We start from the raw sequence: 49,208 nt of genomic DNA, 5'->3' as shown, positions 1-49,208 counted from the left end.
TCGACGATCGTCGACGCTGTGGCGGATGGCATCGGAGAAGTATCTCACCGTCCGTTTGTTCTTCGCGCAAGCGCTCATCACCTGCCGTTTGTTCTTCGCGCAAGCGCTCAGGACCACCGACTCTGCGCTCACGGTGACGGCTACTCGCACTTCTTCGCAGTGAGTGCAGTCTCGGCGCCGGCGGTACGCTTTCCCGCCGTGACCACTGCACCGAGCGACCCGCAGTCCATGGCCGACGAGGCCGCCGCCGCGCTGCTGGCCCGCATCGGCGTCGACGCAGTCGACGTCGCCGTCGTCCTCGGCTCGGGATGGGCCCCTGCCGCCGCCGAGCTGGGCGAACCGTCGGCAGTCGTGCCGATGGCGGAGCTGCCCGGCTTCACGCCACCGTCGGCCGCGGGCCACGGCGGCCAGGTTCTGGCGCTGACGGTCGAGGGCAAGCGCGTCCTGGTGTTGCTCGGGCGGATCCATGCATATGAGGGTCACGATCTGCGGCACGTGGTCCATCCGGTGCGGACCGCCTGCGCGGCGGGCGCACGCAGCGTGGTGCTCACCAACGCCGCCGGCGGGCTCCGCGAGGACCACGCGGTCGGCCAGCCGGTGCTGATCAGTGACCACCTCAACCTGACGGCGCGCTCGCCGTTGGTCGGCGCGCAGTTCGTCGACCTGGTCGACGCCTACTCACCCCGCCTGCGGGCACTCGCCCGCGACGTCGACCCGTCCCTGGCCGAGGGCGTCTACGCGGGGTTGCCCGGACCGCACTACGAGACGCCGGCCGAGATTCGGATGCTGCGGACGCTCGGCGCCGACCTCGTGGGCATGTCGACGGTGCACGAGACGATCGCGGCGCGCGCGGCCGGGGCCGAGGTGCTTGGCGTCTCCCTGGTGACGAACCTGGCAGCCGGGATGACGGGTGAATCGTTGAACCACGCCGAGGTGCTCGAGGCGGGGCGTCAGTCCGCGACGCGGATGGGTTCCCTGCTCTCGGAGGTTTTGGCGCGGCTGTGAGGACGATCGGTGAGCTTGGCAAGTCCGCGAGCGATCAGCGGCGCGGCGAACAGCATCAGTAGTACCCGCATGACCTGAGCGGCGACGATGAACGTGACGTTGGAACCCGTCTCGACGGCCGTGGCGAGCACGGCGTAGATGCCGCCTGGGCTGGTGGACAAATAGCCTTCGAGCAGGCTGATCCCCGTGACGTGGGCCATGAGGATGCCAAGACCCGCGCACGCGACGTTGAGCACCACGATCAGGGCAAGCGCGGCCGGAAGGGCGCGACCGATCGCGCGCATCGATTCGCGGGTGAACGCGACGCCGGCCTGCCACCCGATCACGGCGTAGCCAAGCTGAACCAGCGCCATCGGCACCGAGAGCCCGAACGACGTGCCGGTCAGCTCGAGGGCAATGGTGACGGCCATGGGGCCGAGCAGGCCCGACCCCGGCATCCGCGCCAGCCGGCCGGCGGTGACGCCGACGAGCACGATGACCACCAGCATCCCGATGCTCACGTACCAAGGTGCCGAGCCACTTTGGGCCGGCGCGGCGGCGTGCCCGGACTTGTCGGCGTGATAGACGACGGTGACGACGACGGGCATCGACGCGGTGATCAAGGCGACCCGAAGGTATTGGACGACGGCGACCACGCGGTCGTCGCCACCCAGCTCACGGGCGATCGCGACGAGCCCCGAGGCACCCCCGGCAACGAGGGCAAGCGATCCGGTGAGCGGGCTGATGTCGCGATGCAGCCCCAGCAGCGCCCCGGCACCGATGCTGAGCACCAGCGTGGACACCGCGACCCCGAGCACGATCGGCCAGTCCGAGCCGAGGGCGGCGAGCGCGTCCCGGTGCACCATCGTGCCGATGTAGACACCCAGCACACCCTGCGCCGCGATACCGGCCTTCCGCGGGACGCCCGCAGGCGCGAGGGAGACGAGCGCCAGCACGATGCCGACGATCAGCGCGGCGAACAGCGCCGCGGACGGAACGCCGATCAGGTCCAGCGGCACGGTGACCGCCACCGTGACCGCGACTAACAGCGCCCACTTCCACATAAAGGCAAGTATGCGCTTGTTATTTCATGATCTCAAACTGGGTCACGACCACGTAATACCAAGGTATAACTTGGTAATGAGTTCAACTGCCCCCAACCCCGCGACGGAGCTGCGGGAGTCGATCATGGCCCTGACCCGCCAACTTCGCCGCCACCGCAGCGACAACGACCTCACGCTGAGCCAGCAGCAGGTCCTCGGCGAGGTCAGCCGCGCTGGCGTCACGACCCCGGCCGAACTGGCCACCCGCTTGCACGTGCGCGTGCAATCGCTGACCGACGGCATCAACCATCTGGAATCACGTGGCCTGGTGGCGCGCAGAACAGACGACGACGATCGACGTCGCCAACTGATCGAGGTGACACCGGAGGGGATGCGACTGCTCGAGTGGGACCGGGCCGAGCGCGACGAGTGGCTCAACTCGGCCATGCGCGAGACGCTGACCGAGTTGGAGTTCAACCTCCTGATGTTGGTGGCACCAGTGCTGCGCAAGCTCGCCGACGGCGATGAGCGACTGCGCGAAGAGCAATAGAATCCGATGAGCGACAATCGGCGCCATGAATGAGCAGCCCCTCACCTTCGGCACGGCGGGACTTCGCGGACCGATGCGCCCGGGGCCGGGAGGCATGAACGTCGAGACGGTGACGTCGGCGACCTGGGCGTTGGCGACGGTCCTCAACGACCGAGGACTCGGCGGTTCGACGGTCATAGTCGGTCGCGACGCCCGACACAACTCCGACGACTTCGCCTTGGCGACCGCAGAAGTGCTTGCCGCCGAGGGGTTTTCCGTCGTACTGCTGCCCGATCCCGTACCGACGCCGGTCGTCGCATTCGGCGTGCGGCGCTTCACCGCCGCCGCGGGAGTCCAGATCACGGCGTCCCACAATCCTCCGGCGGACAACGGCTACAAGGTGTACCTCGACGGGGGTATGCAGATCGTCCCGCCGAGCGACCGCGACATCGAGGCGGCCATGGCGAAGGCGCCCACCGACGTCGCACGCGCTGAGGTCACACCGGCCACCACCGACCTCATCGGCGACTACATTCGCCGGGCTGCCGGCGTGCGGCGCGGCACCGGCACCGTGCGGATTGCGTTGACGCCCATGCACGGCGTCGGCGGCGAGCCCGCGCTCCTCACGCTGCGGGAAGCGGGCTTCGACGACGTCCACGTCGTCGACGCGCAGTACTCGCCCAACCCCGACTTCCCCACCGTCGAGTTCCCCAACCCCGAGGAGCCGGGGGCCACCGATCTGCTGCTGGACCTCGCCGCCGAGGTCGACGCCGACGTCGCGATCGCCCTGGATCCCGACGCCGACCGGTGCGCTGTCGGCATCCCGACGCCCACCGGCTGGCGAATGCTCTCGGGTGACGAAACAGGTTGGCTGCTCGGCGATTACATCCTGTCGCAGACCGACCCTGGCGAGGTGATGGCCGCCAGCTTGGTCGCCAGCACCGTCGTGTCGTCACGCATGCTGGCCGCCATCGCCGCGCACCACGGCGCTCAACACGCCGAGACCCTCACCGGCTTCAAGTGGCTGGCCCGGGCGGACGCCGGCCTGGCGGGCAGCACGCTGGTCTACGCCTACGAGGAGGCGATCGGCCATTGCGTCGACCCCGGCGCGGTGCGTGACAAGGACGGCATCAGCGCAGCGGTGCTCGCCTGCGATCTGGTGTCGGTGCTTCGCGACGAGGGTCGCACCGTGACCGACGCCCTCGACGCACTGGCCCGTCGACACGGCGTGCACACCACGGCCGCGATGTCCGTGCCTGCGGACGCGGCTCTGGTCGAGCACCTCCGTGCGCATCCGCCCACCCGTCTCGCCGACGAACCGGTTCGGGTCGCCGACCTGCTGAAGCGGGACGGCAATCAGCGCACCGACGCGTTGATCTACACCGGCGAATCGGTGCGCGTGGCGGTCCGACCGTCGGGCACCGAGCCAAAGGTCAAGGCGTACCTGGAGATCCGGCTGCCGCCACGCGAAGACGTTGCGTCCGCACGGGCGGACGCCGCCCGGATGCTCGACGCCCTCCGCGCAGACGTGGTCGGCCTGCTTCAGCGCGGGCCGAACTGACGATCTCCCGCATCTCCCAGCCCGGGCATGATGTAGGAGACCTCGTTGAGACCGTCGTCGACCGCCGCGGTGTAGAGCTTGAGGTTGGGTGAGACCTTCTCAAGTGCCGCAATGCCTTCCGGCGCGCACACCACGCACACCGCGGTGACGTCGACGGCGTTGCGATCGTTCAGCAGACGCAAGGTGTGCGCCATCGAGCCCCCGGTCGCGAGCATCGGGTCGAGCACCAACACCGGGGTGGCGCTGAGGTCGTCGGGCAGCGACTCCAGATAGGGGGTCGGTAGCGCCGTCTCCTCGTCGCGTGCCATGCCGACGAAGCCCACCTTGGCCTCCGGTATCAGCTGGTGTGCCTTCTCGACCATCCCGAGGCCCGCGCGAAGAACGGGGACCAACAGCGGTGGCGACGCAAGGCGCGACCCGACGGTGTCGGCCATCGGGGTGCGGATCGGCACGGGAGTCGAGGAGGCGTCCCGCATGGCTTCGTAGACGAGCATCAGCGCGAGATCGCACAACGCGGAGCGGAAGCCGGCGTTGTCGGTGCGCTCGTCGCGCAGCGTGGTCAACCGGGCAGCGGCGAGTGGGTGATCGACAACGCGGACGTCCATGCGGCGAACCCTAATGGAACCGGCCGGGGTTGGCCGACGTCATAACTCTCATGATCGCCGATACGTCCGACATTCACGGGTTCAGCGTCGCGCAGCGCGGCCATGCCGACGACCTCACCTCCGTGGCGGCCGACCTGCGAGCCTCGACGGTGGCGGCCGATGCGTTCGGCACGGTCGGGGCAGGGTTCCTTGCCGCGCTCAACCAGGCGCTGCTTCGGGAAGCGCGGCTCGCCACCGAACTCGCCGAGCGCTTCGTCGCGGCGAAGCACGTCGCGGGTACCGCGGCAGAAGCGTACGACTCCGCCGAACGAGCAGCGGGACAGTTCATTTCGCGAACCGGGCTCTAACTGGTGGCGAGCGCCCTGGTTGCCGGCTTGGCCGCGCCCCTGCGAGAGCTGCAGGCGACGCTTGGCACGGGCACGCCCGACGCGGCCTCGGCTCTTGCCGACGTTCGGGCCGCCCTGTCCGACGTGGCCGCCGCAACCGGCCGGTCGTGGCAGGCGACGCGCTGGGAGGGCGACGCGGGTGAAGCGGCCGCCGCCTTCACTGATTCGACCGTGGCCGCGGTCGGCGCCATGGCGGCCAGGGCCGATCAGCTCGGTGCCGCCACCGCTGACGCCGCCGACGCCGTGGCTCGCGCACGGGCGCGGCTGCAGACGATCGTCTCCGACTTCGAGGCGCGCGCCGAACAGCTCGAGTCCCAGCTCGACGAACCCGGTGCGGCCGACGAACTCGTCGCGGAGGCGCGGCGGGCCCTCGACGAGGCCGAGGGGGTGCTCGCCGAGCTGCGCGCAGAACTCGACGGGCACGCCTCCTCGGTCGAAGCGTCCGCCTCCCCGCCGCCCCTTCCGACGACGCCGGCCCTGCCGACGATACCGATGGGTGCACTGCCCAGCCTCGGCGGCGGACCCGGCGCTGGTTCGGGAGCCGGCTCGGGGCTCGGCGGCTTCCCGTCAGGGGCCAGGGAGTCGGGCCGCGCAGACGTCGAGTCTGCGGGGCTCAGTCGCGACGACTCACGGCCGCTCGCCGACCCCGGCATGTTCGGCAGCGGCGTCGGCGTCCAGCTTCCCGACGGCAGCACGGCCACCGCCCCCAACGAGACCGCGGCCAGCGCGGTCCGGCACGCCCTGACACAGCTCGGCGTGCCGTACGACTGGGGCGGCACCACGCCCGGCGTGGGCCTCGACTGCAGTGGTCTGACTCAGTGGGCGTATCACGAAGCGGGACTTGACCTTCCGCGCCTCGCTCAGGAGCAGGACGTCGGGTCCGCCGTCAGCCAGGCCACGCTGCGCCCCGGCGATCTAGCGGTCTGGGACGGACACGTTGCGATGGTGGTCGGAAACGGTGTAATGATCGAAGCGGGCGACCCGGTAAAGCTCTCACCCATCCGAACGACCAACGCGGGTCAGGGGTTTCAGGGCTTCTGGCGGCCCACCGCGTGAGTCAGCGGTGCACGACGACCTTGCCGACCATCCGACCGGATTCGACAAGCCGGTGAGCCTTGCGCAATCCGTCGGCGTCGAAGCCCTCGATCGCGGTCGTCAGCGTGGTCCTGAGGTCACCGGCGTCGACCATCTTGGCGGCCTCGGCGAGCAAAGCTCCCTGAAACTCCATGTCGTAGCCGAACATCGGCCGGGTGAACATCAGCTCCCAGTGCCACGCGATGCTCTTCGTCTTCAGCGCCGCCAGGTCGAGGCCCACAGGGTCGTCGATCGCGGTGATGTGGCCGAACGGCCGGGTGATGTCGGCGTAGGTCTTGACGTTGCCCGCCGAGTGAGGCGAGAAGACGAAGTCGACGCCGTCCGGGGCGACGGCCAGAGTCTGCTCCCGCAGGTGGTGGTGGTCGACCACGACGTCGGCACCCATCTGCTCGACCCACCGGCGTGAGTCGTCCCGGCTGGCGGTGCCGATGACCCGCACGCCCGTGAGCTTCTTCGCCAGCTGGATCATCACCGATCCCACGCCGCCTGCCGCACCGACGACCAGCAGGTCACCGGTGGTGTCTGCGGTCATCCCGAATCGCTCGAACAGCGCTTCCCAGGCCGTGATGGTGGTCAACGGAAGTGCCGCCGCGTCGGCGAATCCCAGCGAGGCGGGCTTACGCGAGACGATCCGTTCGTCGACTGCCTGAAACTCCGCGTTGCTGCCCTGCCGAGTGATGTCGCCGGCGTACCAGACCTCGTCGCCGACGGCGAACGACGTGACCCCGGACCCGACGGCATGGACCACACCCGCGGCGTCGAAGCCGAGGATCGTCGGCTCGTCCGACGGGCTCAGGCTCGAACGCCTCTTGACGTCCACGGGGTTCACCGAGACGGCCTCCGCCCGGACCAGGAGGTCACGCGGCCCGACGTCGGGCACCGGCACCTCGACGTTCTGCAGCGCATCAGGAGAGTCGATCGTCGAGCTGGCGTAGGAGCCGACCGCGGTCATGGTGGCCATGCGTGTGCCGTCCTCTGTCATCGTGCGGAAATCGTTGGTGGGCCACTGGATTCAGCCGCCACTGAAGGCTAGCGCCGACACCCCAGTGTCCCGCAAGGGCGCTTACTTCCGTCGAGGGAAGCCATGCAGGTAGCGAGAGCCGTTACCATCGAAACGAAAGCAATGCAGGTCACGGGCTTAGGAGGAGCGATGGCACAGCCATGCCCGAGCGGTCGCCACGATGAACACGACGTCTACTCGGCGAGTTGCCCGTGTCGCGCGCTGCTCGATCTGCTCGCCAACAAGTGGTCCGCGCTGATCATCGGGTTGCTCGACGACCGCGGCGCGTTGCGCTTCACTGCGGTGCAGGCCGCCCTGCCGGGGGTCGGCGCGAAGATGCTCACCCAGACTCTGCGGCGACTCGAGGCCGCGTCGTTGGTGACCAGGACGATCTACGCCGAGGTGCCGCCCCGGGTCGAGTACGAGCTGACCGAGCTGGGCCGAAGTGTCTCCGAACCACTTGGGGCACTTCGGGCCTGGGCGGAGGACAACGTCGACCGCATCGAGGCGCTCAACGGCAACTGGGCGGTGTGACCCGCTCCGAACCTCAGATCAGGCGCGGATCGATCAGAGTCACGCCGACCGGGGCGGCCGTGTCCAGAGTCGGCAGCAGCTGGGCGCCTTCGGTCAGACCGACCACCCGCTCGACGAGGTCCTGCGGGCGCAACGTCCCCGCCTCGACCAAGGCCAACATGTCGGGATAGTCCACGCTCGCCATCCCGTGGCTGCCGAGAACGTCCAGCTCCCAACCGATTACGCGATCCATCGGCACCGCGGGGTGTCCGCCGACGGCGGGCAACAGGCCGACCTGAACGTGTCGGCCGCGCCGCCGCAGGCTGTGGATGGCGTCGGCGCACGTGCTCTCGGATCCGACCGCGTCGACCGCGACGTGACTGCCACCTCCCGTGAAGTCGTGGACCTCGGCGGCGACGTCCGCTCCCCCGACCACTCCCCCGTCGCTCCGCTCGCCCCCACCCGCCAGCACGGTGTGGGCCGCCCCAAGGCCGCGCGCCAGCTCCAAAGCCGCTGGGGTCCGGTCGACGGCGACCACCTTGGCGCCTGCCGCGACGGCGATCTGCACCGCACTGAGGCCGACGCCGCCCACCCCGACGACGGTGACCCACTCCCCCGGGCGGACGCCGGCCCGGGCATGCAGCGCCCGGTACGCGGTCGCGAATCGGCAGCCAAGCGCCGCGGCCGCCGAATCCTCCACCAGATCGGTGACGGCGACCAGATTGGTGTCGGCCGCGTGCAGGGCCACCCGTTCGGCGAAGGACCCCCAGTGCGTGAACCCGGGCTGGGTCTGCGCCGGACACACCTGTGCCTGCCCGGCGTGACACCATTCGCAAACGCCACACCCACACACGAAGGGCGTCGTGACGCGATCCCCGACGGACCACCGCCGCACGTCGGCCCCCACCTCGACGACGACGCCGACGAGTTCGTGACCGGGCACGTGCGGCAGTGCCACCCCGTCGTCGTGGCCGGCCCAGGCGTGCCAGTCACTGCGGCACAGGCCCGTGGCGTGCACCTCCACCACGACACCGCCCGGTGACGGCACCGGGTCGGGGACCGACCGGACGTCGACGGGGCCACCAAACCGTTCGAAGACGACTGCGCGCATGACGCCATCGTCCCCCGGGCGGGTGGCTCCCGAGTCCCCTGGTACCCGGCCGGAGTCGCGCGCACCGGGTGTCGGCAACTCCGCCAGACACCGTCGTTAGGCTGTGCCGCATGGCTGCTGACATCGTGCCGGTGAGGCTCGGTCTGACCAAGGGCGATCTGTACACACTGTGGGCTCCGTCGTGGCGTGACGCCGACGACGAGTGGCAGGCGTTCCTCGGCAAGGACGACGACCTGTACGGCTTCGAATCGGTGGCTGATCTGGCGGCATTCGTCAGGACCAGTACCGACAACGACCTCACCGATCACCCCGCGTACCCGGAGCTGAAAGAATCCTCGGCGCACCGGTTCGATCCGGCCGAAGACCGCCGGCACGATCTGATCGGCGTTCCCGAGGTGGCCGCCGAGAAGCCGTCCGAGGAATCGGTGGAGACGCTGCTCGGCGCATTAGCCGTGGTGCAGGCGATCGGCTCGGTCTGCGATCTGCCGGTGGTGTCGAAGTTCTTCAACGGCAACCCCGTCCTTGGTTCCCTTGGTGGCGGACTCGAAGCGTTCGAAGGACGCGGCGGCCGTAAGCGCTGGGCCGAGATCGAGGCCGTGATCGCCCGCGGTTGGGACGGGGTGGTCGACGCGATCGACGAGATCGTCACCATCCCCGAGGTCGACTCCGCGGCATCAGAGAAGGCCGCCGCCGAGCTGGCCGAGCCGGCGCCGGAGGTCGACGAAGTAGAAGACGCCGACGACGCCGTGATCGAAGACGACGTCGACACCGACGACGAGGAGGCCGTCCTGGCCGCGCAGGCCACCCAGCAGGTGCTCGGCAGCGACGAGGACTTCTGGGCGCACGTCGGGATCGACCCCATCCGTCTGCTCACCCGCGGCGGCACGTTCTACACCCTGCGCTGTTACCTGGACGACCAGCCGATCTTCCTCGGCCGCAACGGCCGCATCAGCGTGTTCGGGTCCGAACGCGCGCTGGCGCGCTATCTCGCCGACGAGCACGAGAGCGACCTCTCGGATCTCGCCACCTTCGACGACATCAAGACCGCCGCCACCGACGGCTCGCTGCAGATCCGGGTCACCGACGACAACGTGTACGTGTTGCGGACCCTCGCCGACGACATCGCCGATGGCCCCGAGGCCGTGGACGCCGATCAGCTCGAACTCGCGGTCGAGTTGATTCGCGATGTCGGTGACTACGCCGAGGACAGCACGGTCGAGGACGCTCTCGACACCGATCAGCCGTTCGGCAAGTTCGTCGGGCACGTCCTGACTCCCGACAAGGTCGCCAAGCCCCCCGCGCCGTACGCCACGGCCGTCGCGCAGTGGGAGAAGGTCGAGAACTTCGTGGAGTCCCGCCTGCGCGAGGAGTGAGCGGACGCTAGAAGTCGGCGGGGTCCGGCCGCTGCACCGAACGAGGTGCCAGGCCGAGCCCGCGGACGTGTTCGGCGATCGCCCCGAGGTGCGCCACCCAGACGTCGTCGAGGGAGCACACGTAGGAAACGAGGCTCTCCAACGCCGCCGCCCGCGACGGACGTCCGGTGAGGAACGGGTGGTTGGTCAACACGTAGCACCCGCCCTCGGCGCGCATCGCGTCGAACTCCAGGCGCCACATCTCGCCGACCTTGGCGGGGCTCTCGATGAGGCCCGTACCGGAGAAGTCCGGGATGAAGCAGTACTGCTCCCAGTCGTCGAGAGCCCACTGAATCGGAATCTCGACCAACGACGTCGCTCCGACGGCCAGCTCGTAGGGATGGTCGGCGTCCATCAACGAGCTGTCGTAGAGAAAGCCCCTGTCCGACAACAACTGCGGAGAGTGCCAGTTGAGCTCCCACATGGGCGCCCGGTAACCGACCGGCTTGATCCCGGTGACCTTCTCCAACGCATCGGTACCGCGGTCGAGGATCGCAGCCTCTTCCGTGGCGGACAATCCCGCCATCGCCTCGTGCAGGTACCCGTGATGGGCGATCTCGTGACCCTCGTCGACGATGCTGCGGACGACGTCGGGGTATCGCACCGCGGTGTATCCGGGCACGAAGAAGGTCGACGTGATCTCGTGGCGGGCGAGTATCTTCAGGATCCGCGGAACGCCGACCAGCGGGCCGTAGGCCTGATGGCTCATGGCCGACATCCGGTTGGCGTGGCCATGGTCGACGGCCAGCATCGCCGACTCCGCGTCCACGTCGAAGCTGAACGACGCCGCACACCGGGCGGCACCCGGCCATGGCACCGGGGCGGCGGGCACCGTCACGATGCCCTGGCCTTCTTGGCGAGCAACGAGATGAGTTCGTAGGCGACGTTGGCGGCGGCGACACCGGTGATCTCGGCGTGGTCATAGGCCGGCGACACCTCAACGATGTCGGCGCCGACCAGGTCGGCGCCGTCCAGTCCCCGGATGATCGCCAAGAGTTCGCGACTGGTCATGCCTCCAGCCTCCGGCGTCCCCGTCGCAGGGGCGTGGGCGGGGTCGAGTACGTCGATGTCGATCGACACGTAGAGCGGCCGGTCGCCGATGGCGTCGCGCAGTTGCCCGACGACGTCGTCGGTAGACCGCCGCTCGAACTCCGCGCAGTGCACCACGGTGAACCCGAACCCGGCGTCCTCGACGAGGTCGCTTGGGGCGTAGAGAGATCCACGGATGCCGACGTGAGCACTGTGCCCTGGAACGAAGAGGCCTTCCTCGGCGGCTCGGCGGAACGGCGTCCCGTGCGTCACCGGTGCGTCGAAGTAGGTGTCCCACGTGTCGAGATGGGCGTCGAAGTGCAGCAGCGCGACGGGGCCGTACCGGCGATGGTGGGCGCGCAACAGCGGGTAGGCGATGGTGTGGTCACCGCCGAGGGTGATCAGCCGGGCTCCCGACTGGATGAGTTCGTCTGCGGCAGATTCGATCTCGCGCACCGCGGCGGCGATGTCGAACGGGTTGGCCGCCACGTCTCCGGCGTCGACCACCTGCTGACCCGCGAACGGGGACACGTCGAGCTGCGGGTTGTACGGCCGCAGCAGCCGTGACGCCTGCCGGATGTGCGATGGCCCGAACCGGGCGCCGGGCCGGTACGTCACGCCGGAGTCGAACGGTATGCCGAGTATCGCCACGTCACAACGGGATACGTCCTCTCGGCGCGGCAGCCGGGCGAATGTCGTCAGCCCGGCGTACCGCGGAGTGGCCTGGCCGTCCGCCTGACCCTTGACGTCGTCGTTCATGCCCGGCACCGTGTCGATCCTCCGTTGATCTGTAGTGTTTGGCCTACCATCGCGCCAATGTCGTTGCGCGCCAGCAAAGCTACCGCGCTGGCGATTTCCTCCGGCCTGCCGATTCGACCCATCGGGATGTCGGTGCCGTAGCGCCTGCGCATCTCGTCGAGGGAGACCCCGGCCGACGCCGCGTCGACGAGGAGTTGTGGGGTGTCGACGACGCCGGGTGCCACCGCGTTGACGGTGATGTTCTCCCGCGCCAGTTCGCGGCCCAAGGTCTTCACCAGCGCGATGAGTCCCGCCTTCGAGGCCGAGTAGGCACTGGCGTCCGGCCAGCCGATGACCCCCCACTCGGAGGCGATGACGACGATGTTTCCGCCTCCGGCACGGCGCATTCCGGGTAGGACCGCTTGAATCAGTCGGAACGTGCCCGCGAGGTTGACCTCGACGACACGCCACCAATCGTCCTCGTCGTCTTCGCCAAACGGGGCCATCGACATGTACGCCGCGTTGCACACCAGGACGTCGACTGGCCCGCGGTCCCTCTCGATCCCGTCGACCAACGTCGCGACGTCGGGTGCACTGACGTCGCCGACCGCGGGGAAGCCACCGGTCGCCGCGACCACCTCGGCCAGCGACTCGCCGTCCGTCAAATCGTTGACCGCGACGTCGGCACCGTCGGCGGCCAGCCTGCGGGCGATCGCCGCGCCGATGCCTTGCGCGGCACCGGTCACCAGCGCCAGCCGTCCTCTCAGGGGTGTCTCCATCAGATCACCGCTCCACCATTGGGTGAGATGACCTCGCCTGTGCAAAAGGCGGCGTCGGCGCTCACCAGGAATTCGACGACCCGCGCGATCTCGTCCGGTCGGGTCAATCGGCGGTTCGGCAGCGTCGACAGGTAATCCGTTGCGCGCCAGGGAGAGTCCGCGGCCAGCAGCGGCGTGTCGGTCGGTCCGGGCGCCACCGCGTTGATCCGCACGCCGCGATCGGCGTATTCGGCGGCAAGGCTGCGCACCAACCCGATGACGGCTCCCTTCGCCGCCGCGTAGTGCGCGTCACCGTCGCCGCCACCGATCGCGAGCTCGGAGGTCACCGCGACGATTGCGCCGCCACCGCGGGCCACCATCGAGGGCAGGACGGCGCGCGCAGTGTTGCGCAGTCCCCCGAGGTGGACGCGGAGCATTCGGTGCAACGCCTCGGCGGAGATCTCCGAGACCGGGGTGATGTCGTAGTGCCCCGCGGCCGAGACGAGTGCGTCGACCCCGCCGGCGTCGTCGAGGATCCTCCCGACCGCGGTTCGGACGGCTTCGGGGTCGGACACGTCGGCGACGTGGTCGGCGGTCGGCGACAGGTCGACGCCCATGACGGACCACCCCGAGGCACGCAGCAGGTCGGCGATGGCGGCACCGATCCCAGACTCCGATCCGGTGACGATTGCGTTGCGGGACATCATGTTCCGGACGTCTCGGCGTCGTGACCTAGTCGCTCGCCGATCGGCGCCTCGATGTTGCGCCGCACGGTGAGGTAGATCGCACCGCCGACGACGGCGAGCACGACGGTGGTGAGCACGCTGGCCCAGTTGATGAACCATGGTTGGCCGGGCTGGGTACGCGGCCACGCGACGTTGACGGTCTCGAAGATGATCCACAGTGACGCCGCGTAGGTGACGGGAGCACCCCACCTGCCGAGGGTGAACGGTCCGGGGCGCCACTTGCCGGTCAGCCGGGCGACGGCTGCGCCGATCACCGGCACACCAAACGCGATGTAGAAGCCGATGATGTTGAAGTTCACCAGGATGTTGTAGAACTGCGAACCGGCCAAGAGGATGAAGACGATGGCGACGATGGCGGTCAGGGCAATCGCGTTGACGGGCAAGCGTTCCGGGCCGGCCAGCCTGCCGAGCACCTTGGATCCGGGCAGGCTACGGTCCCGGGCGGCGCCCCAGATGCATCGCGACACCGCGGCCTGCACCGCGAGGAAACTCGAGATGAAGCCGATGACGAACATGGCGAGCAGCGGTTTGGTCACGCCCGCCCCGAGGTGGGTGGTCAGCGTCTCGGACACCACGTCCCCGGCCTGGGAGGCCACGACCTCGTCGAGGTTCGGAATGGCGAGAATCAGCGCGGCACTGGAGAACATGACCACCAGTCCGACCAGGAGCAGGCCGAAGATGATCGCCTTTGGCACGTTGCGCTCGGGATCCTCGACCTCCTCGGCGACGGATCCCGCCGCTTCGAAGCCGAGGAAGGACCATCCGACGAAGGCCACGGCGAGCAGCATGGGCCCCGACGTCCACGTCTCTGCATCGGGAATGCCCGCGCTGGAGAACAACGCCGAGAACGGATTCTCGCGGTAGAACACGAGGAGCACGATTCCCAGTCCGACCGAGCCGATGACCTCACACGTGATGCTGGCGATCACCATCACCTTCAGTACCTGCCGGCCCACGATGTTGACCATGGTGCCGAGCGCGATGATGACGATCGCCACCGTCGCCGTCCCCCACCGCGACGGCTCGGTGACGCCGAAGATCTGCAGCAGGAAGCCGCTCGCGGCGTAGGACAGCGTGCCGAGCGCGATGGTCAGGCCCCACATGTACGCCCATGCGGCGACCCATCCCCACGTCGTGCCGCGCACGTGTCGCGACCACTGGTAGACGCTGCCGGCATACGGCCACCGCGAAGCCAACTCACCGAAGACACCGGCGACGAGGAGTTGACCGATCAGCACGACGGGAAACGCCCAGAAGAACTTTGGGCCGACGGCGAACAGTCCGAGGGTGAAGATCGCGTACACCGCGGCGATGGGTGACACGTCGGCGAACGCCAGCGCCAACGCCGAACGGAAGCTGAAGCCGCGGCTCAACGTCGAGGGCGCCTCGGCGCGGGGCGCCCGGGTGTCTGGCGTCAGTTCTGACATCGCTTCTCCTCCAGAGTGGTTGTAGCGACCTTCTACCTGTTCGGGTCGAAACAGAACCCGCTAATCGTCTGAAGTCAATACTCAGCCTTGGATGATCGTCTAAGTTGGCATCAGCGGCGCCCGAGATGCAGGAGAGCGATTCATGACGTACCGCCTAGGCGACCTCGTCGATGCTCCCCACCTGCGTCTGACCGTCCGTGCGGGGGCCCGCGGCCTCGACCGCCCGGTGTCGTGGGCGCAGACGTCCGACCTCGAGGAACCGTGGTCGTGGTTGGCTGGCGGCGAACTGTTGATGAAGAACGGGCGCACCCTCCCCGGGTCCGCGACGGGCCAGCTCGCCCTGATCCGCGGTCTGAACGAGAACGGGATTTGCGGCATCGTCATCGGCCTCGACTCGGCCACTCCCGATCTGACTCCTTCGGCGGTCACGCTCGCCGACGACCTCGGCTTCGCCGTCCTGCTGGTGCCCTATTCGGTCGGGTTCGCCGCCATCGGCCGGGCCGTGGCCGGCGGCGCGGAGAACGACGACAGCAGACGGATTGCCGTCACCGAGCGGGTGTATCAGGTGATCCGCCAGTCCGTCGGACGGTCGGGGGCCGAGAATGCGTTGCGCCAACTCGGTCGCGAGGTCGCCTGCCGGCTCGCCGTGCTCGACTCCGCCACCGGCGAGGTGGCCCTCGACTCGTCCGACCCGGTGCCCGAAGGCCTTCGCCGAGCCCTTACCGACGAAATCTCGGCCCGCCGGGGTGCGGTGCCCGGGGTGCTGCACCTGCTGGCTGGCGACGACCGCGCGCTGGTGGTAGAGGTACCGGACGAGGACCCGACGGTGTTGGTGGCGCACGGTTTTCGTGCGTCGCCGCCCGACGTCGTCCAGCTCCAGCATCTGGCGTCGGCGATGGCGGTACTCCTGGCCCAGCAGAGCGTGCGACGAGAGCACGACCGTCGCGTCGGCGCCGAGCTGTTGGCGTCGTTGTGCGACGGTCGGCTCACCGGCGCAGAGTCCGTTCGCATGCTCGCCGACCGCAGTCTGCGGCCCGCGGGCTGCGTCCTGATCGCCGTCTCGGGCGGGTCGCAGTCTGCCGAACGGCATCTGCACGTCAGCCTTGGCCGCCGCCAAGTACCGCATCTCCTCCTCAGGCGCGGGGCCGTGCTCTACGCGCTGGTGTCGGCGGGCGAGTCTCCGCTCGCCGCGTTGCGGCACCGCGTCGGCGCGGCGGCGGCGATCGGCGTCAGCGACCTCCTCGGCCATCCGCGTCGCGGCCCTGCCGCCATGCGCGAGGCAACATGGGCCATGCGCGCCGCCGACAGCACCGCCGACCGCACCGCCCGCTACGGCGACGTCACGATGCTGTCGGTGCTGCGCGACACCGAGGAAGCGCAAGTGGTGGTCGACCGCGTGCTCGGGAGACTCGTCGCCTACGACGCGGCGCACTCGAGTGACATGGTCGAGACGCTCGACGCGTATCTGCGATGTGAACGGTCCTGGGTCAGGACGGCGAAGGCGATGGGGTTGCACCGCCAGACGGTGGTGTACCGGATCCAACGCGTCGAGGACATCACGGGCCGCCGAATCGCGGACACCGGGACCATCGCCGAATTCTGGCTGGCTCTGCGCGCCAGGGATCTACTCAGCCCGCCGATCGGCTCCGATGAGTTTCCCCGTGCCGCCCGGTCAACACCGGCATGACCATCACTGACGGCCTCGTCTCCCGCTCCCTCGACGTCCCCGGCGCCCGATTGCACTACGAGGTGCGCGGCCGCGGCCCGCTCCTGCTCGTCATCGGCTCCCCCATGGCGGCTGCGGAATTCTCCCCGCTGGCACAGGCCCTTGCCACCGATCACACCGTCGTCACCTACGACCCCCGTGGCTTCGCGGACAGTCCAGTCGACGATCCCGAGGGACCGTCGAATCCAGATCTGCGCGCCGACGACGTGGCGGCGATCCTCGACGCCCTTGGCGCACCGTCGGCCGACGTGTTCGGTTCCAGTGGCGGTGCGGTGACCGGGTTGGCCTTGGTCGCCCGTCACCCCGGCCGGGTCGGCACGCTCGTCGCGCACGAACCACCGCTGCTGGAACTGCTTCCCGACGCCGAGGCGCAGCGGGCGGCGACCGCCGACATCGTGGAGACGTTCCGTTCCGACGGGCTGCAGGCGGCGTGGATGAAGTTCATGGTCAACGCCGGCTTCGACGTGGCCGTCTTCGGCTCGGACGCCGACGGCCCACCCGAGCCGGCAAATCCCGAACAGGCACTCGCCGAGGGCGCCCGCTTCTTCCTGCACGACCTGGTGCCGACCACTCAGTACGTCCCTGACTTCGAGGCGCTGCGGGCTTCGGGGTCGCGCATCGTCGTCGGCCTCGGCGCGGAGTCGGGCCACCTGCTGACCCAGCGGACGTCCGTGGCGGTGGCCGAGCGGCTCGGCGTCGACACCACCGAGTTTCCCGGCGACCACGGCGGATTCATGGGCGCCCCAGCCCAATTCGCCGCCCGCCTCCGCGAGGTCCTGTCGTGATTTCGGCGTGATCACCGGCGCTCACCGCCGGTGATCACGCCGAAATCGCTAGCCGACGAGGACGGCGTACCGCGGCTTGATGACCTCGTCGATCAGCGTCAGGCGTTCCCGGAACGGGATGAACGACGACTTCATCGCGTTGATGGTGAACCGCTCCAGGTCGCTCCAGCCGTAACCGAAGGCCTCGACCAGACGCAGCATCTCCTGACTCATCGTGGTGTCGCTCATCAACCGGTTGTCGGTGTTGACCGTCACCCGGAAGCGCAGCCTGGCCAGCAGGGCGAACGGGTGCTCGGCGATGCTGGCCACCGCACCGGTCTGCACGTTGGACGACGGGCACAGCTCGAGCGGAATTCGCTTGTCGCGCAACAGCGAGGCCAGGCGACCGAGGGTGGCGTCGTTGTCGTCGTGGACGGTGATGTCGTCGACGATCCGCACGCCGTGGCCGAGACGGTCGGCGCCGCAGAACGCGATCGCCTCCTGAATGGACGGCAGGCCGAACGCCTCGCCCGCGTGAATGGTGAAGCGGGCGTTGTTGTTCCGCATGTACTCGAAGGCGTCAAGGTGTCGCGTTGGCGGATAGCCGGCCTCGGCGCCTGCGATGTCGAACCCGACGACGCCCTTGTCCCGGAACCGGATGGCGAGCTCCGCGATCTCCCGCGATCGGGCGGCGTGCCGCATTGCGGTGACAAGACACCGCACCACGATCGTCTTGCCCGTCCGTTCGGCTGCCCTCTCACCGTCGGCGAACCCGGCCAACACCGCGTCGACGACCGCGTCGAGGCTCAACCCGCCGTCGATGTGCAGTTCGGGGGCGAACCGGATCTCGGCGTAGACCACCGAGTCGGCGGCGAGGTCTTCGACGCATTCGAACGCGACTCGGTGCAACGCCTCCGGCGTCTGCATGACGCCGACCGTGTGGGCGAAGGGCTCCAGGTAACGGACCAACGAACCACTGTGCGCGGCAGTGCGGAAGAACGTGGCCAACTCGCCGACGTCGGTGGTGGGCAGCCCCTCGTAGCCGTACTCCGCGGCGAGGTCAACCACCGTCGCCGGGCGCAAGCCCCCGTCGAGGTGGTCGTGCAACAGGGCCTTGGGCGCCCGCTGGATGTTCTCGAGCGTCAACGGCGTCGTCATGGAGCTCTCCTCAGGTGATCCGGTCGATGATCAGGGGACGGACTTCCGGAGCCTCGTCGCCGACGGTCCAACCGCCGTCGAGCTCGGCAAGCGCCCCGGCGAAGCGCTGCGGGGTGTCGGTGTAGAGGGTGAACAACGTATCGCCGGGAGCGACGGGGTCACCGGGCTTGCGGTGGATGCGCACCCCCGCGCCGAACTGCACCCGACCGCCGGGGGTCGAGCGGCCCGCACCGAGCCGCCACACCGCCAGCCCCACCGCCATCGCGTCGATGTCGCCCATCGTGCCACCCCGGGATGCGGTGACCGTCTCCGCGTGCGCTCCGACGGGAAGGGGCTGCGAGAGGTCGCCACCCTGCGCCTCGACGAGGTCGCGGAAGCAGTCCATGGCCGTGCCGTCGCGCAGCGTCTGAGCGGGATCCACGCCGTCGACGCCCGCGGCGGCGAGCATCTCCCTGGCCAGCGCCACCGTCAGCTCGACGACGTCGTCGGGACCACCGCCGGCCAGCACGTCGAGGGATTCGGCGACCTCGACGGCGTTGCCGACCGTCAAGCCAAGCGGTCGGTCCATGTCGGTCAGCAACGCCCGGGTGTCGACGCCGTGGGCCGTGCCGAGCGCGACCATCGTGGCCGCCAACTCCCGCGCCTCGCCCTCGGAGGTGAGGAAGGCGCCCCGTCCGACCTTGGTGTCCAGCACCAACGCGCGGGCGCCCTCGGCGAGCTTCTTGCTCATCACCGAACTCGCGATCAGCGGCAGCGACTCCGTCGTGGCGGTGACGTCACGCAAGGCATAGATCTTGCGGTCGGCGGGCGCCAGGTCACCGGCGGCGAAGATGGCCGCACCGACGTCCTGAAGCTGTTGGCGGATTTGAGCTTTGGACAGTTCGGCGGTGAAGCCCGAGATGGCCTCCAGCTTGTCCAACGTGCCGCCGGTGTGCCCGAGACCGCGGCCCGCCGCTTGCGGCACCGCCGCCCCGCATGCCATGACGACCGGCACCAGCGGAATGGTGATCTTGTCGCCGACCCCGCCGGTGGAGTGCTTGTCCACCAACCGCAATGGCTTGCCGTCACGCCGGAGGTCGCCGAAGTCGAAGCGCTCGCCGGAGTCGATCATCGCGGCCGTCCAGCGGGAGATCTCGCCGGGGGTCATGCCGCGAAGGAAGATGGCCATCAGGAGTGCCGACATCTGCTCGTCGTGCACCACGCCGCTGGTGTAGTTCTCGATCACCCAGTCGATCGCCGCGTCGGTCAGCACGCCGCCGTCGCGCTTGGTCCTGATCACCGTCGGAGCGTCGAAGCCGAACCCCGTCACGGCGATTCCACCCGCGCGAGGTCGTCGGGCCCGAAGGCATCGGGCAGCAGATCGCCGAGTGGGCGGGGTCCGGACGGGTGGTCGATCAGCATCTCGGGCCCGCCGTGCTCGAGGAGTACCTGCCTGCAGCGCCCGCACGGCATGAGCAGATTGCCGTCGGCGTCGACGCAGACGAGGGCGACGAGGCGGCCACCACCCGTGGAGTGCAGGGCGCAGGCGACCGAACACTCGGCGCAGAGTCCTAATCCATATGAGACATTTTCCACATTGCAGCCGACCAAGATTCGGTCATCGGCCGTTACGGCCGCTGCACCGACCGGGAAGCCCGAGTACGGCGCATACGCCCGGGACGTCACCTCGATCGCCTTCTCCCGCAACAACTTCCAGTCGACGTCAGCCATCGCGCCAGGTCCGTCGAGCGCACTCTGAATGCATTTAGAAGCTCCCGTTCCATCGCCGCGAATTCGATTAGGTCACCCTAATTTCCATGGTATTAGGGCAATCAACGGTCTCACGCCGGTTCTTTCCATGCACCTACTGGCATTAGAGTCACAAACAGGTTTGGGCAACGATTTGGCACCAGGTTCCGCCGTCTCCCAGACCCGTCCACCGAAGGTGTTGGAGGCGCGGAAGTGAGTACTCGGACATGACGCAGACAACAGCGGATTCGGCGATCCCCGCACCGCGGTCGTCGCCGCCGCGACGTCGCACCCTCTATCGCGGAGACCCCGGCATGTGGTCGTGGGTTCTGCACCGCGTCACGGGCGCCACGATCTTCTTCTTCTTGTTCGTGCACGTGCTCGACACCGCGCTCGTCCGGGTCAGCCCCGAGGCCTACAACGCGATCATCGACACCTACAAGACCCCGATCATCGGACTGATGGAGATGGGGCTCGTCGTCGCCGTGCTCTATCACGCGCTCAACGGCGTCCGCATCATCCTGATCGACTTCTGGCAGAACGGTCCCAAGTACCAACGCCTGATGCTCTGGATCGTCCTCGGAGTGTGGATCAGCGTGTTCATCGTCGCCCTCGGAGTGATGGGCATGCACATGGCGGAGCGTTTCCTATGAGTCCTTCGCACGAGAACCCGTACGACCACGTCAGCGAGCGCGGCGGCCCAGCCCCCGTCATGCAGCGCAGCTACGACCGGCCCGCCGGTCTGGACAACCCGCGCTCCCCGCGCGGCCGCAGCGCCATGCCGAACTTCGAGAAGTACGCGTGGCTCTTCATGCGCTTCTCCGGCATCGTCCTCATCGTCCTCGCGCTCGGACACCTCTTCATCGGTCTGATCTGGGACGGTGGCGTCTACCGGATCGACTTCAACTACGTCGCACAACGCTGGGCCTCGCCGTTCTGGCAGACCTGGGACCTGCTGCTGCTGTGGCTGGCCCAGCTGCACGGCGGCAACGGCATGCGCACGATCATCAACGACTATGCCCGCAAGGACACGACGAAGTTCTGGCTGAACACCGTCCTCGGGTTGTCGGTGTTGTTCACGATCGTGCTGGGCACCTACGTGCTGTTGACGTTCGACGCAAACATTTCCTGAGCCAGATGGAGTCCAGATGCTGATCGAACACCGGTATGACGTCGTCATCGTTGGCGCGGGCGGCGCAGGTATGCGCGCGGCAGTCGAGGCGGGACCGCGGGTTCGGACCGCCGTCCTGACCAAGCTGTACCCAACCCGCAGCCACACCGGCGCCGCGCAGGGCGGCATGTGCGCCGCCCTAGCCAACGTCGAAGACGACAACTGGGAATGGCACACGTTCGACACCGTCAAGGGCGGCGACTACCTCGCCGACCAGGACGCCGTCGAGATCATGTGCAAGGAAGCCATCGACGCGGTCTACGACCTCGAGAAGATGGGCATGCCCTTCAACCGCACCCCCGAGGGCCGCATCGACCAGCGCCGCTTCGGCGGGCACACCCGCGACCACGGCAAGGCCCCGGTTCGACGCGCGTGTTACGCCGCCGACCGCACGGGTCACATGATCCTGCAGACGCTGTACCAAAACTGCGTCAAGCACGACGTGGAGTTCTTCAACGAGTTCTACGCACTCGACCTGGTCATGTCGGACACCCCCGGCGGTCCGGTGGCGACGGGCATCGTCGCCTACGAGCTGGCCAGCGGTGACATCCACGTGTTCCACGCCAAGGCGATCGTGTTCGCCACGGGCGGTTCCGGCCGGATGTACAAGACGACGTCCAACGCGCACACCCTGACCGGCGACGGCCTCGGCATCATCTTCCGCAAGGGACTTCCCTTGGAGGACATGGAATTCCACCAGTTCCACCCCACCGGGCTGGCCGGGCTCGGAATCCTCATCTCCGAGGCCGTGCGCGGTGAGGGCGGGCGTCTGCTCAACGCCGACGGTGAGCGCTTCATGGAGCGCTACGCGCCGACGATCGTCGACCTCGCGCCCCGCGACATCGTGGCCCGCTCGATGGTTCTCGAGGTGCTCGAAGGCCGCGGTGCAGGCCCCAACAAGGACTACGTCTACATCGACGTGCGTCACCTCGGCGCCGACGTGCTCGAGGCGAAGCTGCCCGACATCACCGAGTTCGCCCGCACGTACCTTGGCGTCGACCCGGTCACCGAACTGGTCCCCGTCTACCCGACGTGCCACTACGTCATGGGCGGCATCCCGACCACGGTGAACGGACAGGTGCTGCGCGACAACGACTCGATCATTCCCGGCCTGTACGCCGCCGGCGAGTGCGCCTGCGTGTCCGTGCACGGTTCCAACCGGTTGGGCACCAACTCGCTGCTCGACATCAACGTCTTCGGTCGTCGCGCCGGTCTCGCGGCCGCCAGCTACGCGCAGGGCCACGACTTCGTCGACATGCCGTCCACGCCGGCCAGCATGGTGACCGCGTGGGTCGGAGACATCCTCTCCGAGCACGGCAACGAGCGCGTCGCCGACATCCGTGGCGCGCTGCAGCAGTCGATGGACAACAACGCTGCCGTCTTCCGCACCGAGGAAACCCTCAAGCAGGCGCTCACCGACATCCACGGCTTCAAGGAGCGGTACTCCCGAATCACCGTGCAGGACAAGGGCAAGCGCTACAACAGCGACCTGCTCGAGGCCATCGAGCTCGGCTTCCTGCTTGAGCTCGCCGAGGTCACCGTGGTTGGCGCACTCAACCGCAAGGAATCCCGCGGCGGCCACGCCCGCGAGGACTACCCGAATCGCGACGACACCAACTACATGCGCCACACCATGGCGTACAAGCAGGGCACCGACCTGCTCAGCGACATCCGGTTGGACTACAAGCCGGTCGTCCAGACGCGATACGAGCCAATGGAACGGAAGTACTAGCGATGAGCCGCTTGCGCGAAGAGAAGAGGGCACAGTGAGCGCACCTACCCTCGACAAGCCCAGCACGGGCGACTCGGCCACCCCGCCCGTCCCAGAGGGCGCGGTGATGGTGACGTTGAAGATCGCGCGATTCAACCCCGACGATCCCGACGGTGCCGGCTTCCAGAGCTTCCGCGTCCCGTGCCTGCCGACCGACCGGCTGCTCAACCTGCTGCACTACGCCAAGTGGTACCTCGACGGCACGCTGACCTTCCGCCGGTCCTGCGCGCACGGCGTGTGCGGCTCGGATGCCATGCGCATCAACGGCGTCAACCGGTTGGCCTGCAAGGTGCTGATGCGCGACATGCTGCCGAAGAAGCCCGGCAAGCAGCTGACGATCACGATCGAGCCGATCCGCGGGCTGCCCGTCGAGAAGGACCTCGTCGTCGACATGGAGCCGTTCTTCGACGCGTTCCGTGCCGTCAAGCCGTTCCTCATCACCAGTGGCAACGAGCCGACCCGCGAACGGATTCAGAGCCAGACCGACCGCGCCCGCTACGACGACACCACCAAGTGCATCCTGTGCGCCTGTTGCACGACGAGCTGCCCGGTGTTCTGGAACGAGGGCTCCTACTTCGGACCCGCCGCCATCGTCAACGCGCACCGGTTCATCTTCGACAGCCGTGACGAGGCCGCCGCCGAACGCCTCGACATCCTCAACGAGGTCGACGGGGTGTGGCGCTGCCGCACCACCTTCAACTGCACCGAGGCCTGCCCGCGCGGCATCCAGGTCACCAAGGCGATCCAAGAGGTCAAGCGCGCGTTGATGTTCGCCCGCTAACCCCCTTCCCTTCCCGCGAGCAGACAGAAAGGGCCCTGAAATCCGTCATTTCAGGGCCCTTTCTGTCTGCTCGCGAGGGCGTGTCACGTAATTGAGCGTCATCTCGTCTAGATGGCATGACCGTTCAACGACCCCGCATCGCTCCCCTGCCGCCGACCAAGGCCTCGCTGACCGCGCGGCTGATGTACCGCTACGCCAAGCGACGCTTCAGCGAGGTGCCCGTACCGTTCGCGGTGGGCGCACACCACATGCCACTACTCGTGGCCAGCGCCGTGCACGAGACGCTGCTGGAACGCGGCTCCACGAAGCTGCCCGCCGACGTGCGCGAGCTCGCGGTGTACTGGACGGCGCGCACGGTCGGATGCTCGTGGTGCGTCGACTTCGGCGCCATGCTGATTCGAATGGACGGCTTGGACGTCGACCGGCTCAAGCACGTCGACGACTATGCGACCAGTCCACTCTTCAGCGACGACGAACGTGCGGCGATCGCCTACGCCGACGCGATGACCACCGACCCGCATCTCGTCACCGACGAGCAGGTGGCCGATCTCAGGCGGCGCTTCGGCGACGACGGCGTGATGGAGCTGACCCATCAGATCGGCGTCGAGAACATGCGCGCCAGGATGAACACCGCCTTGGGCATCACCGAACAGGGCTTCAGTTCGGGCGACGCGTGCCGCGTCCCGTGGGCCGACCCGTCGAGCGATGAGGTCATCGAGCGAGCGGTGAACCCGTGAACTTGTCGGGATTGGCGACGTCCCAGATCGCGCACACCCTGCCGTCGCGAACGGTGAGCGCTTGGATGTGGGGCTGCATCGCGGGGCCGTCGCCGGCGGCCTCGAATCCCGTTGTGATAACCCCAAGTTCGCCGTTGACCAACACCAGCTGAGCGGACTCGAGGAACCGCGGCCCGTACCGCCGGGCCAGGCCGAACACGAAGCGGGCGACCTTGTCCGGACCGTGGATGACGCGGGCGGCGGTTGGCGCCTTGCGATTCGAGTCGCCGGTGAACGTCACCTCGGGGTGAAGCAGGGCGACCACGGCCGCCGTGTCACCGCTCGCAATGGCCGCCATCAGCTTCCCGACGACCTCGTCGTGAGACGGATCGGGGGCAGGCACGTCGGCGTCGGCGATCATCCGCCTTGCCCTGGACGCCAACTGACGGGCCGACGCGACGCTGACTCCCAGTACGTCGGCGACCTCACCGAAGGGCACCGCGAAACCGTCGTGCAGGACGAAGGCGACCCGTTGGTCCGGGGTGAGCCGTTCCAACACGACCATCGCGACGAAGCGGGCGTCCTCGTCGGCGACCACGGCGGCCAGCGGATCCGACCGGTCCAACGGCGTCACGACCGGCTCCGGCAGCCACTCCCCGTAGTACGCCTCGCGCCGGTGCGCGGCCGACCGCAGTCGGTCGAGCCCGATCCGGCTGACGACCGTCGTCAGCCACGCCCGCAGATCGGTGATCCCGTCCCGCGCCTGGCCGAGCGCCTCCCATCGCAGCCAGGCATCCTGGACCGCGTCCTCGGCGTCGGCGACGGTTCCGGTGAGCCGGTAGGCGACCCCAATCAGGTGCGAGCGCAGACGCTCGAACTCGTCGGTCCGCGGGGCGGTGGTCACCCGCTCAGCCTAGTGAGCCACGGCACAGGAAGGACCGCAGCAAACCGTTGCGCAAATGCCATCTGAGGACGAAATCCAGACTGTGAACTATCTGTGAAGACTAATTTCGTTGTCACTGAGCAATTTGACAACTAAAACCGTATTCTCCAACAGTTCGTCTTGGGTTAACGAGGGAGATGCGATGACAGCGGTCGACACGGGCAGTTCGGGCACCGCGGGGACGGTTGACAGCAAGGGCCTCAAGGGCGGCTCCCTCGGACTCTTGTCCAGCGTCGTGGTCGGTATGGCGTCGACCGCCCCCGCCTACAGCCTCGCGGCGGTACTCGGCTTGATCGTGGCCAGCGGCGCGGGCGTCAAGGCGGCCTCGATCGTCCTGCTGGCCTTCATCCCGATCTACCTGATCGCCGTGGCATACCAGGAGCTCAACAAGGCCGAACCCGACTGCGGCACCACCTTCACCTGGGCGTCGCGCGCATTCGGGCCGCTGATCGGCTGGATGGGCGGCTGGGGAATCATCGCCGCCGACGTCATCGTGATGGCCAACCTGGCTCAGATCGCGGGGGCGTACTCCTTCACGTTCGTCGGCGACCTCGGCTGGACGGCCGCCGCCGACCTCGCCAACAGCACCCTGTGGTCGACGGTGGCCGGCGTCATCTGGATCGCCGTCATGACCTACATCTGCTACCGCGGCATCGAAGTCTCGGCCCGCCTGCAGTACTTCCTGCTCGGCTTCGAGGTCATCATCCTCGTCGTGATCTCCATCTACGCCCTGGTGAAGGTCTACTCCAGCAATGCGCTACCCGAGTCGATCCATCCGTCGCTGTCCTGGTTCTGGCCCGGCGGCCTGGACTTCGGCACCGTCATAGCCCCGGCCATCCTGATCGCGATCTTCATCTACTGGGGCTGGGACACCGCGGTGGCGTGCAACGAGGAGTCCGACGATCCAGGCACCACCCCCGGCAAGGCCGCGGTGCTCTCGACGTTCCTGTTGCTGGCCACCTACGCCATCGTGACCGTCGCCGCGGTGGCGTTCGCCGGTGTCGGGGAAACCGATGCGGGACTTGGCAATCCGGACAATGCCGCCGACGTCTTCGCCGCCATCGGGCCTGCCCTGTTCGGTGACAGCGTCATCGGCCACATCGGCCTGCTCGCCCTTTCGGCGACCATTCTGACCTCGGCGTCCGCATCCACGCAGACCACGATCCTGCCGACGGCCAGGACCACGCTGTCGATGGGCGTCTACAAGGCGCTGCCCGCGTCGTTCGCGAAGATCCACCGCAAGTACCTCACCCCGACGGTCTCGACGCTGGTGATGGGCGGCGTGTCGATCTTCTTCTACGTGCTGTTCACCCTCGTCAGCAGCAGCCTGCTGCTGGCCCTGATCGGCTCGGTCGGCCTGATGATCGCCTTCTACTACGGGATGACGGGCTACGCCTGCGCTTGGTACTACCGCAAGACGCTGACCACCTCGGTGCGCGACTTCATGATGCGCGGCGTCGTGCCACTGCTGGGCGCCGTCATGCTCACGGTGGTGTTCGCCTACGGCCTGATCTCCTACTCGAAGCCCGACTACCTCGTCGACGACGACGGCAACAACGTGACGATCCTCGGCTTCGGCGCGGTCGCCGTCGTCGGCATCGGGGCGCTGGTGCTCGGCGTGGTCATGATGTTCGTCTGGTGGGCGATGTCGCCGAGCTTCTTCAAGGGTGAGACCCTGCCGCGCCGGTCCGATCTCCTGCTCGAGCCCGCCGTCGGATCGGTCGCCCACTTCGGCCTGCCCGACTCAGGTCAGATGCCGACCGTCATCGCGCCCAATCTGTCGAACCTGCCCGCGGGCGAGCGGGCCGTCGACCCGAGCACCGGCGAAGAGTTCACCAAGAGGGGCTGACCGCCCACAGGATTTGCGCAGTACCCAGCCAGGACGTTCCCAGAACCGTATATTCCTTTCCGTGGCTATCGCGGAACCGACGGCTGGGCCCGTCACATGAGGCAAGGGCCTTCAGTCCGGGGCGCTCGGCCTCGTCGGCAACGTCGTCATCGGGCTCGCCGCGGTGGCGCCGGCCTACAGCCTCGCGGCGACGCTCGGGTACGTCGTGCTGGCCGTCGGGGAGAAGGCTCCCGCGATGTTCGTGCTCGCGTTCATCCCGATGCTCCTGGTCGCCTTCGGCTACAAGGAATTGTCCCAGGACACCCCCGACTGCGGCACGACGTTCACCTGGGGCACCAAGGCATTCGGCCCGTGGATCGGCTGGATCGGCGGATGGGGCCTTGCGGTCTCGGCGATCATCGTGCTGGCCAACGTCGCCGAGGTCGCCGCCATCTACCTGTACCGGTTCCTCGGACTCGACGAACTCGCCGAGAACCTCTTGGCCAAGGTACTTCTCGGCTCGTTCTTCATCATCTCCATGACGCTGGTCAGCGCCCGCGGCGTCGCCGTGTCGGAGAAGATGCAGAACGTCCTGATCGCCGTCCAATTCGGCGTACTGATCCTCGTCAGCATCTTCGCGCTCATCCGAGTCTTCACCGGAAATGCTGGCGCACAGGCGATCACGCCGCAATGGTCCTGGCTGTGGCCGGGCGGTCTCGAGCTCTCGTCCATCGCCGCCGCGATCATCCTGTGCATCTTCATCTACTGGGGTTGGGACGCCTGCCTCGCCGTCGGCGAGGAGACCAAGGACCCCGGCAAGACGCCGGGCATCGCGGCCGTCATCACCACCCTGATATTGGTGTGCACCTACGTCCTGGTGGCCTACGCCATTCAGTCCTTCGCGGGTTTCGGCGACGTCGGCATCGGCCTCAACAACGCCAACAACACCGACGACGTCCTCACGGTTCTCGGAGAGCCGGTGGCCGGCAGCATCGTCGCCTCCCTGCTACTCCTCACGGTCGCCGTGTCGGCGCTGTCCTCCACTCAAACCACCATCCTGCCGACCGCGCGCGGCACGCTGTCGATGGCGGTCTACGAGGCCATCCCCAAGCGCTTCGCGAGCGTGCACCCCAAGTACATGACGCCTGCCTTCGGCACCATCGTGATGGGTTGCGCGGCACTGTTCTTCTACCTGGTGCTGACGTTCCTCTCGGAGAACGCACTGGCCGACTCCGTGGCGTCGCTGGGGCTGGCCGTCGCGTTCTACTACGGCGTCACCGCATACAGCTGCGTCTGGTACTTCCGCCGAACGTTGTTCACGTCGGTGCGAAACCTGTTCTTCCGCGGCATCTTCCCGCTCCTTGGCGCTGTCTCGATGACGTGGGCGTTCGTCTACAGCGCGATCGAGATGATGTCACCCGACTACGGCTACACCGCATTCGGACCGCTGGGCGGGGTCTTCGTCCTCGGCGTCGGAATGCTGGTGCTCGGCATCCCACTGATGTTGGCCTGCTTCGCATTCGGCACCAAGCGCTTCTTCCGCGGTGAGACTCTCAACGCCTCGACCGAAGTCAAGGTCCCCGACACCTTCTGACTGACGCACTTCGAAAGGTTGTGAACGTCAATGCACTTGACCGTGGGGTACCTGGCAACGCCGACCGGTGAGGACGGCGTCGCGCTGGCCGGCGCACTTGCCAACACGTTCGACGCGACGGTCGACGTCGTGCTCGTCGTCCGCGAGGAGTACCCCGACGGCCACCCAGGCCGGGCGGAGTACCAGAAGCTGCTGGTGCGCAAGGGCGAGGAGTGGGCCGACCAGGCCGTCGCGGCGCTCGCGGAGGTCGGCGTGACCGCCGCCTCCAACGTCCTGGTTGGCGAGTCCTACTCCGAGACGCTGATCGCGTTCGCCGAGGACAAGCACTCCGACCTCATCGTGATCGGCGGCGCGAGGGACGGCATCTTCGGCGGGCACGTGATCGGCTCGGTCGCCGGCGCCCTCCTGCACTGCTCCCCCATTCCGGTCGCCCTCGCGCCGCGCGGTTACCACGAAGACCCGCCGTCCTCCATCACGTCGGTGACGGCGGCGGTCCCGACGAAGCCCGGCGACGACAATCCCCTGCCGTTCGCCATCACGCTCGCCAGCGCGGCCGGGGTGTCGATTCGCATGCTGTCGTTGGTGTCCGGTGAGAACATGGCCCACCTGGAGAGCCCGAAAGACGTTCGACAAGCCCAAATTACGGCTGCCGAGTCGAATCTCGTCCTCGCCGCCCGCGCATTGCCCGACGCTCCCGAAATCGAATCCCTGGTGGCCGACGGCGCGACGCTGGAGTCGGCGCTGAAGAAGCTCAACTGGGACGACTCCGACGTGTTGGTGATCGGGTCGAGCCGGTTCGCGGCCCCCAAGCGCCTGTTCCTCGGGTCGACGGCGGCGCGCATCCTCGCCGGAGTCGACGCGCCGGTCATCGTGGTGCCGAAGGCGGAGTAGCGCCCCCGCTGTGCCGACGACGGGAATCGCTGCGCGCGCCCGCCGGGGATGCGCTACATTCTCGAGGCTAGAACGCGGGAGCTCGGAGGTACCGGGCTGAGAGGGTGGCTGTCGAGCCACCGACCGCTTGAACCTGACCGGGTAATGCCGGCGTAGGGAGAGTGAGTTCGATGTCCGTCGTCGTACGCCGTTTGCGTCCATCCGGTCAGCGTGGTTCGGCCGGCGAGGTCCCGCCCACCCTGGTCGAGCCCGCCCCCCGCGTGCTCGGGGTGTTCGACCAGTTGGGCCTGTGGGGAAACCTCGGGGTCAGCCTGCTCGGATTCACCGGCGCCGCAGTCGTTCTGCAGCCGGGCGGACCCGGCACACCGCAGCTGTCGCTGATGGCGGCACTGCTGGCCACCGTCGTCGGCACGGTGCTCGGCGCGGCCGCGATCGCGGCGTCGGCGATACCGGGCGCGCAGACCGGTTCGCCTGCGATGGTGCTGCTGCGCGGCTTGCTCGGCGCGCGGGTGTCCTACCTGCCGACGGTGCTCAACATCGTGCAGATGGTCGGGTGGGGCACCTTCGAGTTGGTCACCATCGCGACGGCGGCCGCCACCGTGTTGCCCACGGTGCCGCAGTGGATATTCGTCGTCGTGGGTGGCGTCATCACGACCGGGCTCTCGCTGTATCCGCTCGGCGCGGTCCGCGTTCTCCGCAGGTACGTCACCGTCGCGGTGGTGGTCGCGTTGGCCTACTTGTTCTTTCAGCTGCTGGCCAAACCGCTGCCGCCGCTGACGGAGGGCACGTGGTCGGGGTTCAGCATCGGCGTCGACACCACCGTGGCGGTGGCCGTTTCCTGGGTGCCGATGGCCGCCGACTACGCCCGGCACTCCCGTAGTTCCGCGGCGGCGTTCACCGGCGCCTTCTTCGGCTACGGCCTTACTCAGATCGCCTGCTACGCGCTCGGCCTGTTGGCGCTCGTCACCGTGGCCTCCGACGGAGACCAGATCTTCGCCGCGTTCATCGCCGTCCCCCTCGGTGGGCTGGCCTTCGCGGTCCTCGCCATTCGGGAGATGGACCAGTCTTTCGCCAACGTCTACTCGGCAACCGTGTCGACGCAGAACGTGCGGCCCCAGTGGGACCGGCGGTACATCGCGGTCACGGTGGGCGTGCTCATCACCGTGCTCGCGCTCGGAGTCAACATCTACGGCTACGCCAGCTTCCTGTCGTTGATCGGTTCGGTGTTCGTGCCCTTGTTCGCGGTGCTCACGATCGACTACTACTGCTTCTCCGGTAGGCGTGGGTGGGACCTCACGTCCGATTCGGCCTCGCGCTGGGTGATGCTCGCGCCCTGGGCGCTGGGCTTCGTCACCTACCAGCTGATCTATCCGGGTCAGGTCGACTGGTGGGCGCGGGCCTGGGGCGAGCTGGCGGAGGCCATCGGCTTCGTCGCCCAGCCGTGGATGAGTGCCTCGATCTTCTCGTTCGTCGTCGCGGCGGCGCTGACCCTGGTGGTCGGCGGCGTGTCCCGGTGGGCTGGTCGGCGTTCGCCGGCCAGGCAGGCCGACCGCCACGAATGTGACGTAACACCCATGTGAGAGATGTCGCGCTCTCGCCCCTAGCGTCGACCGTGCAGTTGCGGGACCATGGGATTATGTATACGAACGCTGCCGACTACGGCACCAGGCCGTCGCCGGTGACCATGACCCCCATCCGGTGGTGGGCGAAGTGTGCGTTCGGTCGTGATCCGCTGCTTCGCGGAGCGGATCGCATGCAAGCGTGGGGCGTGGTCGTGGGATTCGTGGCCATCGTCGCCGTGATCGTCCCGGCGATGTCCCTCGGGCAGCTGGGGTACGCCGAGCGGGTCCAGACCATTGCCGCCGAGGCGGCCACCCGTCATCAGGTACCAGCGATTGCGCTGAGCGACAGCATCGCCGACCCAACTCAGGTCGAGTCGGCGACGTCCGCGTCGTTCGTGGCGCACGTGCGCTGGACCGCTCAGAACGTCGCACACGAGGACTACTCGAAGGTCGAGCATCCGGTCAGGGCCGGACAGCAGGTCCGCATCTGGCTCGACGACGCGGGCAAGGTGACCACTCCTCCGCAGACCGACGCCGACGCACGCGCCGACGCGATGGGCACGGCCGCGATCCTCTGGCTGGGATTCGCCGCGATGATCGGCATCGCCATGGCGGTGTTCCGCACGGCCATTGGCCGCGCCCGCGACCGCAGGTGGGACCGCGGCCTGCAGGCCCTCGTCGACGGTGGCGGATCAGCGGCCCAGCGCCCCTGACCTTCACCCCGGAGCGACCCGTCCCGAACCCCGCACGTCCTTCGTCGAGCATCCCCGTCTGGCGGTAAAGCCATATTGCATACTGTATTTTGGTGACGGTCGCCTGGAGATCTTCCCCGGCAGACGCTCACCGGCAGCCCCGAGGAAGGACCGCGACGAGATGACCGCAGGCGAGGACGACCTCACCGTCAAGGCACCTCAGGAGTGGGCCACCGGTGTGCCCGCCGTGATGCACGCCCTGGAGTTCTCGCTCGGGCACACGTCGCTGCGGCGCACCGCGCTCAACCTGCTGACCATCAACCAGGCCAACGGCGTCGACTGCCCGGGCTGCGCGTGGCCGGAACCTACCAAGCGACACTTCAGCGAGTACTGCGAGAACGGCGCCAAACACGTCAACGACGAGGCGACGACGCGTCGGATCACTCGCGACTTCTTCCGCGAGCACCCCGTCTCCGTCCTGGCGACCAAGTCCGACATGTGGCTCAACGACCAAGGCCGCCTGACCGAGCCGATGGTGAAGCGCCCCGGCTCGGACCACTACGAACCCATCGACTGGGACGACGCGTTCGACCTCCTGGCCGACGAACTGCGTGGTCTCGACTCGCCGGACGAGTCGCTGTTCTACACCTCCGGCCGGCTGAGCAACGAGGCCGCGTTCCTGCTGCAGCTGTTCGCGCGCAGCCTCGGCACCAACAACCTGCCCGACTGCAGCAACATGTGCCACGAGTCCAGCGGTTCGGGGCTCGGCGAGACACTCGGCATCGGCAAGGGCAGCGTCAGCCTCGACGACATCGAAGAATCCGATCTGATCTTCGCCGTCGGCATCAACCCCGGCACCAACATGCCGCGGATGCTGTCCTCACTCGAGGAGACCAAGCGCAACGGCGGCCACGTCATCGCCGTCAACCCGCTCCCCGAGGCCGGGCTGATCCGCTTCAAGAACCCGCAAAAGGCCAGGGGCATCGTCGGCCGCGGGACCACCATCGCCGACCAGTTCCTACACATCAAGCCCGGCGGCGACCTTGCCCTCTTCCAGGCGATCAACGCGCTGCTTCTCGCCGCGGAGGACGCCAACCCCGGCACCGTGCTCGACCACGAGTTCATCGCCCGCGACACCACGGGCTTCGCCGAGTTCGCCGAACACACTCGCCGGATCGACTGGGCGGACATCCTTTCCGCGACCGGGCTGTCACGCGAGGACATCGAAGAGGTCGTCGACCGCGTGCTCGCGAGCAAGAAGATCATCGTGTGCTGGGCGATGGGCGTCACGCAGCAGAAGCACGGCGTCGCCACGGTCCGCGAGATCGTCAACTTCCTGATGCTGCGCGGCAACCTGGGCCGCCCGGGCGCCGGCGTCTGCCCGGTCCGTGGGCACAGCAACGTCCAGGGCGATCGGACGATGGGCATCTGGGAACGGATGCCGCAGTCGTTCCTCGACGCCCTCGGCCGCGAGTTCGACTTCACCCCGCCACGCAAGCACGGGCTGGATGCGGTGGACGCGATCCGCGCGATGCGCGACGGCAAGGCGAAGTTCTTCATGGGCTTCGCGGGGAACTTCGCGCGGGCGACCCCAGACAGCGACCAGACCGAGGCCGCGATGCGCAAGTGCCGCCTGACCGCGCACGTGTCGACGAAGCTCAACCTTTCGCACGCCGTGTGCGGAGACACCGCGCTCATCCTGCCGACGCTCGGCCGCAGTGACCGCGACGAACAGCTCACCGGCGAGCAGTTCGTCACGGTGGAGGACTCGATGAGCATCGTCCACCAGTCGCACGGCCGTCTGCACCCCGCATCGGAGCACCTGCTGAGCGAGGTGGCCATCGTGTCGCGGCTGGCCCGCCGCACCCTCGGCGCGGATTCGACGATCCCGTGGGAGAGCTTCGAAGGCGATTACGACCTGATCCGCGAACGGATTTCGCGTGTCGTGCCGGACTTCCAGGACTTCAACGCACGGGTCCGCGAGCCGGGCGGCTTCCGGCTGCCCAACCCGGTCAACGAGCACCGCTACCCCACCCCGTCGGGAAAGGCCGTCTTCACCAGCAACACGTTCGACCGGCTTCAGGTACCCGAGGGCCACCTGGTCCTGCAGACCATGCGGTCCCACGACCAGTGGAACACCGTGCCGTACGCCCTCAACGACCGCTACCGCGGCATCCACAACGGGCGACGCGTCGTGCTGGTCAACCCGGCCGACATCGAGGCGCTTGGCCTTGCCGACCGTCAGATGGTGGACCTGGTCAGTACGTGGGACGACGGAATCATCAGGTGCGCGAAGGACTTTCGCGTGGTGTCGTACCCGTCGGCACGCGGGTCGGCGGCGTCCTACTATCCCGAAACCAACGTGCTCGTCCCCCTGGACAGCGTCGCCGACGTCAGCAACACCCCCACCTCGAAGGGCGTCTTCGTCCGGCTGGTTCCCGCGGAGAACGCGGACGCGACCGCGCAGGCGGAATCGGCCGAGCTGCCCGCGATGGGGCGCTGACGCTCAGCCGCGCATCAGCTCGGCGACGTGCGCGCCGACCGACTCCCTGAGCCCCTGGAGGTCGTAGCCGCCTTCGAGCACCGACACCAGCCGACCGTCGCAGTGCCGCTCGGCGGCCACCATCAGCTCGCGGGTCACCCAGGCGAAGTCGTCGGCGGTCATGCACAGCGAGCCGAGTGGATCCCGCTCGTGGGCGTCGAAACCCGCTGAGACGATGACGAGTTCGGGTGAGAACGCGTCGAGGGCGGGCAGGATCCGGTCGGTGAACGCCGCGCGCAGTTCGGCACCGCCGTCGCCGGCCGACAGTGGGGTGTTGAAGACGTTTCCGACGCCCGTCTCGCGGACTTCGCCGGTGCCGGGGAACCATGGCATCTGGTGCGTGGAGGCGTACAGCACGTCGGGATCGGAGTAGAAGATCTCCTGCGTGCCGTTGCCGTGGTGGACGTCGAAGTCCACGATCGCGACTCGGGTCAGCCCGTGCTTGAGCTGGGCGTGGCGGGCGCCGATGCCGATGTTGTTGAACAGACAGAAGCCCATGGCTCGGTCGGTCTCGGCGTGGTGTCCCGGCGGGCGGCAGGCGACGAAGGCGTTCTGCACGCCACCCGACATGACCTGGTCGACGGCTTGGATCGTGCCGCCGACACCGCGCAGGACGACCTCCCAGGTCGACGGTTCCATCATGGTGTCGCCACCGTCGAGGTATACGAAGCCGTCCGCCGGACGGGCGCCTTCCAGGGCGTCGACGTAGGCGTCGGTGTGCACGTAGCGCGTCGTGTCGAGGGCGCCGAGCTGGGCCTCCTCGCGGACCAAGTCGTCGAACCGCGACTGCCCGAGGGCCGACTGCACCGCGCGGTAGCGATCGGGCCGCTCGGGGTGACCCGCGGACGTCTGGTGGTTGGCGAAGGCATCGTGGTGGACCAGCAGAGTGGGCACGCCCTGGGCTCCCGTCGGGTTGGTCGGCATGAACCGGATATTGTATGCAAGACTAGCCGTTGGGTGCACGGGGGTCTACGGCACGCCGTGGGCCGTCGCGGTGAACGGCGACCACCGCTACCAACCGGCCCGCGCTCTTTGCCGACTAACGAACCGCAAAAACCTTGGGGCAAACCGTGATTCACGGCGTTTATCGACCAATTCACACTCGGTATCGGGGCCCGAGAATTCTTGACAAGCGATTCCAGCGGGCGTTCACTCGAGTTCTCTAGTGAGAGTTCCATTCCGCATTGCGGAATGAATCCACGCCGCTCCGCATCAACGAAGGGCACGCCGTCGTGAAGGCCACCTACACCGTCAACTGCTCGATCCTGCTGACCGACCTGCCCCTGCTGGAGCGGCCGGCCGCGGCCAAGGACGCTGGCTTCTCAGCCGTCGAGTTCTGGTGGCCGTTCGCCACCCCGACGCCGACCGACGCCGAGGTTACGGCGTTCATCCGGGCCATCCAGGACGCCGGCGTCACATTGACCGGACTCAACTTCGCGGCCGGGGACATGCCTGCCGGCGACCGCGGCATCGTGTCGAATCCCGCACTGCAGAAAGCCTTTCAGGACAACGTCGCCATCGCGGTCGACATCGCCGACACGCTCGGCACCCGCGCCTTCAACGCGCTGTACGGCAACCGCGACGACGCGTTCACCCCCGCCACCCAGGACGACGTGGCCGCCGACAACCTCGCCTTCGCCGCGGCGGCCGCCGACCGCATCGGCGCCATCGTGCTGGTCGAGCCGGTCAGCGGCGCCCCGCGCTACCCGATCAAGACCGCCGCGGACGCCATCGGGGTCATCGACCGGGTGCACGCCGAGAGCGGCACCACCAACCTGCGCTTGCTCGCCGACCTCTACCACCTCGACGTCAACGGTGACGACACGTCGGCCGTCATCCGCGACCACGGCAGCCGGATCGGACACGTACAGATCGCCGACGCCCCCGGGCGCGGGGAACCGGGCACCGGCAGCGTGGCCCTGGCCCGCCAGGTGCACGAGCTCGCCGACGGCGGATACGCCGGTTACCTCGGACTCGAGTACAAGGCCACGCGTCCCGACACCTTCGACTGGCTTCCCCGCGACGAGCGCGGAGCCAACGCAGTGAACATCGAAACCCTTTCGAAGCAACAAGAAACGAGGATCTCATGAGCACCATCGGATTCATCGGACTGGGCATCATGGGCGGGCCGATGGCCCGCCATCTGGTGACAGCCGGGTACACCGTCATCGGATACGACCGTTCCGAGGAGCGGATGCAGGCCTTGGTCGAGTCGGGCGGGTCGGCCGCCGACTCCATCGAGCAAACCGTGAAGAACGCCGACGTGGTGGCAATCATGGTCCCCGACTCCCCCGACGTCCAAGCCGTGCTGCTTCCCGAGGACGGGGTGTTCGCCAACGCCCAACCCGGCACCCTGGTGATCGACTTCTCCTCGATCCGGCCCGACGTCACCGCCGAACTGGCCAAGACCGCAGCCGAACGCGGTCTGCGCATCGTCGACGCACCCGTCTCCGGCGGTGAACCCGGCGCCGTCAACGCCACCCTGTCCATCATGGTCGGCGGCACCGACGCCGACTTCGCCTCGGCCAAGCCCATTTTCGACGTCGTCGGCAAGACCATCGCCCACGTCGGCCCCAGCGGTGCCGGACAGACCGTCAAGGCCGCGAACCAGCTGATCGTGGCGGGCAACATCGAGCTGCTTGCCGAGGCCATCACCTTCCTGCGCGCCTACGGCGTGGACATCGACGCCGCCGTCGAAGTGCTCGGCGGCGGCCTGGCGGGATCGGCGGTGCTCAACCAGAAGGCACCGAAGATGTTGTCCGGCAACTTCGACCCCGGCTTCCGAATCGCGCTGCACCACAAGGACATGGGCATCGTCACCTCGGCGGCACGCGAAGCCGGGGTCGTCATCCCGCTCGGCGCCGTCGTCGCACAGTTGATGGCGTCGGCGATCGCCAACGGCGACGGTGGACTGGATCACTCCGCGTTGCTGTTGGGTGTGGAGCGGCTGTCCGGCACGAAGGTCGAGGCGTCGAAGTGACCCGCATGCGTACGGTCGACGCGGCCGTGAGGATTCTCGAGATCGAAGGCGCCACCCAGGCCTTCGGGCTGCCGGGAGCGGCGATCAACCCGTTCTACTCGGCCATGCGCGCCCACGGCGGGATCAAGCACGTCCTCGCCAGGCACGTCGAAGGCGCCAGCCACATGGCCGAAGGCTACACGCGGGCGGCAGCCGGCAACATCGGCATCTGCATCGGCACGTCCGGGCCCGCCGGGACCGACATGATCACCGGGTTGTACTCCGCCTCAGCCGATTCCATCCCCATCCTCGCGATCACCGGCCAGGCGCCCGTCGCCAGGCTGCACAAGGAGGACTTCCAGGCCGTCGACATCAGCGCCATCGCCGCGCCGGTGACGAAGATGGCGATGACCGTCCTGGAACCCGGTCAGGTGCCCGGCGCCTTCGCGAAGGCGTTTCACCTCATGCGCTCCGGTCGGCCGGGCCCGGTCCTCATCGACCTGCCCATCGACGTCCAGCTCGCCGAGATCGACTTCGACCCCGAGGCCTATCAGCCGCTGCCCCTGTACAAGCCGGCGGCGACCCGCGGCCAGGCCGAGAAGGTGCTCGACATGCTGGTGACGGCCGAGCGGCCGCTCATCGTCGCCGGCGGCGGCATCATCAACGCCGACGCCAGCGACCTGCTCGTCGAGTTGGCCGAGACGCTCGACATCCCCGTGATTCCGACCCTGATGGGCTGGGGCACGATTCCCGACGACCATCGCCTGGCAGCCGGAATGGCGGGCCTGCAGACCGCCCACCGCTACGGCAACGCCACCATGCTCGCCTCGGACTTCGTGCTCGGCATCGGCAACCGCTGGGCCAATCGACACACCGGCGGACTCGAGACCTACCGCAGGGGAAAGCGATTCGTCCACGTCGACATCGAGGCCACCCAGATCGGCCGGGTCTTCTCACCCGACCTCGGCATCGTGTCCGACGCCAAGCCCGCACTCGAGCAGCTGGTGGCAGCAGCCAAGGCGAGGACGAGCGCTGGCACCCTGCCGACGTGGACCGGCTGGGTGCAGGACTGCCAGGAGCGCAAGCGGACGATGCACCGCAAGACGCACTTCGACGACGTCCCGATCAAGCCGCAGCGGGTCTACGAGGAGATGAACCGCGTCTTCGGCCGCGACGCCCGCTACGTCACGGCAATCGGGCTGTCGCAGATCGCAGGCGGTCAATTCCTTCAGGTGTTCAAACCACGGAACTGGATCAACTGCGGTCAGGCCGGTCCACTGGGCTGGACCATTCCCGCAGCGCTCGGCGTGGTCGCCTCCGATCCGTCGGCCACCGTGGTCGGACTCTCCGGCGACTACGACTTCCAGTTCCTCATCGAGGAACTGGCCGTGGGGGCCCAGTTCAACCTGCCGTATGTCCACGTCCTGGTGAACAACTCCTACCTCGGGTTGATCCGCCAGGCGCAGCGCGGGTTCGACATGGACTACTGCGTGTCGTTGGCCTTCGACAACATCAACTCCCAGGAAACCGACAGTGACGTGCCCAAGGGATACGGGGTCGACCACCTGCGGGTCGCGGAAGGACTGGGCTGCAAGGCCATTCAGGTCGTCGAACCGGGCGAGATCGGCCCGGCACTCGAGCGGGCGCAACGTCTGGCCCACGAGCACAAGGTGCCGGTGGTCGTCGAAATCTTCCTGGAGAAGGTCACCAACATCGCGATGGGGACCGAACTCGACAACGTCGTCGAGTTCAACGACCTGGCCGAAACCCTCTCCGACGCACCGACAGCCGCCGCACTGATGCTCGACTGATCCGACGTCGGTTGGAACGGGGAGGCGGCTAACCAGCCGCCTCCCCTTCGTATTCCGCGGCGAGGTCGCGGGCCACCCGCTTGAGTAGTGGCGTCACCGTCGTCCCCGACGTCAGGGTCAGGCGCGATCCCGGCCCCGACACCGAGATTGCCGTCAACGTCGGCGCGTCGGGTACCGGTACCGCAAAGCAGCGGACGCCGATCTCCTGCTCACCCTCGTCAACGGCATAACCACGGACGCGACTCAGTTCGATGTCGCGCATCAGGGACCGTGCGGTCGTGTGGGTGTTCGCACTCGCAGCGGGCATCCCGGTGCGTTCGAGCAGCGCGAGGATCGCGTCGTCGGGCAGTTGCATCAGCAGCGCCTTGCCGACCCCGGTGGAGTGCAGGTGCACGCGCCGCCCGACCTCGGTGAACATCCGCATGGAGTGCGGTGAGGGCACCTGCGCGACGTACACGGCCATGTCGCCGTCGACGACCGCCATGTTCGCGCTCTCGCCCGTGCGTTCCACCAGCCCGGCCAGATGGGGACGTGACCACGTTCCGATCAGCCGGGCTGCGCTCTCACCGAGCCGAATCAGCTTGGGGCCCAGCGCATAGTGTCGATTGGGCAGTTGCCGCACGTAGCCCAGGTTGAGCAGGGTCCGCACCAGCCGGTGGATCGTCGGTTGGGGCAGCCCGGCCCGGGCCGCCAGGTCTCCGAACGCGATGGACGGGCCTGCGGCCGAGAGGATTTCCAGAAGCTCGAAGGCGCGCTCGACCGATTGGACGCCACCCCGCGCCTGCGAAGTCTCCTCGGCCATCGACAGGCCCTCCCATCCCCGGCTCGGCACGTCGGCCATTCCGCTCGGCGACACGCTGGTTTCGCATCGCGAAGTTCATTCAACCCCCACGGCAGACGACGCGACCGAGGGGATCACCCATGCGGTGATCCCCTCGGCCGCTCAACGACACCGGTCAGTCAGCCGCCGAGGCAGGCACCTTCGCCGACGCCGTCGTCGCTCTCGGCGCGACGGTGGGTTGACCGGTACCACCTGGCTGCCGCAGGAACAGCGCGATGCCTGCGGACACCAGCGCGCTCGCTGCGGCCAACCAGTAGGCGCCGCTGTAGCCCCAGGCGTCGATCACGCTGGCGCCGACACCGATGCCCACCACCGACCCCAGCAGCTTGGAGCTGTAGATGAGTCCGTAGTTGCTCGCGTTGTTGTTCTCCCCGAAGTAGTCCGGGGTGAGCGAGGCGAACATCGGGTAGAAGGCACCACCACCGAATCCCACCAGGAACGCAAAGCCCAGGAACGCAATCTCGTTCTGCGCCTTGCCCGCATAGAGCAGACCGACCAGCGCCACCGCCGACACCAACAGCACGATGAGCAGGGTCTGCTTGCGGCCGAGCCGGTCGGACACCCAGCCGGTCAGGGTGCGACCGGTGCCGTTGACGATCGACAGGACACCGGCCGACGACGCGGCGATCAGGGGCCCGAAGCCGAGTTCCTTGGCGAAGGGCACCATGTAGCTGATTCCGAACAGCGAGACGCCCGCACTGATTCCGAGGGAGAGCCACATCAGCGGCAGCATGCCGGTCTTGATGGCCTCCATCGGCGTGTATTGCCGCGCCGCGGGCGGATTGCGCTTCAGGCTGGCCGCACCCTTCTTGCTGTCGGCCCATTCCACCGGGTCGACGTCGGCGGGCCACCAGTTCTTCGGCGGATCTCTGAAGAACATTCCGCACGCCGCTACGACGATCAGCATGTACACGCCGACGAGGTCGAGGACCCACACGTAGGTACTCGGGTGCAGCGCGTAGCTGAAGATGAAGATGAACGGAACGGCGCCGTAGGCGAACCCTCCGTTGACGAAACCGGTCTTGCCGCCGCGTCGTTCGGGATACCACTTGCCGACGATGTTGATGCACGTCGCGTAGACGAGACCCGCGCCGACGCCGCCGCAGAGCGCAAACCCAAGGAATGCGAACACGATGCTGTCCTGGGTGAGACTCGCAAAGCCGACCGCCGAGAGCACCGCACCCACGAGCATGGCAGCCCGCGCCGAGACGACGCCCTTCTCACGCAGCTTCCCGGCGGGGTAGGCGATCAACGCTTGGAAGAACGCCCAGATGGACAGCAGCCAGAACGTCTCACCCATCGTCCAGCCGTGGGCTTCACGGACGGCGGCCTGGGCGGCGCCGTAGCCGTACTCGTAGACACTGACCGCCATCATGGCGGCCCAGGGCAACCACACCATCCAAGCTCTGGACCGGCCCAGCAGTTGGTGGTCGGTCTCCCCGATCCGGTAGACGCGGTTGTTGGCGTCGGTGACCTCGCGATAACTTGCGAGTGTTGAGGACATCGTTCATTCTCTTTCTCACGGGTGGGTACAGGCTCGCCCCTCGATGCCGCCTCGCGTTGGGTTTTCGCAGCGGACATCCGGGCGGGCCGTTCGTGCACCACGCGGGGGTGGGTCCCCGCGCAGGCGTTCGGGCGCGCGCGTTTCGCCTAGTGGGTTCACCTCATGGCACCCTCACCTTCGCTTTCGAGTCGGTGGACTCGTCGGTGGTGACGCGGGCCGCCGTCGGCCCGCTCGGCAATCTCAGATCGCCCCGACGCTTCTGAACTGCTCGAGCTGATCCGGTGAATAGCCGAGTTCCGCGCAGATGGAGTCCGTGTGCTCGCCGAGCATCGGTGATCTGACGATGTCGACCGGGGAGTCCGACAGCCGAAGCGGCGAGCCGACGGTCTTGAAGGATCCCCGCTCCGGGTGCTCGACGGTGACGATGGAGCCGAGCTCGGCCAGGGTCTCGTCCTCGATGAGCTCCTTGGTCCCGAGCACGGGACCGCACGGGATGCCGAGGGCGTTGAGTGCGGTCAGCGCTTGCCATTTGGTGTGTTCGGCGGACCAGTCCTCGATGAGCGCGAAGACCTTGTCCAACTTGTCGAGCCGGTCCTCGGGCTTGGCCCAGTCGGGATGGTCGGCCAGCTCCGGCCGTCCGATGAGAACCGCCAACGGAGCCCACACCTGTGGCTGGATGATGACGTAGATGTAGTCGTTGGGACCGCCGCCGCTGGTGCGGACCGCCCATCCGGGCTGCCCGCCACCGGAGGCGTTGCCCGAGCGTGGGACCTCGTCGGAGAAATGCTCGTTCGGGTATTCCGGAAGGGGACCGTGGGCGAGCCGCTGCTGATCCCGCAACTTCACCCGGCACAGGTTGAGCACGGCATCCTGCATCGCCACCTCGACCCGCTGACCTCGGCCGGTGTTGGTCCGCTGGTAGAGCGCGGCGAGAATTCCCGTGACCAGGTGGATGCCGGTGCCCGAGTCGCCGATCTGAGCACCGGTCGCCGTGGGTGGCCCGTGCTCGAAACCCGTGGTGGCCATCGACCCGCCCATGGCTTGGGCGATGACCTCGTAGGCCTTGAAGTTGAAGTACTTGCCCGGGCCGAATCCCTTGATGGAGGCATAGATCAACGCGGGATTGATCTCTTGGAGTCGCTCCCAGGGGAAGCCGAAGCGGTCGACGACCCCCGGCCCGAAGTTCTCAACCAGGATGTCCACGCGCGACACCAGGTCGACGAAGATTTGCTTGCCCTCGTCGCTCTTCATGTTCACGGTGATGCTGCGCTTGTTGCAGTTGAGCATCGTGAAGTAGAGGCTGTCAGCGCCGGGGAGGTCGCGCAGCTGGCCGCGGGTGACGTCGCCGCCCTTGGGCGCCTCCAGCTTGATGACGTCGGCCCCCAGCCACGCCAGCAGCTGAGTGGCCGACGGCCCGGACTGGACGTGGGTCATGTCCAGGACGCGAACCCCCGACAACGCCTTGCCCTCAGGCGATTTCGGCTCCAGAGCCGGATCGTCCACGACGTTGGTGGTCTCATTCATGGTCGTCATCCCTTTCCACGCGCCGGTGCGTGAGCCCTCCGGAGCCCGGCGCGTCCTGCGAACAAGATGGGCCGTGGAGGCGACTACTCAGATTGCATACCGTATGCGTTAGACCAAGAGTGTGTCCCAACTAACAACATCTGTCTATGTTTCGGCCCGTTTTGCCCCAACTCGGCCGCTGCGATGCAGCCCTGCCGAGACCTCCGCCACCACCTCGCGCCGGCCTGGGTCCGCGCCGGGCATCCGCGGACGTCCCGGCGCGATGACGAATCTTCGTCGTTGTCAACGGCTTTCAGATCGGCATTCGCGGTGCTCACGGCGGCTAACCGAGGTCGGCCGACGGGGCGCCTCGGGATCGCCAGCAGATTCCCAGGAAAATTCATGGTTGCATTCAGAATTGTATGTAGTATACCGTCCGGTGTGACCGTAGTCACTATCCCATTCCCGAGTGATTGGTGTTACACATGTACCTGTATGCAGTATTCAGCGAGCATCGAGCGTGGTCAGTGGTGATCCCGCCGAGTCGGCGACCGGCCGAACCCACCACTGACTCATCACGGAGCCAGGGGGTTCGAGCAGCATGACCACAGCTCAGCCGGCGTACCGCGAGGTCGTCGACGAAAACGGCCGGGTGTACCGAATCGGCGAAACCGACCGCGACATCCTGGGACGGTCCAGGGTATGGATGGTCTGGCTCCCCTGGCTTTCGATGATGGCCATCAGCTCCTCGGAGTACGCGTTCACCTCAGCTGAGGAAACGTTGTCCGAGGCACACGGCTGGCATGGATCGCACATCTTCTGGCTGCTTGGCGTCTGGGTGTTCTTCCAGGCAGCGGTGGCCTTCCCTGCGGGCCGACTGCGGGAGAGCGGGAAGCTCTCGGCGCGCGCGGCGATGATGCTGGGCGGCGCGGGTTCGCTGATGGGCTACTTGGCACTCGCCTTCGCGCCCAATGTGTTCTGGGCCTACGTGGGATTCGGCTTCTTCGGCGGTGCCGCGGCCGGCTTCGTCTACGCGACCTGCGTGAACATGGTCGGCAAGTGGTATCCCGAGCGCAAGGGCGGCAAGACCGGATTCGTCAACGGCGGGTTTGCCTACGGGTCGGTGCCCTTCATCTTCATCTTCACCTCGTACATGGACGTCAGCAACTACACCGGGATCCTGTTCGCCACCGGCGTCTTGCTCGCCGGGTTGGTTGCCGTCAGCGGCTTCTTCTTCAAGGACCCCCCGAAGAACTGGTGGCCGGCGCACGTCGACCCACTCGGCGCCAGCACCGATCCGCGGATCGCCAGGGCGCTGCGCAAGAATCCGCCGGCGAAGAAGCAGTACACGCCGATGGAGGCAGTCAAGACCGGCATCCTGCCGCTGATGTGGTTCGTCCTGCTGTGCACCGCAGGCATCAACATCTTCGGCATCGCCATGCAGGTGCCGTTCGGCAAGGAGATGGGCTTCGCGGGTGGCATCGTGGCGCTGGCGATGAGCCTCAAGGCCATCATCAACGGCACCGGCCGCGGCGTGATCGGCTGGATCTCCGACCGGTACGGACGTCGCGAGACGCTCGTCATCGTCTGCCTCGTGCTCGGCGCGGCCCAGTTCGCGGTGTACTTCTCGGGATCCATCGGCAGCATGCCGCTGTTCCTGATGGCCTCGATGGTCTCCGGCTTCGGTGGCGGCGCCATCTTCCCGCTGTTCGCGGCGATGACCGCCGACTACTTCGGAGAGAACAACAACGCGACCAACTACGGCCTGGTGTACAGCTCCAAGGTCATCTCCGGCCTGGTGGGCGCCGGTCTCGGGTCGGTCGTGGTCAGCAACTGGGGCTACGGCGCGGCGTTCATCATCGCCGGCTCCGTCGGCATCGCCTGTGCGTTCATCACGCTGTTCCTGCGTCAGCCCAAGCTGCCGGTGTCGGAACGAACCACCACGCCGACCGACCAACCGGGAACCAAGGACCGGGAAGCGACGGCGTCACTCGCGCTGGACTAGCACCCGGGTGGGTTCCGGGTAGGAAACAGCGCCCCGGGCGCGGCAGAGGCTCCAAGGACTCCGCCGCGCCCGGTTTGGCGTCTCAGGGCCGGGGGGATTCGGTGCCTGAAAGATATGTGGCGACGGTCTCGCCACCGGTTCTTTGCATACGAAAACCTGTAGGATGAGCACCGCCACGACGGTCAAGGAGTCACCCGCCATGTCACACCCGTTCCCAGCCAGCAAGCGCAAGACCTCCTCACGGGCCGCCATGTTGGCCGACGACTCCTCGCCGCGGGTGTTGCGCCCCGCTCCCCTGCGCCAGGCCGTGTACGACGCCATCATCGAGCTGATCGTGCAGGGCACCCTCGAGCGTGGCCGCCACCTCGTCGAGGCCGAACTCGCCGAGTACCTCGGGGTGAGCCGCCAACCGGTCCGGGAGGCCCTCCAGCGACTGCAGGCCGACGGCTGGATCGAGCTCCGTCCCGCCCAGGGTGCGTTCGTCCACATTCCCTCCGAGGAGGAGGTAGACCAACTTCTCGCGGTACGGACGGTACTGGAGACCCACTCGGCGGGCCTGGCCGCGTCACGCGCCACTCCGGAGGACGTCAACCGGCTCTGGGAGCTACAGCAGGACGGTCTGAATGCGTTGGCCGCCAACGACTCCGAGGGACTCGTCGCGGCGAACGCGGCACTGCACGCCGCGATCACGACGCTCGCAGGCAACAAGGTGTTGGCCGAGCACATCGGTCTCGTCGAACGCAAGTGGCGCTGGTACTACCTGCCCATTGCGCAACCTCGCGGGCAGGACGCGTGGAGTGAGCACGCGGAGTTGATCACCGCGATCGCCGCGGGCGACGTCACCAGGGCGACCGACATCATGCACCGGCACACCGAGCGGACCCGCGAGGTCTATCACACCGAGCGACTGGCCAAGGCCGACCAGGACTGAGCAGTGGCTTAGCCCGCGGACCGCACCGCCGGCCGATCCGAGCCCGACACGACGGCACCGAAGCGCTGCTCCCCCGAGTAGACGTTCATCGTCGAGCCGCGGAGGAACCCCACCAGCGTCAGCCCCATCTCCCTGGCCAAGTCGACCGCCAGGGACGACGGCGCCGACACCGCAGCCAGCGCCGGGACGCCCGCCATCACCGCCTTCTGCACCAACTCGAAGGACGCCCGGCCGCTCACCATCAGCGTCATCCCAGTCAGCGGAAGGCGATCCTGGCCCACAGCCCAGCCGATCACCTTGTCGACCGCGTTGTGGCGACCGACGTCTTCGCGCACGCACGACAACGTGCCGTCGGCGTCGAACAGACCCGCAGCGTGCAGGCCTCCCGTCCGGTCGAACACGCGCTGGGCGGCGCGCAGCGTGTCCGGCAAGGTCGCAATCGTCGTCGCGCTCAGCCGCACGGGGTCGGCGTCGACCGACCATCGGCTGACCGTCCGCACGGCGTCCAGGCTGGCCTTCCCGCACACCCCGCACGACGACGTCGTGTAGAAGTTGCGTTCGAGCGACGCGTCGGGAGCGGGGACGGCGTCGTCGAGGAGTACGTCGACGACGTTGTACGTGTTGGCGCCCCCGACGGTCGCGCCTGCGCAGTACCGAATCGAGGTGACGTCCGCGGCGGACGTCACGACGCCTTCGCTGACGAGGAAACCGCGGGCCAGGTCGAAGTCGTCGCCGGGAGTTCGCATCGTCACCGTCAAGGGTCGGCCCCCGACGCGGATCTCCAGCGGTTCCTCGGCGGCCAGGCTGTCCGGTCGATGGGCACCGACCCCGTCGTCGAGACGGAGCACCCGATATCTACTGGTGACGCGGCCCATGTGACGTCCTCTCTCGATTTTCACGACGTGTGCATCACGTCGGGTCGGCGCATCCCTGGACACGTGACCTACATCACGTTAATCTAATGGCATACTGTATGCAATTAGGAGCGTGCCATGCCGGTAACCGATGCCCCACCCCCCGTGGCTGAAGTACGCGACCACCGCGGTCGCTCATACCGCGTCGGCGAGCGCCCTGAGGATCTCATCGGCTGCTCCCGCACCTGGATGCTCGCATTCGCGTGGATTGCCATGGCGTGCATCGGCGTTCTGCAATACGGCTTCGGCGTCGCGTTGACCGCGCTGCACGTCACCGGAGGAGGAAGCCTCACCGGCGCGCTCTGGGTGCTGGCGCTATGGGTGGTCTTCCAGGCCGGCGCCGCCGCTCCCACCGCGGTCCTGAGTCACCGCTTCGCCCTCTCCCCCGGGCGCGCCGTTCCGGTGGGGGCAGTGCTGTGCGCCGCGGGTCCACTCACCGTCGCCCTGACCGACGACTTCGCACTCGCAATCGTCGGCTACTCGGTGCTGTCGGGCATCGGCGCGGGCATCGTCTACGCCACGTGCACCGCCACCGTCGCCAAGTGGTACCCGGAGAAGCGCGCCGCCAGGGTCGGCCTCGTGACCGGGGCAATCGGTTGCGGCGCAGTGCCGTTCATCGCCGCGTTTGCCGCCATCCTGACACCCGACAACCGCACCCCGGTCTTCCTCGCGGTGGGCGTCGTCATGGTCGTCGTGGTCGCCCAGGCCGGTGCCCTGCTGCAAGACCCACCCGCGGGATGGTGGCCGCAGGACATCGACCCCAGGCAGTGGGCGATCGACAAGACGCTCAACCGCAGCCTTGGCAACAACGTCACCGCAATCCGCCAGTACTCGCCGGCCGAGGCCATCCGCACGCCAGCCTTCCTGGTGATGTACCTCATCATGGTGATCGCCGCGGCGGCCTCGCTGCTGACCGCCGTCTACGTACCCATTCTCGCTATCTACCAAGGGTTTTCGCTGGCCGTCGCCGCAATCGCCGTCGGGCTGCTGGCGATCGTCAACGGCACCGGCCGCAGCATCGCCGGCCGGCTGTCGGACCGGCTCGGGCGGCGGCAGACCCTCACCGCGGCGCTGCTCATCCAAGGCAGCGCCCAACTGGGCCTGGTCTACTCGGCGTCGACCGCCGTGCCGGTCGCCTTCATCGGATTCGCCGCGCTGAGCGGTCTCGCGGGCGGCGCCTTCTACCCGCTGGTCGCCAGCCTCGTCGCCGACTACTTCGGTGAGCCGAGTGCGGTCCGCAACTTCGGCGCCGTCTACAGCGCGAAGCTGTTCGGCGGCGTCATCGGCATCGGGCTTCCCGCGCTACTCATCGGGTCCCAGCACCTGCCAGTCGCGTTCCTCGTCGCGGGCGTGGTCAGCCTGGGCGCAGCCGTGATGACGCGCCTTCTGCATCGCCCCGGCCTACCCGCCCTCGGCCTGCCCAGGTGACGTGTCCAAAACCGTTGAAGGAGAATCCATGAACGCCACGACCACCGTCGAGGAACTGCACCGGCTGATCCAGGAGACCCTGCGCTGCGTGGCCGCGTTGGAGGCCATCCACGGCGACAAGACGGCCATGCGCCGCGTGGCCAACGACGCCAAGCAGATCCGCAACGGCATCGACAGGCTGGAGATCGACCTCGCCGACTTGCGCGAGCACACCGCGTCGACGACGCGCCCCGCCACCGTGGAGATGGTGCAGATCTCCGATGCCGGCTACGACGCCGACTTCTGGCGCGGTGTCGACCACGAGGGCGTCGGAGCCCAGAGCCTGGCCTGCGTGCCCGCGGCCCCGCGGCGTCGCTGACGCGAGCCGGGGGGCGTCAGCTCAGCTGCGCCACCGCAGCCACGACGACCGTACTGACCGACGCCGCGTCGGCGGTGACCCGCTCGCGCAGCCGGCCCGTCATCCGCGGATCCCAGAAACGTTCGATGTGACCGGCGAGCGCGCTCGCCG

The 49,208-nt window shown here is 67.8% G+C and carries 45 protein-coding genes, 1 pseudogene and 1 riboswitch; of the genes and pseudogenes, 27 read left to right on the top strand and 19 right to left on the bottom strand.

What is annotated here, in order from left to right; genetic code table 11:
• Positions 1-228 precede the first annotated feature (228 nt).
• Complete coding sequence (locus B1790_RS28565) at positions 229-1,005, top strand: purine-nucleoside phosphorylase (RefSeq protein WP_079926663.1); 777 nt, start codon at positions 229-231, stop codon at positions 1,003-1,005.
• Here the strand turns inward: B1790_RS28565 and B1790_RS28560 are convergent.
• Positions 951-2,048, bottom strand: a complete 1,098-nt coding sequence (locus B1790_RS28560) for an AbrB family transcriptional regulator (RefSeq protein ID WP_079926654.1) — start codon at positions 2,046-2,048, stop codon at positions 951-953. The genes B1790_RS28565 and B1790_RS28560 overlap by 55 nt on opposite strands.
• A gap of 76 nt (positions 2,049-2,124) precedes the next feature.
• On the opposite strand from B1790_RS28560, the gene B1790_RS28555 reads away from it, so the two are divergent.
• A complete protein-coding gene (locus B1790_RS28555) occupies positions 2,125-2,577 on the top strand; it encodes a MarR family winged helix-turn-helix transcriptional regulator (protein ID WP_079926653.1) in 453 nt (150 codons plus the stop codon).
• Between the two features lie 25 nt (positions 2,578-2,602).
• Positions 2,603-4,117, top strand: coding sequence for a phospho-sugar mutase (locus B1790_RS28550; RefSeq protein ID WP_079926652.1), 1,515 nt, complete (start codon positions 2,603-2,605; stop codon positions 4,115-4,117).
• On the opposite strand, the gene upp is transcribed toward B1790_RS28550, so the two are convergent.
• Entirely contained in the window at positions 4,099-4,722 is a 624-nt protein-coding gene (upp, locus tag B1790_RS28545; RefSeq protein ID WP_079926651.1) for a uracil phosphoribosyltransferase, read from the bottom strand. The two genes, B1790_RS28550 and upp, sit on opposite strands and share 19 nt — an antisense overlap.
• Positions 4,723-4,772: 50 nt before the next feature.
• Here upp and B1790_RS28540 point away from each other — a divergent pair, with 50 nt between their 5' ends.
• The gene (locus B1790_RS28540) at positions 4,773-5,069 is read left to right on the top strand and encodes a hypothetical protein (RefSeq protein WP_079926650.1); all 297 of its coding nucleotides are present in this window, start codon (positions 4,773-4,775) and stop codon (positions 5,067-5,069) included.
• 3 nt (positions 5,070-5,072) lie between these two features.
• Positions 5,073-6,164 (top strand): C40 family peptidase, encoded by a 1,092-nt coding sequence (locus B1790_RS28535; RefSeq protein WP_079926649.1) that lies wholly within the window; start codon positions 5,073-5,075, stop codon positions 6,162-6,164.
• A 1-nt stretch (position 6,165) separates the two neighbouring features.
• Here the strand turns inward: B1790_RS28535 and B1790_RS28530 are convergent, their stop codons facing one another.
• Entirely contained in the window at positions 6,166-7,164 is a 999-nt protein-coding gene (locus B1790_RS28530; protein WP_079926648.1) for a zinc-binding alcohol dehydrogenase family protein, read from the bottom strand.
• Between the two features lie 189 nt (positions 7,165-7,353).
• Here B1790_RS28530 and B1790_RS28525 point away from each other — a divergent pair, with 189 nt between their 5' ends.
• On the top strand, positions 7,354-7,737 hold the full coding sequence (locus B1790_RS28525) for a helix-turn-helix domain-containing protein (RefSeq protein ID WP_079926647.1): 384 nt from the start codon (positions 7,354-7,356) through the stop codon (positions 7,735-7,737).
• A 13-nt stretch (positions 7,738-7,750) separates the two neighbouring features.
• Here the strand turns inward: B1790_RS28525 and B1790_RS28520 are convergent, their stop codons facing one another.
• Positions 7,751-8,827, bottom strand: a complete 1,077-nt coding sequence (locus B1790_RS28520) for an alcohol dehydrogenase catalytic domain-containing protein (protein ID WP_079926646.1) — start codon at positions 8,825-8,827, stop codon at positions 7,751-7,753.
• Positions 8,828-8,937: 110 nt separating this feature from the next.
• Here B1790_RS28520 and B1790_RS28515 point away from each other — a divergent pair, with 110 nt between their 5' ends.
• Positions 8,938-10,200: a primosomal protein gene (locus B1790_RS28515; RefSeq protein ID WP_079926645.1), complete on the top strand. Its 1,263-nt coding sequence runs from the start codon at positions 8,938-8,940 to the stop codon at positions 10,198-10,200.
• 7 nt (positions 10,201-10,207) lie between these two features.
• On the opposite strand, the gene B1790_RS28510 is transcribed toward B1790_RS28515, so the two are convergent.
• Genes B1790_RS28510 through B1790_RS28490 form a run of 5 tightly spaced genes read right to left on the bottom strand, consistent with a single transcriptional unit; the run spans position 10,208 to position 14,937 of the window.
• Positions 10,208-11,077 (bottom strand): polysaccharide deacetylase, encoded by an 870-nt coding sequence (locus B1790_RS28510; protein WP_233165365.1) that lies wholly within the window; start codon positions 11,075-11,077, stop codon positions 10,208-10,210.
• Positions 11,074-12,027: an agmatinase gene (gene speB, locus B1790_RS28505; protein WP_079926661.1), complete on the bottom strand. Its 954-nt coding sequence runs from the start codon at positions 12,025-12,027 to the stop codon at positions 11,074-11,076. The genes B1790_RS28510 and speB overlap by 4 nt, the downstream gene beginning before the upstream one ends.
• Positions 12,024-12,785, bottom strand: a complete 762-nt coding sequence (locus tag B1790_RS28500) for an SDR family NAD(P)-dependent oxidoreductase (protein ID WP_079926644.1) — start codon at positions 12,783-12,785, stop codon at positions 12,024-12,026. Before B1790_RS28500 ends, speB begins: the two co-directional genes overlap by 4 nt.
• Positions 12,785-13,471 (bottom strand): SDR family NAD(P)-dependent oxidoreductase, encoded by a 687-nt coding sequence (locus B1790_RS28495; RefSeq protein ID WP_079926643.1) that lies wholly within the window; start codon positions 13,469-13,471, stop codon positions 12,785-12,787. The genes B1790_RS28500 and B1790_RS28495 overlap by 1 nt, the downstream gene beginning before the upstream one ends.
• Positions 13,468-14,937, bottom strand: coding sequence for an APC family permease (locus tag B1790_RS28490; protein WP_079926642.1), 1,470 nt, complete (start codon positions 14,935-14,937; stop codon positions 13,468-13,470). Before B1790_RS28490 ends, B1790_RS28495 begins: the two co-directional genes overlap by 4 nt.
• Before the next feature lie 142 nt (positions 14,938-15,079).
• Here B1790_RS28490 and B1790_RS28485 point away from each other — a divergent pair, with 142 nt between their 5' ends.
• Both B1790_RS28485 and B1790_RS28480 read left to right on the top strand, forming a co-directional pair.
• Positions 15,080-16,624 (top strand): PucR family transcriptional regulator, encoded by a 1,545-nt coding sequence (locus B1790_RS28485; RefSeq protein WP_079926641.1) that lies wholly within the window; start codon positions 15,080-15,082, stop codon positions 16,622-16,624.
• Entirely contained in the window at positions 16,621-17,448 is an 828-nt protein-coding gene (locus B1790_RS28480) for an alpha/beta fold hydrolase (protein WP_079926640.1), read from the top strand. Before B1790_RS28485 ends, B1790_RS28480 begins: the two co-directional genes overlap by 4 nt.
• A gap of 48 nt (positions 17,449-17,496) precedes the next feature.
• Here the strand turns inward: B1790_RS28480 and B1790_RS28475 are convergent, their stop codons facing one another.
• From B1790_RS28475 to B1790_RS28465, 3 genes are read right to left on the bottom strand one after another with little or no spacing between them, the layout of a single operon-like run.
• Entirely contained in the window at positions 17,497-18,585 is a 1,089-nt protein-coding gene (locus tag B1790_RS28475; RefSeq protein WP_079926639.1) for an adenosine deaminase, read from the bottom strand.
• 10 nt (positions 18,586-18,595) lie between these two features.
• Complete coding sequence (locus B1790_RS28470) at positions 18,596-19,894, bottom strand: thymidine phosphorylase (RefSeq protein ID WP_079926638.1); 1,299 nt, start codon at positions 19,892-19,894, stop codon at positions 18,596-18,598.
• Entirely contained in the window at positions 19,891-20,295 is a 405-nt protein-coding gene (locus B1790_RS28465) for a cytidine deaminase (RefSeq protein ID WP_079926637.1), read from the bottom strand. The genes B1790_RS28470 and B1790_RS28465 overlap by 4 nt, the downstream gene beginning before the upstream one ends.
• Before the next feature lie 245 nt (positions 20,296-20,540).
• Between B1790_RS28465 and sdhC the strand changes: the two genes are divergently transcribed.
• The 5 genes from sdhC to B1790_RS28440 all read left to right on the top strand — a co-directional run bounded on the left by sdhC (position 20,541) and on the right by B1790_RS28440 (position 24,773).
• A complete protein-coding gene (gene sdhC / locus B1790_RS28460; protein WP_079926636.1) occupies positions 20,541-20,966 on the top strand; it encodes a succinate dehydrogenase, cytochrome b556 subunit in 426 nt (141 codons plus the stop codon).
• Positions 20,963-21,445, top strand: a complete 483-nt coding sequence (locus B1790_RS28455; protein WP_079926635.1) for a succinate dehydrogenase hydrophobic membrane anchor subunit — start codon at positions 20,963-20,965, stop codon at positions 21,443-21,445. The genes sdhC and B1790_RS28455 overlap by 4 nt, the downstream gene beginning before the upstream one ends.
• A 16-nt stretch (positions 21,446-21,461) precedes the next feature.
• Positions 21,462-23,216 (top strand): succinate dehydrogenase flavoprotein subunit, encoded by a 1,755-nt coding sequence (gene sdhA / locus B1790_RS28450; RefSeq protein ID WP_079926634.1) that lies wholly within the window; start codon positions 21,462-21,464, stop codon positions 23,214-23,216.
• A 34-nt stretch (positions 23,217-23,250) separates the two neighbouring features.
• Positions 23,251-24,036: a succinate dehydrogenase iron-sulfur subunit gene (locus B1790_RS28445; RefSeq protein WP_079926633.1), complete on the top strand. Its 786-nt coding sequence runs from the start codon at positions 23,251-23,253 to the stop codon at positions 24,034-24,036.
• A 116-nt stretch (positions 24,037-24,152) separates the two neighbouring features.
• Positions 24,153-24,773 carry a carboxymuconolactone decarboxylase family protein gene (locus tag B1790_RS28440; protein WP_079926632.1) on the top strand — a complete coding sequence of 207 codons (621 nt, stop codon included), beginning with the start codon at positions 24,153-24,155 and terminating at the stop codon, positions 24,771-24,773.
• Here the strand turns inward: B1790_RS28440 and B1790_RS28435 are convergent.
• On the bottom strand, positions 24,748-25,656 hold the full coding sequence (locus B1790_RS28435) for a sigma-70 family RNA polymerase sigma factor (RefSeq protein WP_079926631.1): 909 nt from the start codon (positions 25,654-25,656) through the stop codon (positions 24,748-24,750). The genes B1790_RS28440 and B1790_RS28435 overlap by 26 nt on opposite strands.
• A gap of 181 nt (positions 25,657-25,837) precedes the next feature.
• On the opposite strand from B1790_RS28435, the gene B1790_RS28430 reads away from it, so the two are divergent.
• From B1790_RS28430 to B1790_RS28405, 6 genes and pseudogenes are all read left to right on the top strand, one after another.
• Complete coding sequence (locus B1790_RS28430) at positions 25,838-27,544, top strand: APC family permease (RefSeq protein ID WP_079926630.1); 1,707 nt, start codon at positions 25,838-25,840, stop codon at positions 27,542-27,544.
• Positions 27,545-27,605: 61 nt separating this feature from the next.
• Positions 27,606-29,117: pseudogene (locus tag B1790_RS28425) on the top strand (APC family permease).
• 30 nt (positions 29,118-29,147) lie between these two features.
• Positions 29,148-30,008: a universal stress protein gene (locus tag B1790_RS28420; protein ID WP_079926629.1), complete on the top strand. Its 861-nt coding sequence runs from the start codon at positions 29,148-29,150 to the stop codon at positions 30,006-30,008.
• A gap of 64 nt (positions 30,009-30,072) precedes the next feature.
• Positions 30,073-30,184: riboswitch (TPP riboswitch) on the top strand.
• A complete protein-coding gene (locus B1790_RS28415) occupies positions 30,179-31,588 on the top strand; it encodes a cytosine permease (RefSeq protein ID WP_079926660.1) in 1,410 nt (469 codons plus the stop codon). Its footprint overlaps the riboswitch before it by 6 nt.
• Before the next feature lie 56 nt (positions 31,589-31,644).
• Positions 31,645-32,283 (top strand): hypothetical protein, encoded by a 639-nt coding sequence (locus tag B1790_RS28410; protein WP_079926628.1) that lies wholly within the window; start codon positions 31,645-31,647, stop codon positions 32,281-32,283.
• Positions 32,284-32,443: 160 nt separating this feature from the next.
• A complete protein-coding gene (locus B1790_RS28405) occupies positions 32,444-34,765 on the top strand; it encodes an FdhF/YdeP family oxidoreductase (protein ID WP_079926659.1) in 2,322 nt (773 codons plus the stop codon).
• A 3-nt stretch (positions 34,766-34,768) separates the two neighbouring features.
• On the opposite strand, the gene B1790_RS28400 is transcribed toward B1790_RS28405, so the two are convergent.
• On the bottom strand, positions 34,769-35,698 hold the full coding sequence (locus B1790_RS28400; protein WP_079926658.1) for a histone deacetylase family protein: 930 nt from the start codon (positions 35,696-35,698) through the stop codon (positions 34,769-34,771).
• 290 nt (positions 35,699-35,988) lie between these two features.
• Here B1790_RS28400 and B1790_RS28395 point away from each other — a divergent pair, with 290 nt between their 5' ends.
• The 3 genes from B1790_RS28395 to gcl are packed head-to-tail and all read left to right on the top strand — an operon-like array spanning position 35,989 to position 39,574.
• Entirely contained in the window at positions 35,989-36,894 is a 906-nt protein-coding gene (locus B1790_RS28395) for a hydroxypyruvate isomerase family protein (RefSeq protein WP_233165364.1), read from the top strand.
• Positions 36,891-37,784: a 2-hydroxy-3-oxopropionate reductase gene (locus B1790_RS28390; protein WP_233165363.1), complete on the top strand. Its 894-nt coding sequence runs from the start codon at positions 36,891-36,893 to the stop codon at positions 37,782-37,784. The genes B1790_RS28395 and B1790_RS28390 overlap by 4 nt, the downstream gene beginning before the upstream one ends.
• Before the next feature lie 5 nt (positions 37,785-37,789).
• Entirely contained in the window at positions 37,790-39,574 is a 1,785-nt protein-coding gene (gene gcl, locus B1790_RS28385) for a glyoxylate carboligase (protein ID WP_369832448.1), read from the top strand.
• Positions 39,575-39,602: 28 nt separating this feature from the next.
• Here the strand turns inward: gcl and B1790_RS28380 are convergent, their stop codons facing one another.
• The 3 genes from B1790_RS28380 to frc form a co-directional block, all read right to left on the bottom strand.
• Entirely contained in the window at positions 39,603-40,376 is a 774-nt protein-coding gene (locus B1790_RS28380; protein WP_079926656.1) for an IclR family transcriptional regulator, read from the bottom strand.
• Between the two features lie 154 nt (positions 40,377-40,530).
• A complete protein-coding gene (locus B1790_RS28375; protein WP_079926625.1) occupies positions 40,531-41,919 on the bottom strand; it encodes an OFA family MFS transporter in 1,389 nt (462 codons plus the stop codon).
• Between the two features lie 240 nt (positions 41,920-42,159).
• Complete coding sequence (gene frc / locus B1790_RS28370; protein ID WP_079926624.1) at positions 42,160-43,443, bottom strand: formyl-CoA transferase; 1,284 nt, start codon at positions 43,441-43,443, stop codon at positions 42,160-42,162.
• A 580-nt stretch (positions 43,444-44,023) separates the two neighbouring features.
• On the opposite strand from frc, the gene B1790_RS28365 reads away from it, so the two are divergent.
• Together B1790_RS28365 and B1790_RS28360 are read left to right on the top strand one after the other, a co-directional pair.
• Positions 44,024-45,427: an OFA family MFS transporter gene (locus tag B1790_RS28365; protein ID WP_079926623.1), complete on the top strand. Its 1,404-nt coding sequence runs from the start codon at positions 44,024-44,026 to the stop codon at positions 45,425-45,427.
• A 163-nt stretch (positions 45,428-45,590) separates the two neighbouring features.
• Complete coding sequence (locus B1790_RS28360; protein ID WP_272952193.1) at positions 45,591-46,358, top strand: GntR family transcriptional regulator; 768 nt, start codon at positions 45,591-45,593, stop codon at positions 46,356-46,358.
• Between the two features lie 8 nt (positions 46,359-46,366).
• On the opposite strand, the gene fdhD is transcribed toward B1790_RS28360, so the two are convergent.
• Positions 46,367-47,233, bottom strand: coding sequence for a formate dehydrogenase accessory sulfurtransferase FdhD (gene fdhD, locus B1790_RS28355; RefSeq protein WP_079926622.1), 867 nt, complete (start codon positions 47,231-47,233; stop codon positions 46,367-46,369).
• 117 nt (positions 47,234-47,350) lie between these two features.
• Between fdhD and B1790_RS28350 the strand changes: the two genes are divergently transcribed.
• Positions 47,351-48,700: an OFA family MFS transporter gene (locus B1790_RS28350; protein ID WP_079926621.1), complete on the top strand. Its 1,350-nt coding sequence runs from the start codon at positions 47,351-47,353 to the stop codon at positions 48,698-48,700.
• Positions 48,701-48,728: 28 nt separating this feature from the next.
• Positions 48,729-49,058 (top strand): hypothetical protein, encoded by a 330-nt coding sequence (locus tag B1790_RS28345; RefSeq protein WP_079926620.1) that lies wholly within the window; start codon positions 48,729-48,731, stop codon positions 49,056-49,058.
• A gap of 16 nt (positions 49,059-49,074) precedes the next feature.
• On the opposite strand, the gene B1790_RS35940 is transcribed toward B1790_RS28345, so the two are convergent.
• Positions 49,075-49,208, bottom strand: a 134-nt coding sequence (locus B1790_RS35940; RefSeq protein ID WP_142271549.1) for a formate dehydrogenase subunit delta, incomplete at its 5' end; no start/stop codon positions are given.

Origin of the sequence: Mycobacterium sp. AT1, assembly GCF_002043095.1 — a bacterium.
Taxonomy (GTDB): domain Bacteria; phylum Actinomycetota; class Actinomycetes; order Mycobacteriales; family Mycobacteriaceae; genus Mycobacterium.
The sequence above is the reverse complement of the archived record's forward strand: the minus strand, read 5'-3'. Positions and strand labels throughout refer to the sequence as shown.

What these genes read in the sequence shown, in the direction of transcription:
- B1790_RS28380 (WP_079926656.1), bottom strand. Translation starts at nt 40,376, where the DNA reads ATGGCCGAGGAGACTTCGCAGGCGCGGGGTGGCGTCCAATCGGTCGAG.
- B1790_RS28550 (WP_079926652.1), top strand. Translation starts at nt 2,603, where the DNA reads ATGAATGAGCAGCCCCTCACCTTCGGCACGGCGGGACTTCGCGGACCG.
- sdhC (WP_079926636.1), top strand. Translation starts at nt 20,541, where the DNA reads ATGACGCAGACAACAGCGGATTCGGCGATCCCCGCACCGCGGTCGTCG.
- B1790_RS28365 (WP_079926623.1), top strand. Translation starts at nt 44,024, where the DNA reads ATGACCACAGCTCAGCCGGCGTACCGCGAGGTCGTCGACGAAAACGGC.
- upp (WP_079926651.1), bottom strand. Translation starts at nt 4,722, where the DNA reads ATGGACGTCCGCGTTGTCGATCACCCACTCGCCGCTGCCCGGTTGACC.
- B1790_RS28430 (WP_079926630.1), top strand. Translation starts at nt 25,838, where the DNA reads ATGACAGCGGTCGACACGGGCAGTTCGGGCACCGCGGGGACGGTTGAC.
- B1790_RS28375 (WP_079926625.1), bottom strand. Translation starts at nt 41,919, where the DNA reads ATGTCCTCAACACTCGCAAGTTATCGCGAGGTCACCGACGCCAACAAC.
- B1790_RS28475 (WP_079926639.1), bottom strand. Translation starts at nt 18,585, where the DNA reads ATGACGACGCCGTTGACGCTCGAGAACATCCAGCGGGCGCCCAAGGCC.
- B1790_RS28455 (WP_079926635.1), top strand. Translation starts at nt 20,963, where the DNA reads ATGAGTCCTTCGCACGAGAACCCGTACGACCACGTCAGCGAGCGCGGC.
- B1790_RS28405 (WP_079926659.1), top strand. Translation starts at nt 32,444, where the DNA reads ATGACCGCAGGCGAGGACGACCTCACCGTCAAGGCACCTCAGGAGTGG.
- B1790_RS28465 (WP_079926637.1), bottom strand. Translation starts at nt 20,295, where the DNA reads ATGGCTGACGTCGACTGGAAGTTGTTGCGGGAGAAGGCGATCGAGGTG.
- B1790_RS28420 (WP_079926629.1), top strand. Translation starts at nt 29,148, where the DNA reads ATGCACTTGACCGTGGGGTACCTGGCAACGCCGACCGGTGAGGACGGC.
- frc (WP_079926624.1), bottom strand. Translation starts at nt 43,443, where the DNA reads ATGAATGAGACCACCAACGTCGTGGACGATCCGGCTCTGGAGCCGAAA.
- B1790_RS28480 (WP_079926640.1), top strand. Translation starts at nt 16,621, where the DNA reads ATGACCATCACTGACGGCCTCGTCTCCCGCTCCCTCGACGTCCCCGGC.
- B1790_RS28390 (WP_233165363.1), top strand. Translation starts at nt 36,891, where the DNA reads ATGAGCACCATCGGATTCATCGGACTGGGCATCATGGGCGGGCCGATG.
- B1790_RS28520 (WP_079926646.1), bottom strand. Translation starts at nt 8,827, where the DNA reads ATGCGCGCAGTCGTCTTCGAACGGTTTGGTGGCCCCGTCGACGTCCGG.
- B1790_RS28515 (WP_079926645.1), top strand. Translation starts at nt 8,938, where the DNA reads ATGGCTGCTGACATCGTGCCGGTGAGGCTCGGTCTGACCAAGGGCGAT.
- B1790_RS28555 (WP_079926653.1), top strand. Translation starts at nt 2,125, where the DNA reads ATGAGTTCAACTGCCCCCAACCCCGCGACGGAGCTGCGGGAGTCGATC.
- B1790_RS28560 (WP_079926654.1), bottom strand. Translation starts at nt 2,048, where the DNA reads ATGTGGAAGTGGGCGCTGTTAGTCGCGGTCACGGTGGCGGTCACCGTG.
- B1790_RS28530 (WP_079926648.1), bottom strand. Translation starts at nt 7,164, where the DNA reads ATGGCCACCATGACCGCGGTCGGCTCCTACGCCAGCTCGACGATCGAC.
- B1790_RS28500 (WP_079926644.1), bottom strand. Translation starts at nt 12,785, where the DNA reads ATGGAGACACCCCTGAGAGGACGGCTGGCGCTGGTGACCGGTGCCGCG.
- B1790_RS28410 (WP_079926628.1), top strand. Translation starts at nt 31,645, where the DNA reads ATGTATACGAACGCTGCCGACTACGGCACCAGGCCGTCGCCGGTGACC.
- B1790_RS28350 (WP_079926621.1), top strand. Translation starts at nt 47,351, where the DNA reads ATGCCGGTAACCGATGCCCCACCCCCCGTGGCTGAAGTACGCGACCAC.
- B1790_RS28345 (WP_079926620.1), top strand. Translation starts at nt 48,729, where the DNA reads ATGAACGCCACGACCACCGTCGAGGAACTGCACCGGCTGATCCAGGAG.
- B1790_RS28525 (WP_079926647.1), top strand. Translation starts at nt 7,354, where the DNA reads ATGGCACAGCCATGCCCGAGCGGTCGCCACGATGAACACGACGTCTAC.
- gcl (WP_369832448.1), top strand. Translation starts at nt 37,790, where the DNA reads ATGCGTACGGTCGACGCGGCCGTGAGGATTCTCGAGATCGAAGGCGCC.
- B1790_RS28490 (WP_079926642.1), bottom strand. Translation starts at nt 14,937, where the DNA reads ATGTCAGAACTGACGCCAGACACCCGGGCGCCCCGCGCCGAGGCGCCC.
- B1790_RS28440 (WP_079926632.1), top strand. Translation starts at nt 24,153, where the DNA reads ATGACCGTTCAACGACCCCGCATCGCTCCCCTGCCGCCGACCAAGGCC.
- sdhA (WP_079926634.1), top strand. Translation starts at nt 21,462, where the DNA reads ATGCTGATCGAACACCGGTATGACGTCGTCATCGTTGGCGCGGGCGGC.
- B1790_RS28495 (WP_079926643.1), bottom strand. Translation starts at nt 13,471, where the DNA reads ATGATGTCCCGCAACGCAATCGTCACCGGATCGGAGTCTGGGATCGGT.
- speB (WP_079926661.1), bottom strand. Translation starts at nt 12,027, where the DNA reads ATGAACGACGACGTCAAGGGTCAGGCGGACGGCCAGGCCACTCCGCGG.
- B1790_RS28485 (WP_079926641.1), top strand. Translation starts at nt 15,080, where the DNA reads ATGACGTACCGCCTAGGCGACCTCGTCGATGCTCCCCACCTGCGTCTG.
- fdhD (WP_079926622.1), bottom strand. Translation starts at nt 47,233, where the DNA reads ATGGGCCGCGTCACCAGTAGATATCGGGTGCTCCGTCTCGACGACGGG.
- B1790_RS28540 (WP_079926650.1), top strand. Translation starts at nt 4,773, where the DNA reads ATGATCGCCGATACGTCCGACATTCACGGGTTCAGCGTCGCGCAGCGC.
- B1790_RS28565 (WP_079926663.1), top strand. Translation starts at nt 229, where the DNA reads ATGGCCGACGAGGCCGCCGCCGCGCTGCTGGCCCGCATCGGCGTCGAC.
- B1790_RS28415 (WP_079926660.1), top strand. Translation starts at nt 30,179, where the DNA reads ATGTCCGTCGTCGTACGCCGTTTGCGTCCATCCGGTCAGCGTGGTTCG.
- B1790_RS28360 (WP_272952193.1), top strand. Translation starts at nt 45,591, where the DNA reads ATGAGCACCGCCACGACGGTCAAGGAGTCACCCGCCATGTCACACCCG.